The organism is Nonomuraea guangzhouensis, assembly GCF_019396345.1.
GTDB lineage: Bacteria > Actinomycetota > Actinomycetes > Streptosporangiales > Streptosporangiaceae > Nonomuraea > Nonomuraea guangzhouensis.
In genome coordinates this window covers 115344-162338 of record NZ_JAHKRM010000032.1, presented here as the reverse complement: position 1 = coordinate 162338, position 46995 = coordinate 115344, and the positions used below count along the sequence as shown (strand labels likewise).

General features: G+C 69.8%; 28 protein-coding genes (1 of these 28 cut by a window edge). 13 read left to right on the top strand and 15 right to left on the bottom strand.

The annotated features are described in order from the left end of the window. The 8 genes from KME78_RS48875 to KME78_RS48840 form a co-directional block, all read left to right on the top strand. The coding region (locus tag KME78_RS48875) for an alpha/beta fold hydrolase (RefSeq protein WP_219536842.1) at positions 1-1445 on the top strand (1445 nt) is incomplete at its 5' end. Positions 1446-1460: 15 nt separating this feature from the next. Next, positions 1461-2480: a MupA/Atu3671 family FMN-dependent luciferase-like monooxygenase gene (locus KME78_RS48870; RefSeq protein ID WP_219536841.1), complete on the top strand. Its 1020-nt coding sequence runs from the start codon at positions 1461-1463 to the stop codon at positions 2478-2480. Positions 2481-2491: 11 nt separating this feature from the next. Then, on the top strand, positions 2492-19336 hold the full coding sequence (locus KME78_RS48865; RefSeq protein WP_219536840.1) for a non-ribosomal peptide synthase/polyketide synthase: 16845 nt from the start codon (positions 2492-2494) through the stop codon (positions 19334-19336). Between the two features lie 15 nt (positions 19337-19351). Beyond that, positions 19352-20350 (top strand): guanitoxin biosynthesis L-enduracididine beta-hydroxylase GntD, encoded by a 999-nt coding sequence (gene gntD, locus KME78_RS48860; protein WP_219536839.1) that lies wholly within the window; start codon positions 19352-19354, stop codon positions 20348-20350. Between the two features lie 51 nt (positions 20351-20401). Next, positions 20402-20989 (top strand): flavin reductase family protein, encoded by a 588-nt coding sequence (locus tag KME78_RS48855; protein ID WP_219536838.1) that lies wholly within the window; start codon positions 20402-20404, stop codon positions 20987-20989. A gap of 318 nt (positions 20990-21307) precedes the next feature. Further along, positions 21308-22108 (top strand): class I SAM-dependent methyltransferase, encoded by an 801-nt coding sequence (locus KME78_RS48850; RefSeq protein WP_219536837.1) that lies wholly within the window; start codon positions 21308-21310, stop codon positions 22106-22108. 114 nt (positions 22109-22222) lie between these two features. Further along, the gene (locus KME78_RS48845; RefSeq protein ID WP_219536836.1) at positions 22223-24739 is read left to right on the top strand and encodes an AMP-binding protein; all 2517 of its coding nucleotides are present in this window, start codon (positions 22223-22225) and stop codon (positions 24737-24739) included. Positions 24740-24773: 34 nt separating this feature from the next. Further along, positions 24774-25838: a histidinol-phosphate transaminase gene (locus tag KME78_RS48840; protein WP_219536835.1), complete on the top strand. Its 1065-nt coding sequence runs from the start codon at positions 24774-24776 to the stop codon at positions 25836-25838. A gap of 92 nt (positions 25839-25930) precedes the next feature. On the opposite strand, the gene KME78_RS48835 is transcribed toward KME78_RS48840, so the two are convergent. The 7 genes from KME78_RS48835 to KME78_RS48805 form a co-directional block, all read right to left on the bottom strand. After that, complete coding sequence (locus KME78_RS48835) at positions 25931-26908, bottom strand: ABC-2 membrane transporter-related protein (RefSeq protein WP_219536834.1); 978 nt, start codon at positions 26906-26908, stop codon at positions 25931-25933. Next, the gene (locus KME78_RS48830) at positions 26905-27789 is read right to left on the bottom strand and encodes an ATP-binding cassette domain-containing protein (protein WP_219536833.1); all 885 of its coding nucleotides are present in this window, start codon (positions 27787-27789) and stop codon (positions 26905-26907) included. The genes KME78_RS48835 and KME78_RS48830 overlap by 4 nt, the downstream gene beginning before the upstream one ends. Then, positions 27786-28190 carry a GntR family transcriptional regulator gene (locus KME78_RS48825; RefSeq protein WP_219536832.1) on the bottom strand — a complete coding sequence of 135 codons (405 nt, stop codon included), beginning with the start codon at positions 28188-28190 and terminating at the stop codon, positions 27786-27788. The genes KME78_RS48830 and KME78_RS48825 overlap by 4 nt, the downstream gene beginning before the upstream one ends. A gap of 91 nt (positions 28191-28281) precedes the next feature. Next, positions 28282-29541, bottom strand: a complete 1260-nt coding sequence (locus KME78_RS48820; protein WP_308127414.1) for an ABC transporter permease — start codon at positions 29539-29541, stop codon at positions 28282-28284. Next, positions 29538-30203, bottom strand: a complete 666-nt coding sequence (locus KME78_RS48815; RefSeq protein WP_219536831.1) for an ABC transporter ATP-binding protein — start codon at positions 30201-30203, stop codon at positions 29538-29540. Before KME78_RS48815 ends, KME78_RS48820 begins: the two co-directional genes overlap by 4 nt. Continuing rightward, complete coding sequence (locus KME78_RS48810) at positions 30190-31332, bottom strand: peptidoglycan-binding protein (protein ID WP_219536830.1); 1143 nt, start codon at positions 31330-31332, stop codon at positions 30190-30192. Before KME78_RS48810 ends, KME78_RS48815 begins: the two co-directional genes overlap by 14 nt. 86 nt (positions 31333-31418) lie before the next feature. Beyond that, complete coding sequence (locus KME78_RS48805) at positions 31419-31958, bottom strand: hypothetical protein (protein WP_219536829.1); 540 nt, start codon at positions 31956-31958, stop codon at positions 31419-31421. Between the two features lie 204 nt (positions 31959-32162). Between KME78_RS48805 and KME78_RS48800 the strand changes: the two genes are divergently transcribed. Together KME78_RS48800 and KME78_RS48795 are read left to right on the top strand one after the other, a co-directional pair. Beyond that, positions 32163-33632 carry a HAMP domain-containing sensor histidine kinase gene (locus KME78_RS48800; RefSeq protein ID WP_219536828.1) on the top strand — a complete coding sequence of 490 codons (1470 nt, stop codon included), beginning with the start codon at positions 32163-32165 and terminating at the stop codon, positions 33630-33632. Further along, on the top strand, positions 33629-34312 hold the full coding sequence (locus KME78_RS48795) for a response regulator (protein WP_219536827.1): 684 nt from the start codon (positions 33629-33631) through the stop codon (positions 34310-34312). Before KME78_RS48800 ends, KME78_RS48795 begins: the two co-directional genes overlap by 4 nt. 2 nt (positions 34313-34314) lie before the next feature. On the opposite strand, the gene KME78_RS48790 is transcribed toward KME78_RS48795, so the two are convergent. Continuing rightward, positions 34315-35733 carry an acyl-CoA carboxylase subunit beta gene (locus KME78_RS48790; RefSeq protein ID WP_219536826.1) on the bottom strand — a complete coding sequence of 473 codons (1419 nt, stop codon included), beginning with the start codon at positions 35731-35733 and terminating at the stop codon, positions 34315-34317. 212 nt (positions 35734-35945) lie between these two features. Between KME78_RS48790 and lanL the strand changes: the two genes are divergently transcribed. Together lanL and KME78_RS66745 are read left to right on the top strand one after the other, a co-directional pair. Continuing rightward, positions 35946-38624, top strand: coding sequence for a class IV lanthionine synthetase LanL (gene lanL, locus KME78_RS48785; RefSeq protein WP_219536825.1), 2679 nt, complete (start codon positions 35946-35948; stop codon positions 38622-38624). A gap of 4 nt (positions 38625-38628) precedes the next feature. Beyond that, positions 38629-38754 carry a hypothetical protein gene (locus KME78_RS66745; RefSeq protein ID WP_281429087.1) on the top strand — a complete coding sequence of 42 codons (126 nt, stop codon included), beginning with the start codon at positions 38629-38631 and terminating at the stop codon, positions 38752-38754. A gap of 62 nt (positions 38755-38816) precedes the next feature. On the opposite strand, the gene KME78_RS48780 is transcribed toward KME78_RS66745, so the two are convergent. The 5 genes from KME78_RS48780 to KME78_RS48760 are packed head-to-tail and all read right to left on the bottom strand — an operon-like array spanning position 38817 to position 43840. Further along, entirely contained in the window at positions 38817-39212 is a 396-nt protein-coding gene (locus KME78_RS48780) for a hypothetical protein (protein WP_219536824.1), read from the bottom strand. 17 nt (positions 39213-39229) lie between these two features. Beyond that, positions 39230-40735 carry a glycoside hydrolase family 43 protein gene (locus KME78_RS48775; protein WP_219536847.1) on the bottom strand — a complete coding sequence of 502 codons (1506 nt, stop codon included), beginning with the start codon at positions 40733-40735 and terminating at the stop codon, positions 39230-39232. Positions 40736-40768: 33 nt separating this feature from the next. Then, positions 40769-41611, bottom strand: a complete 843-nt coding sequence (locus KME78_RS48770) for a carbohydrate ABC transporter permease (protein WP_219536823.1) — start codon at positions 41609-41611, stop codon at positions 40769-40771. Further along, positions 41611-42555, bottom strand: coding sequence for a carbohydrate ABC transporter permease (locus KME78_RS67635; RefSeq protein WP_219536822.1), 945 nt, complete (start codon positions 42553-42555; stop codon positions 41611-41613). The genes KME78_RS48770 and KME78_RS67635 overlap by 1 nt, the downstream gene beginning before the upstream one ends. A 7-nt stretch (positions 42556-42562) precedes the next feature. Continuing rightward, positions 42563-43840 carry an ABC transporter substrate-binding protein gene (locus KME78_RS48760; RefSeq protein ID WP_219536821.1) on the bottom strand — a complete coding sequence of 426 codons (1278 nt, stop codon included), beginning with the start codon at positions 43838-43840 and terminating at the stop codon, positions 42563-42565. Between the two features lie 190 nt (positions 43841-44030). On the opposite strand from KME78_RS48760, the gene KME78_RS48755 reads away from it, so the two are divergent. Continuing rightward, positions 44031-45074: a LacI family DNA-binding transcriptional regulator gene (locus KME78_RS48755; RefSeq protein ID WP_219536820.1), complete on the top strand. Its 1044-nt coding sequence runs from the start codon at positions 44031-44033 to the stop codon at positions 45072-45074. A gap of 34 nt (positions 45075-45108) precedes the next feature. Here the strand turns inward: KME78_RS48755 and KME78_RS48750 are convergent, their stop codons facing one another. Both KME78_RS48750 and KME78_RS48745 read right to left on the bottom strand, forming a co-directional pair. Continuing rightward, the gene (locus KME78_RS48750) at positions 45109-45990 is read right to left on the bottom strand and encodes an IclR family transcriptional regulator (protein ID WP_219536819.1); all 882 of its coding nucleotides are present in this window, start codon (positions 45988-45990) and stop codon (positions 45109-45111) included. A 268-nt stretch (positions 45991-46258) separates the two neighbouring features. After that, positions 46259-46995: the 3' portion of a poly(ethylene terephthalate) hydrolase family protein gene (locus tag KME78_RS48745; RefSeq protein WP_219536818.1), read on the bottom strand. Its footprint extends 598 nt past the window's final position; only the last 737 of its 1335 coding nucleotides appear in the window; the start codon falls outside the window, past its right edge — the gene reads right to left on this strand; the stop codon is at positions 46259-46261.

Here is a 46995-nt window from a genome sequence, read left to right as displayed (position 1 = left end):
ACCACCAAATCAAACTCCGCGGCCACCGCATCGAACCCGCCGAAATCGAACACACCCTCACCACCCACCCCACCATCACCAACGCCCTCATCACCCTCCACCACGACCGGCTCATCGCCTACCTCGTACCAACTGACCAGGACGACGGCATCCCAGCCAGCACCGAACTACGCGACCACCTACGCGCCACCCTGCCCGACCACATGATCCCCACCACCTACATCGAACTACCGGCCTTCCCCCGCACCCCCAACGGCAAAATCGACCGCCGCGCCCTGCCCGCACCCGACACCACCCGCCCCGACCTCACCGACACCTACCAGGCACCCACCACCCCCACCCAGCAACTCCTCGCCACCATCTGGACCGACCTCCTCAACCTCGACCAAATAGGCACCACCGACAACTTCTTCGACCTCGGCGGACACTCACTCCTCGCCACCCAAGCCATCACCCGCATCCGCACCAGCGGATACGAAGTCAGCCTCGGCGACCTCTTCGACCACCCCACCATCGCCGAGCTCGCCCAGCTCATGGTGATGACCTCGGCCAGCGATGTGATGCCCGATCACCGATCCATGGTCAGGATCCGCTGGGGAAGCACCAGCCCCGCGGTCTTCAGCGTCCACTCCGTCACGGGAGCGGCCGGCGACTTCACCGGCCTGGCCGGGCACCTGGGGCCGGAACAGCAGTGGTTCGCCCTGCAGGCGCGCGGCCTGGACGGCACGGAGACGCCGGTCGAGAGCGTCGAGCGGATGGCCGAGATGTACCTCGACGAGGTGCTGGCCGTGCAGGACACGGGGCCCTATCTGTTCGCCGCCTGGTCGATGGGCGGCTATGTCGCCGTCGAGATGGCGCGGCAGGCGGAGGCCAGGGGGCTGGACGTCGGCGGGGTGTTCCTTGTTGGGCCGCCGCTGCACCGGGTTCGCCGGGGCATCGACAAGGCCAGGGACACCAGGCAGCTACGCGCGCTGATGCGGCGCCTGGACGAGGTGATCGCGGGCGAGCCGGGCACGCTGCTCGCCCAGGCCGACGAAGAGCTGCTGCTGGAGCTGTGGCCGGCCCAGGGGGATCTGCTCGCCGACCTGCGCGCGGGTGAGAAACAGGCGTTGCGCGTCGCGCGAGTCGTGGCCGCCAACTCGCTGGCCGTGCTCCACCACCGGGGCCGCCGGGGGCTCAAGCCGTACGGCGGGCGCGTGGTCCTGTTCGTGCCCCAGGACGACCCGGAGGAGCTGCAGGTCAGGCTGCTCGAGCAGTGGCGGTCAACGCTGCGCGAGGAGCCGGAGATCGTGTACGTCCCCGGCACGCACGAGGCCGTCATCCGCGACGAGGGCGCCGCGCGCGTGGGTGCCCGGCTGCGTGCGGAAGTCGCCCGCCATGAGGAAACCGACCAGGAAGCAGACCAGGAAACCGAGCAGGAACCCGAGCAGGAGACCGAGCGGTAAGGAGCGTCCGACGACATGAAGATCAGCCTGTCTTACTTCGCGGCGACCGAGCGAGAGAAAGCCGGTTCGGCCTACCAGGTGTTGCTCGACAGCGCCCGGCTCGCAGACGAAGCGGGGCTGGAGGCGGTGTGGCTGCCTGAGCGGCACTTCGCCGAGTTCGGCGCCCCCTACCCGAACCCGTCCGTGGTGGGCGCGGCGGTGGCCGCGATCACACGAAGGATCGGTGTCAGGGCGGGCAGCGTGGTGCTGCCGCTGCACCATCCCGCACGGGTGGCCGAGGAGTGGGCGGTCGTGGATCAGCTGTCCGGCGGGCGGGCGGGGATCTCGTTCGCCTCTGGGTGGCACGCTCAGGATTTCGTGCTGTCCCGCTTCGACATGAACGACCGCCGGCGCGTCATGGCGGAGGGCATCGACGCCGTACGCGCTCTGTGGCGGGGTGAGTGGCGGCCGTTCACCGACGCGTCGGGGCAGGAGTTCGAGGTACGGACGATGCCCCAGCCCGTACAGCCGGAGCTGCCCACCTGGATCACCACCGGCGGTTCGCCGGAGACGTTCGAGCTGGCCGGAACGCTGGGCGCGGGCGTACTCACCCACCTCCTCGGGCAGGCGCCGGGGGACCTGGCCCGCAACATCGCGAACTACCGCAAGACCTGGACGGGCCCAGGCCGCGGCCACATCACGCTGATGCTGCACACCCACATCCTCGACGGCTCCAAGGCGTCGGCCGAGCGTGCCCGCGTGGAGCTGGCCCGCTACCTGGGCGTGTCGATGGATCTCATCCAGGCCAACGCCGCCGACGCGCAGGGATCGGCGACGCTCCGGTCGATGAGCGAGGCCGACCGTGAGGCGGTCGTACGGCAGGGCGTTGCCAGGTTCGGCCAGCTGGGGCTGGTCTGCACCGCCCACGAACTCCCCGAGCGGCTGGCGACCGTGAGCTCGTGGGACGTGGACGAGGTCGCCTGCCTGATCGACTTCGGATTCGACCACGAGTCGATCATGCGGAGCCTCGACGACCTGCTCACCACCTTGGCTTAAGGAGTAACGCGATGACGTTGGACGCGAAGCAGGAGTTGCTGAGGCGCCGCCTGCGCGGGGAGTCCGTGGCGGTGCGCAGGCCCGTCGTACGGCCCGAGGGCCCCGTGCCGTTGTCGTCGGCGCAGCGGCGGATGTGGTTCCTGGACCAGTTGGAGCCCGGCTCGATCGAGTACGCCATGCCCATGCCGATGCGGATCAGGGGTCCGCTCGACAAGGCGGCGCTCGGCGCGGCGCTGGACGCGCTGCTGGCCAGGCATGAGGTGTTGCGGACCCGGCTGGTGTCCATCGATGGCGTGCCCCAGCAGGTGATCGACCCGCCGGGCCCGTTCGCGCTTTCGCGGGTGGACGTGTCGGGCCTGCCGGACCCGTATCGGGCGGCTGTGGAGACGGCGGCGTCGGACCTGGCCGTACCGTTCGACCTGGCGGCCGGGCCGCTGATCCGCGGCACGCTGATCAGTTTGGCGCCCGACGACCATGTGCTGGCGCTCAACCTGCACCACGTGGTGTGCGACGACTGGTCGATCGGGATTCTCAAGCACGAGCTCACCACTGTCTACAACGCCTTCCGGGTGGGCGGACCGTCGTCGTTGAAGCCGCTGACGTCGCAGTACGCCGACTATGCGTTCTGGCAGAAGTCATGGCTGGACAGCGAGCGGGCGGCCGCCGACCTGGCCTGGTGGCGGGACCGGCTGGCAGGGGCGCCGGAGCTGGAGTTGCCCGCGGACCGGGCCCGCCCGGGGGTGCGTTCGGTGTCCGGGGGCGAGGTGAAGTTCACCGTGCCGCCCGCGACGGTGGAGCGGCTGCGGGCGATCGCGCGGGCGGGCGACTCGACGTTGTTCATGACGCTGTTCAGCGCGTACGCGGTGCTGCTGAGCCGTTACTCGGGCCAGGAGGACGTGGTGGTCGGCACGCCGGTCGCCAACCGGGACCGTGCGGAGACGCAGGATCTCATCGGTCTGTTCCTGAACATGCTGGTGTTCCGTGCCGACCTGTCGGGCGACCCGGACTTCACCGAGTTGGTGTCCAGGGTGCGGGCGATGGCGCTGGCGGCGTACGACCACCAGAACGTGCCGTTCGAGAACATCGTCGACGCTCTGGTGCCCACGCGGGACCGGTCGCGCACGCCGCTGTTCCAGGTGTTGTTCAGCTACACCATGAGCGACGCGGCCGAGGTGAACCTTGATGAGGTGAGCATCGGCGACTTCGAGCTGGATGACACGACGGCCAAGTTCGACCTGACGCTGATGTTCATCGAGGGCGAAGAGAGCCTGGTCGGCCGGTTCGAGTACAGCACGGAGCTGTTCGAGCACGACACCGTCGAGCGGATGGCCGGGCACCTGATGACCGTGCTGGAGGCGGTGGCGGAGTCGCCGGGCCGGCCGCTGTCGCAGGTGTCCATGATCACCGCGGACGAACGCGGAAAGCTGCTGGGTGGCGCCAGTGGCGAGGTGATGCCGGTGCCTGCCGGTGGTGTGCACGAGCTGGTCGCCGGACGGCCGGACGCGGTCGCGGTCCGGTACGGCGACACCGCCCTGACCTACGCCGAACTCGACACCCGCGCCGCCCACCTGGCCGGGCACCTCCGCACTCTCGGCGTCCAGCGCGAAACGGTGGTCGGGCTGTGCCTGCCCCGCGGCCTGGACCTGCTCGTCTCCATGCTCGCGGTCTGGAAAGCCGGCGGCGCCTACCTGCCGCTCGACCCCGACTTCCCCGCCGAACGACTCACCTACATGCTCACCGACAGCCAAGCCCACGTGCTCGTCACCGACCACGCCACCGGCCTCCACGCCCCCAACACCCTCTACCTCGACGACCCCCTCCCCCACACCGAGCCCTGCACCACTGCCGCCCTACCCGGCCAAGCCGCGTACATGATCTACACCAGTGGCTCCACCGGCCGCCCCAAGGGCGTCGTCATCAGCCACACCAACCTCGCCAACTTCCTCACCTCCATGGCCAACGCCCCCGGCCTCGCCAACACCGACACCCTCCTGTCCGTCACCACCCCCGGCTTCGACATCGCCGGACTCGAACTCTTCCTCCCCCTCACCACCGGCGCCCAGGTCGTCATCGCCGACGCCACCACCACCCGCACCCCCGACGCCCTCGCCCGACTCATCGACACCAGCGGCGCCACCGTCATGCAGGCCACCCCCGCCACCTGGCAACTCCTCACCCACAACCACTGGCCCGGCAACCGACGGCTGCGCGCCCTCTCCGGCGGCGAAGCCCTCCCTCCGGACCTGGCCGACGCCCTGCACGAACGCACCGCCGAACTGTGGAACCTCTACGGCCCCACCGAAACCACCATCTGGTCCACCCGCCAACACCACACCCCGAACACCGACATCACCCTCGGCCAACCCATCGCCAACACCGACCTCCACCTCCTCGACACCCACCTCAGCCCAGTACCGATCGGCGTCCCCGGCGAACTCCATATCGGCGGCGCCGGCCTCGCCCGCGGCTACCACCACCGACCCGCCCTCACCGCCGAACGCTTCATCGCCGCCCCAGACGGAACACGCCTCTACCGCACCGGCGACCAAGTGCGCCGGCGCGCGGACGGCCAACTCGACTTCCTCGGCCGCACCGACCACCAGATCAAACTCCGCGGCCACCGCATCGAACCCGCCGAAATCCAGCACACCCTCACCACCCACCCCGCGATCACCACCGCCGTCGTCACCCTCCACGAGCAGCGCCTCATCGCCTACCTCGTGCCCACCGACCAGGCGCGGGGCATTCCGGCGACCGCCGAATTACGGGAGTTCCTGCGCGGAAGCCTGCCCGACTACATGATCCCCGGGGTGTTCGTCGAACTGGCCGACCTCCCACGTACGCCGAACGGCAAGCTCGACCGCGCCGCCCTCCCCGCGCCCGACAGTCACCCGGCCGACCTCTACCAGCCTCCGGTCACGCCTGCCGAGGAGGTCGTGGCGGGGGTGTGGGCGCAGGTGCTCGGGCTGGCGCGGGTGGGGGTGACGACCAACTTCTTCGAGCTGGGCGGGCACTCGCTGGCCGCGGTGCAGGTGGTGTCGCGGCTGCGGGAGGCGTTCCAGTGCGAGCTGGAGCTGGCGGCGCTGTTCGACCATCCGACGGTTCGCGAGCTGAGCGTGCTGGTGGACGCCGCCGCCTCAGGGGTGATGGCGCCGCCGATCCGGCGGGCGGACCGGGACGGCGAGCTGCCGCTGTCGTTCGCGCAGCAGCGGCTGTGGTTCCTCGACCAGTTGGAGCCTGGCTCGGCCGAGTACAACGTCCCGGTCAGTTACGTTCTGCGCGGCGAGCTGGATGTGGCGGCGTTGCGGGCCACGCTCGACGCGCTGGTCGAGCGGCACGAGGTGTTGCGTACGCGGCTCGTCGCCGTGGCCGGTGCGGCCCGGCAGGTGGTGGATCCGCCGGCCCGCTTCGAGCTGCGTGCCGCTGACCTGTCAGGCGAGGCCGATCCGCTGGATCGGGCGCAGAAGCTGTTCACGATCGAGGCGGGGATGCCCTTCGATCTGGCCGCGGGGCCGCTGCTGCGGGCCAGGTTGTTCCGCTTGGGGAACGGTCTGCATCTGCTCAGCCTGGTGACCCATCACATCGTGTCCGACGACTGGTCGGCCGACATCTTCCACCACGAGCTGACCACCCTGTACTCCGCCTTCCTGGAGGACGGGCCGTCGCCGCTGCCCCCGTTGCCGGTGCAGTACGCCGACTATGCGGTGTGGCAGCGTACGTGGCTCACCAACGACGTGCTGAAACGTCAGCTGGACTACTGGCGGGACCGGCTGGCCGGGGCGCCCGTCCTCGACCTGCCCACCGACAGGCCGCGGCCGGCGGTGCGGTCGTCGGCGGGTGACCAGCTGGAGCTGCGGGTGCCGAAGTCGGTGCTCGAAGGGGTGCGCGGGGTCGCGCAGGCCAGCGGGGTCACGACGTTCATGACGCTGCTGAGCGCGGTGATGGTGCTGCTGGGCCGGTACGCGGCCCAGGACGACGTGGTCGTCGGCACCCCCATCGCCAACCGGGGCAGGTCGGAGACCGAGGGGCTCATCGGGTTCTTCCTCAACACGCTCGTGCTGCGTGCCGACCTGTCGGACGACCCCACGTTCCGCGGGCTGCTGAGCCAGGTGCGTGACACGGCCCTGGCCGCGTACGCGCATCAGGACCTGCCGTTCGAGCAGCTGGTGGACGAGCTTCAGCCGGTGCGCGACCGCAGCAGGCACCCGTTGTTCCAGGTGATGGTCAGTCACGGCAAGTCCGGGGCCGAGACGGGGTTCGCCGGGCTGGAGTCGGAACGGCTGATCACGCCGATGACCACGTCCAGGTTCGACCTCACGCTGGCCTTCTCGGAGGGCGATGACGACCTGACCTGCTTCCTCAACTACAGCACCGCCCTGTTCGACCGCGCCACGGTGCGTCGCCTGAGCGGGCACCTGCTGGAGTTGCTGACCGCGATCGCCGCCGATCCCGGGCGGCACCTGTCGCGGCTGCCCATCCTCACGGGTGAGGAGACCCACCGGCTCGCCGCCTGGAACGACACCGTCACGCCCGTCGCCGAGACGCCCGCCGCCGAGCTGATCGCGGCGCGGGCCGCCGCCCGGCCCGACACGATCGCGGTGGTCGACGGCGACCGCTGCTTGACCTTCGGCGAGCTGGACCGGCGCGCGAACAGGCTGGCGCACCACCTTCGCGCCATCGGCGTGGGCGCCGAGAGCGTCGTCGGCCTGCGTCTGGAGCGCGGGATCGGCATGGTCGTGTCCATGCTGGCCGTGTGGAAGGCCGGGGCGGCCTATCTGCCGCTCGACCCGGAATATCCGGCCGATCGGCTGGCGTACATGATCGACGACAGCCGGGCGGACGTCCTCATCACGGACGACGACCTGGGCGAGCACGCGGCGAAGCTGCTGCGGCTGGACGATCCGCTGATCGAACGCTGCCCCGACACGGCGCCGGAGGTCACGGTGCTGCCCGGCCAGACCGCCTACCTGATCTACACCTCCGGCTCGACCGGGCGGCCCAAAGGGGTGCAGGTCACCCAGCACGGGCTGACGAACCTCGTCACCACCATGGGTCCCGTTCTGCGCGTCAGCGAGGACTCGACGGTGCTGCAGTTCGCCTCCATCAGCTTCGACGCGGCCGTGTGGGAGATCGCCATCGCGCTCGTGGCGGGCGCACGGGTGGTGGTCACGGACGCGGAGCAGCGCGCCGAGCCCGAGCGGCTGGCGCGGCTGATGCGCGAGCAGGGGGTCAGCGTGGCCACGCTGCCGCCGTCCCTGCTGGCCGGCGTCGATCCCGATGACGTGCCCAGGCTGTCGACCCTGGTCAGCGCGGGCGAGCGGCTCGACCCGGAGGTGGCGCTCGCCTGGTCCGCGCGGCACGGCCTGGTCAACGCGTACGGGCCGACCGAGACCACGGTGTGCGCCACCATCACGCCCTTCGGCGGGGACCCGGCCGCCATCGGCTCCGCCATCCCGAACACCCGGGTCCACGTGCTGGACAGGCAGCTCAACCCGCTGCCCGTCGGTGTCCCCGGCGAGCTGTACGTCGGTGGCGAGCAGCTCGCCCGCGGCTACCTGAGGCGGCCGGCGCTGACCGCCGAACGCTTCGTCGCCGCCCCCGGCGGAGCCCGTACGTATCGCACGGGCGACCTGGTGCGGTGGCGTCCGGATGGGCAACTGGACTTCCTCGGCCGCACCGATCACCAGGTCAAGGTCCGCGGGCATCGCATCGAGCCCGCCGAGATCGAGCAAGCCCTGGTCCGGCACCCGGGGGTGAACGCCGCGCTGGTGTGCCCGTACGGCGAGGCCGGGGAGCGGCGGCTGGCCGCGTACCTCATCCCCGCCGACCTGGCCGAAGGCATCCCCACCCCCGCTGACCTGCGGGCCCATCTGCGGCTCACGCTGCCCGGCTACATGGTGCCCGCGGCGTTCGTGGAGCTGGCGGCCTTCCCGCTGACGCCCAACGGCAAGCTCGACCGGGCCGCGCTGCCCGCGCCCGACGCCACCCGCCCGGAACTCGACTACCGGCAGCCCTCCGGGCCGGTCGAGGGGGAGCTGGCCGGGATCTGGGCCGAGCTGCTCGGCCTCGACCGGGTGGGGGTCGCGGACAACTTCTTCGACCTCGGCGGAGACTCGATCGTCAGCATCCAGGCGGTGGCGCGGGCGCGGGCTCGGGGATTGCACTTCACGCCGGCGCAGCTGTTCGAGCACCAGACCATCGCATCGCTCGCGCCGCTGGTGACGCACCGCTCGGCGGCCGACGCCGACGACGGGCCGGTGCTCGGCGAGTTCCCGCTGACGCCGATCCAGCAGTGGTTCTTCGCCCAGGAACTGCCGGAGCCGGCGCTGTTCAGCCAGTCGGTGGTGCTCGAATCGCCCACCCCGATCGACGAGGACGCGCTGCGGACCGCGGTGGACGCGCTGATGCGACACCACGACGCGCTGCGTACCCGTTATGTCCGGTACGACGGGGGCTGGGTGGGGCGCAACGACGCCGCGGAACCGAAGACGCCACTCCTGGTCGTGCCGGTCGGCGATGACGTCGAGGAGCGGGCGCGCCAGGCGCAGACAGGTCTCGATCTGGAGAACGGGCCGCTGGCGAGTTTCGTCCTGTTCGAGCGGGAGGAAGGCGGGCCGCTGCTGCTCGTCGTCGTCCACCACCTGGCCTTCGACGGCGTGTCGTGGCCGATCCTGCTGGAGGACCTCAATCTCGCGTACGGGCAGGCCGAGCGCGGGGAGCCGGTCCAGCTCGCCCCGAAGACGACCTCGTTCAAGCGGTGGGCCGAGCGGCTGGCCGAGCTCGCGCGGTCGCCCGAGGTACTGGCCGAGATCGACTACTGGCGTACGGTCATGGCCGCTCCCCGGGCACTGCCCCGCGACCTGGACGGCGTCAACGCCTCCGACTCGGCCGCCCGGACGGCTGTCACGCTGGGCGCCGGACGTACCGCGCAACTGCTGTACGAGGTGCCGCCGGTGTACCGGACGCAGGTCAACGACGTGCTGCTCACCGCCCTGGGCGACGCGCTGACCACCTGGACCGGCAAGGCGTCGGTGCTGGTGGACCTGGAAGGGCACGGCCGCGAGGACGTCGGCGCCGACATCGACCTCTCGCGCACGGTCGGCTGGTTCACCTCCCTGTACCCGGTGGCGCTGAGCAGGACGGACGATCCGGGGGCGGCGTTGCGGCGCACCAAGGAGCAGCTGCGGGCCGTGCCCCGGCGCGGCCTCGGTCACGGCCTGCTGCGTCACCTCGCCGGGCGGCTCGACGGCCCCGTGCCTGAGGTGAGCTTCAACTATTTCGGCCAGACCTCCGACGAGGCCGGTGGCCTGGGGCCGTTCCGTCCGAGCGGGGCCGCGCTGGGCACACCCCTGTCTCCAGGTGGCGAACGCTCCCACCTCATCGAGATCAACTCCTTCGTCGCGAACGGAGAGCTGACGTTCGTCTGGACGTACTCGGACCAGGTCCACGAGGAGGAGACGGTCGCCCGGCTGGCGCGGGACGTGCTGCGTGCCCTGGAGGAGCTGATCGACCACTGCCGGGCGCCGGGCGCCGGGGGACGCACCCCCTCCGACTTCCCGCTGGCGGGGCTGGACCAGGTGGCGCTCGACCGCGTGCAGGCCGCGGTCAAGACGCCCATCGAGGACCTCTACCCGCTGACCGCGCTGCAGCAGGGCATGCTGTTCCACACCCGGCTGGCGCCCTCGTCGGGCGTCTACTGGGTGCAGAACGGCATGCTGCTGGACGGTCCGCTGGACCGGCGGGCGCTCGAACGCGCCTGGGAGTTGACGTTCGAACGGCACGCCGTGCTGCGCGGGACGGTCGTCTGGGCGGACCTTCCGGTTCCGCTGTCGGTCGTGTCCCGGACGGTTCCGATTCCGATGGACTATCTGGACTGGTCGGCTCTGGACGCGGAGGCGCAGGACGCGGCCATGGACGCGTTCCTGGCCGCGGACCGCGGGCGTGGCGCGGACTTCGGGCAGCCGACGCTCGTCCGGATCACGCTGATCCGGCTGAACGAGCGGTCGCACCAGCTGCTGTGGTGCTATCACCACCTGCTGCTCGACGGGTGGAGTGTGCCCATCGTCGTGAGTGAGCTGCTGGATGCGTACGAGGCGTACCGGACGGGTGGTCAGCCGAACCTGCCCGCGTCGCCGCGGCCCTTCCGCGACCATGTGGCCTGGTGCGTGGCGCAGGATCTCGGCGAGGCCGAGACCTACTGGCGTGAACGCCTGCGCGGCCTCACCGCTCCCACGACCCTCCAGGTAGGCCGCGGCACCGGCCCCGAGGGCTGGAGCGAGCACGCCGAAGCCCTTTCCCTCCGTACGACGACCGCGCTCACCGAACTCGCCCGCCGGCACCGGCTCACCCTGAACACCCTGGTCCAGGGCACGTGGGCGCTGCTGCTCTCCGCCTACAGCGGCGAGGACGACGTGCTGTTCGGCACGACCACCTCCGGCCGCGGCGACCAGAACGACGGGGTCGAATCGATGGTCGGCCTGCTCATCAACACCATCCCGGCCCGGATCAAGGTGGACCACGGCGAACGGGTGATGCCGTGGCTCCGCCGCGTCCAGAAGGAGCAGTCCCAGGCCAGGAACTACGAGCACACCCCCCTCGTCCAGATCAAGTCCTGGAGCGAGCTGCCGGCGGAGCAGCCGTTGTTCGAGACGCTGTTCGTCTTCGAGAGCTATCCGGTCGACGGGCTGAACCAGGACGTCGCGGACCTGCGGCTGGGGGACAACTTCTCCCTGGAACAGGCCAACTACCCGCTCATCGCCGTGATCGCCCCGCAGGACGAGCTGAGCGTCCGGCTGGTCTACGACCGCTCCCGCTACGACGGGGACGCGATCGAGCGCCTGGGCGGCCACCTGATGGAACTGCTGACGGCCATCGCCGAGGACCCCGGCCGGCGCGTGGACGAACTGCCCCTCATCACCGGCGCCGACCGCGGCCGGCTCGCCGCGGTCAACGACACCGAGACGGCCGTCCCGGACGGCACGCTGCCCGTGCTGATCGCGGCTCGGGCCGCCGCCTGTCCTGACCGTCCCGCGCTCAGCGACGAGGCGCGGACCCTCTCGTACGCGCAGGTGGAGGCGCGCGCCAACCAGCAGGCCCACCACCTGCTCGCCATGGGGGTCGGGCGGGAGACGATCGTGGGCCTCTGCCTGCCGCGCGGCGTGGACATGATCGTCGCCATTCTGGCGGTGTGGAAGGCGGGTGCGGCGTATCTGCCGCTCGACCCCGACTACCCGGCCGACCGGCTGTCCTACATGCTCTCCGACAGCCACGCCGAGCTCCTCGTCACCGCTGGCGACCTGACCCGGCCGCTCGACGCCGGCGATCTCCCGGTCATCACGCTGGACGACCCCGTCCTCGACACCCGGCCCGCCACCACGCCCGAGGTCGCGATCCTGCCGGATCAGGCGGCCTACCTCATCTACACCTCCGGGTCCACCGATCGGCCGAAGGGGGTCGTGGTCAGTCATCGGAACCTGGCGGCCGTCGTACACGCCGAACGCGACGACATGGACGTCACGCCTGCCGACACCACGCTCCAACTGGCCTCCTTCAGTTTCGACGTGGCCGGGAGCGAAGTCTTCCCCGCGCTGGCCGGCGGCGCGCACATCGTCATCCCCGACGCCCTGACCCGCCGCTCGGCCCCCGACCTGCAGCGGCTGCTGCGGGATCGAGCCATCACCATCGGGCACATCCCGCCGACCGTTCTGCAGCACCTCGACCCGACCACGCTGCCCGCGCTCCGGGTCCTGGCCACGGGCGGGGAGCCGTGCCCGCCGGACGTGGCGCGGGCGTGGTCGGCGGGCCGTCGCTTCATCAACGCGTACGGGCCGACCGAGACGACCATCTGTGCCGTCAACGCCTCCGACCCCGACACGAGCACCGCGCTGCCGATCGGCACCCCGATCCCCAACGCCCGCGCGCACGTGTTGCATCGCCATCTCATTCCGGTCCCGGCGGGAGTGCCCGGTGAGCTGTACATCGGCGGCGCCGGCGTTGCCCGCGGCTATCACCGCCGCCCCGTCCTGACCGCCGAACGCTTCGTCGCCGGTCCTGACGGATCGCGGCTGTATCGCACCGGTGACCTGGTGCGGTGGCGGGGGGACGGGCAACTCGACTTCCTCGGCCGCACCGACCACCAGATCAAACTGCGCGGCCACCGCATCGAACCCGCCGAGATCGAACACGCGCTGACCAGCCATCCGGCCGTCGCCACCGCACACGTCATCGCCCACCAGCAGCGCCTCGTCGCCTACCTCATCCCCAGCGAAAAGCCGATCCCTCCGATCAACGAACTACGCGACCACCTGCGAACCAGCCTGCCCGACCACATGATCCCCGCCATCTTCATCGAACTCGCCGCCTTCCCCCTCACCCCCAACGGCAAGATCGACCGCGCGGCGCTCCCCACCCCCAGCACCGACCATTCCGACACATACCAGCCGCCCACCACCCTCACCGAGGAACTGCTGGCCGGAATCTGGTCCGATCTGCTGGGTGTGGAGCGGGTGGGGGTCACGGACGACTTCTTCGCCCTCGGCGGGCACTCCCTCCTGGCCACCCAGGTCGTGTCCCGTGTCCGGGCGCTGTTCGGGGCGGAGATCGGGCTGGCCGACGTATTCGACCGGCCCACGATCGCCGGACTGGCCGCCGTCGTCGTCAACTCCACCGTCGCCCAGGCGCCGCCGCCGATCGTGCCGGTGTCGCGTGCGCAGCGGCTGCCGTTGTCGTTCGCCCAGCAGCGGCTGTGGTTCCTGGCCCAGCTCGACCCTGCCTCGGTGGAGTACAACGTGCCCTCTCCGATTCCGCTGCCCGCGGCGTTGGACGTGGCCGCGTTGCGGGCTGCGCTGGCGACCCTCGTCGAGCGGCACGAGGTGCTCCGCACCCGGCTCGTCGCCGACGCTGACGGCGTGCCCTGGCAGATCATCGACCCTCCCTCCGGGTTCGACCTGCCCCTGGTGGACCTGACCGACCAGGCCGATCCCTCCCAAGCGGCCCGCGCCTGGGTGACCTCGGACACGGCCAAGCCGTTCGTCCTCGACACCGGTCCGCTGATCCGCGGCAGCCTCCTGCGCCTGGCCGGCGACGAACACCTCCTGACCTTGTGCATGCATCACATCGTCGCCGACGAATGGTCAGCCAAGATCTTCCACGACGAGCTGACGACACTGTACGAAGCGTTCCGAACCGGGCGGCCGAACCCGCTGCCTCCGCTGACGGTCCAGTACGCGGACTTCGCGGTGTGGCAGCGCGCCTGGCTCACCGGGTCGGTGCTGGACGAGCAGCTCGGCTACTGGCGCGGCCAACTGGCCAACCCACCCGTCCTCGATCTGCCCACCGACCGGCCGCGCCCAGCCGTGCGCTCCACCGACGGCGCCGCCATCACCTTCCAGCTCGACACCGAAGTCGCGCGGCGACTGCAGGAGATCTCCCGTCGCCACGGCGCCACCATGTTCATGACGTTGCTAACCGCCTACACGGTCCTGCTGCACACGTACACGGGCCAGGACGACCTGATCATCGGCACCCCGGTCGCCAACCGCAACCACGCCGAAACCGAACCGCTCATCGGCTTCTTCGTCAACACCCTCGCCCTGCGTGCGAACGTGGGCGGCGACCCGACATTCGCCGATCTACTGGCACACATCCGAGGCACGGCCCTGGCCGCCTACACCCACCAGGACCTGCCCTTCGAGCAGCTCATCGACGACCTGGCCGTGGACCGAGACCGCTCCAACACGCCACTGGTGCAGACCCTCTTCGACTACACCACCACCCTGGCGAGCCAAGCGCCCTTGGCATCCCCGGATGAACCGCTGCCGGTCAAGTTCGACCTCAGCCTGAGCATGGAACCCGCCACCGACGGCGCGCTTCTGGGCTCGATCCAATACAGCACCGCCCTGTTCGACCGGTCCACCATCGAGCGCCTGGCCGACCACTTCCAGCAGCTGCTCGCCGTCATCACCGATGCGCCGGACACCCGTCTGTCTTCCTTGCCCTCGCTGTCCTCCGCGGACGAGCGGTCCCTGACCACCTGGAACGACACGCGTGGGCCGGTGCCGGCCGTCGCCGGCATCCACGAACTCATCACCCCGCACGCCGGTACGTGTCCCGACACCATCGCCGTCGCCCTGGACGCGGCAACCCTTACCTACGGCCAGCTCGAGACCCGTGCCAACCAACTCGCCCACCACCTCCTCGCCCTGGGCTTGGAGCGCGAAGACGTCGTCGGCGTGTGCCTGCCCCGCGGCCTCGACCTCATCGTCGCCATGCTCGCCATCTGGAAAGCCGGCGCCGTCTACCTCCCCCTCGACCCCGACCACCCCGCCGACCGCCTCGGCTACATGCTGGACGACAGCGGAGCCGGCCTCCTCATCACCACCGAAGGCACCATCGCGGGTCTTCCCATCGTCTCCCCGCGTGATCCTGACGTGGCCTCCCAGCCCAGCACTCCACCCGAGGTGGCGACTCTCCCCGGTCAGGCCGCCTACCTCATCTACACCAGCGGCTCCACCGGACGCCCCAAAGGCGTCCTCATCCCCCACACCGGACTCATCAACCGCATCACCTGGATGCAGAACACCTACCAACTCACCACCCACGACCACGTCCTCCACAAAACCCCCACCACCTTCGACGTCTCCCTCTGGGAACTCACCTGGCCCCTCACCACCGGCGCCCGCATGATCCTCGCCACACCCGGCCGCCACGCCGACCCCCAGTACCTCGCCAGGCTGATCGACGACCAAGCGATCACGATCACCCACTTCGTCCCGTCGCTCTTCCACCACTTCACCCACCACGACTGGCCGAGCCTTCTGCCCACCCTTCGCCTCGTCATTTGCAGCGGCGAAGCGCTCAACGGCCACGACGTCGCCCACTTCCACACCCGCCATCCCACGGCCACCGTCGCCAACCTGTACGGCCCGACGGAAGCCTCCATCGACGTCACCGCCTACACCTGCCCCCGCCTCCCCACCACCACCAACCCACCCATCGGCAGCCCGATCACCAACTCCCGACTCCACGTGCTCGACCCCCACCTCAACCCGGTGCCGGTCGGCGTGCCCGGCGACCTCTACATCGCCGGCATCGGCCTGGCCCGCGGCTACCACCACCGACCAGCCCTCACCGCCGAACGCTTCATCGCCGCCCCAGGCGGTGAACGCCTCTACCGCACCGGCGACCAAGCCCGCTGGAGTCGCGATGGGACCATCCACTACCTCGGCCGGAACGACTACCAGCTCAAACTGCGCGGCAACCGCATCGAACCCGCCGAAATCGAACACACCCTGACCGAGCACCCGGCCATCACCGCCGCCCTGGTCGCCCTCCACGAGCAGCGCCTCATCGCCTATCTCGTGCCCGCGGACGCAGGCATCCCGGCAACCGGGGAACTGCGGCAATACCTGCTCCAGACCTTGCCGGACTACATGGTGCCGGCGGCTTTCATCGAACTCGCCGCTTTCCCTCTCACCCTCAACGGCAAGATCGACCGCACCGCCCTACCGGCGCCCGACGGCAGCCGACCCGAACTGGACGGCACTTACCAGCCACCCACCACCCCGACCGAAGAACTCCTCGCGACCATCTGGGCCGACCTCCTCGGCCTCGATCAGGTCGGCACCACGGACAATTTCTTCGACCTCGGCGGGCACTCACTCCTCGCCACCCAGGCGGTCTCCCGTACCCGTACCACCTTCGGCATCGAGATCAGCCTCGCCGAACTCTTCGACCACCCCACTGTGGGCGAGCTGGCCGCTGTCGTCGACGCCGGCGCCGGGGCGGATCAGGCTCCGCCGGCCATCGTGGCCGTCCCTCGCGACCAGCAGCTGCCGCTCTCCTTCGCCCAGCAGCGACTCTGGTTCCTGGACCAGCTCAACCCCGGCTCGGCCGAATACAACATCCCTTCCCCGATCACCTTGGCCGGGGAGCTTGATGTGAACGCCCTCCGAGTGGCTCTGGACACGCTGGTGGAGCGCCACGAGGTACTGCGCACACGGTTGGTCGCCGACGGCGAAGGCGTGCCCTGGCAGGTCATCGACCCACCCTCGGCGTTCGAGCTGCCGCTGGTGGATCTGACCGGCCAGCCCGATCAGGCTGCTCACAGGTGGCTGGCCGACGACTCGGCCATCCCGTTCGACCTCGCCAACGGCCCGCTGATCCGTGGCAGCCTGCTGCGGCTGGCCGACGACGAGCACATCCTCGCCCTGTGCATGCACCACATCGTCTCCGACGAGTGGTCGGCCGACATCCTCGGCCGCGAGCTCCAGGCCCTGTACGAGGCGTTCCGGTCCGGGCAGCCCGATCCGCTCACGCCCTTGCCGGTGCAGTACGCCGACTTCGCGGTGTGGCAGCGCGAATGGCTGGCCGGGCCGGTGCTGGAAGACCAGCTCGGCTACTGGCGCGCTCAGCTCGCCGACCCACCCGTACTCGATCTACCCACCGATCGGCCGCGCGCGGCCGTGCGTACCACCGACGGCGCCGCCGTCACCTTCCGCCTCGACACGGAGACCACGCGGCGACTGCAGGAGATCTCGCGCCAGAACGCCAGCACCATGTTCATGACCCTGCTGGCCGCCTACGCCACCCTGCTCGGCAAATACACCGGCCAAGGCGACCTGATCGTCGGCACCCCCGTCGCCAACCGCAACCACGGCGAAACCGAACAACTCATCGGCTTCTTCGTCAACACCCTGGCGCTGCGCACGGACCTGCGCGACGACCCGACATTTACCGACTTACTGGCCCAGACCCGAGCCACCGCACTGGCCGCCTACACCCACCAGGACGTGCCCTTCGAGCAGCTCATCGACGAACTCGCCGTCACCCGCGACAGGTCACAGACACCACTGGTCCAAACCCTGTTCAACTACACGACCACAGCCGGCGAAAGCTCCTCGTCCATCGACTCCTTGCCGGCGAAATTCGATCTCAGCCTGACCATGGGATCCACCGCCGACGGTGATCTCGTCGGGTCGATCCAGTACAGCACCGCGCTGTTCGACGAGGCCACCATCCGCCGCATGATCGGCCACCTCACCGAACTCCTCACCGCGATCACCACCGACCCCGACCGGCACCTGTCCGCCCTGCCCATCCTCACCCCGAACGAGCGTCAGCAACTCACCGTCGAGTGGACTACCGAACTCCCCCAGGTCACCGGCATCCACGAACTCATCACCGGCCAACCAGACGCGCCAGCCGTCATCTACGACGACACCACCCTCACCTACGGCCAGTTGGAGACCCGCGCCAACCAACTCGCCCACCACCTCCTCGGCCTCGGGCTGCAGCGCGAAGGCGTGGTCGGCCTCTGCCTACCCCGCAGCACCGACATGATCGTCGCCATCCTCGCCATCTGGAAAGCCGGCGGCATCTACCTACCGCTCGACCCCGACTACCCCACCGACCGGCTCACCTACATGCTCACCGACAGCGGAGCCGACCTCCTCATCAGCCACACCGCCGTTCCTGGCATCCCGACAGTCGATCTCGACGACCCTGCCATCGACGCCGCTCCCTCGCACAGCCCAGACACGGTCATCCACCCCGACCAGGCCGCCTACCTCATCTACACCTCAGGCTCCACCGGTCGTCCCAAAGCCGTCCAAGCCACCCACACCTCGGCGATCAACCTCGCCACCACCATGCGACCCCTCTTCGCCATCGACCACACCAGCAACGTCCTGCAATTCGCCTCCTTCAGCTTCGACGCCGCCATCCTCGACATCACCGTCACCCTCACCACCGGCGCCACCCTCATCATCGCCACCCCCCAACAACGAACCCACCCCGACCACCTCACCCAACTGATCAACCGCCACCACATCACCACAGCCAGCATCGTCCCCTCCCTGCTAGCCACCCTCAACCCCGACACCACCACGCTCAACACCCTCATCCTCGGCGCCGAACGCCTCACCGCCCAACTCGCCGACACCTGGGCACCCCACCTCACCCTGCACAACACCTACGGACCCACCGAAACCACCGTCATCACCACCACCACACCACCTCTCGCTGCGTCCGGCGGCATGCCGGCCATCGGCAGCCCCCTCCCCAACACCCACACCCACGTCCTCGACCAACACCTCAACCCAGTACCGATCGGCGTGGCAGGCGAACTCCACATCGGCGGCACAGGACTCGCCCGCGGCTACCACAGACGACCAGCCCTCACCGCCCAACACTTCATCGCCGCCCCAGAAGGCCAACGCCTCTACCGCACCGGCGACCAAGCACACTGGCGCGCGGACGGCCAACTCCACTTCCTCACCCGCACCGACCACCAGATCAAACTCCGCGGCTACCGCATCGAACCCGGAGAGATCGAGCATGCCCTGACCGAGCACCCGGCCATCACCACCGCCCTGGTCACCCTCCACGAACAGCACCTCATCGCCTACCTCGTGCCAGGCGAAGAACCGATCCCACCGGTCAACGAGCTACGCGACCACCTGCGGACCAGCCTGCCCGACCACATGATCCCCACCACCTACATCGAACTCGCCGCCTTCCCCCTCACCCCCAACGGCAAAATCGACCGCACCGCACTCCCCACCCCCGACGGCAGCCGACTCGCTACATACCAACCGCCCACCACCCCCACCGAAGAACTACTGGCCGCCATCTGGGCCGACCTCCTCCACCTCGACCAGATCGGCACCACCGACAACTTCTTCGAACTCGGCGGACACTCACTCCTCGCCACCCAAGCCATCACCCGCACCCGCACCACCTTCGGCATCGAGATCACCCTCGCCGAACTCTTCGACCACCCCACCATCAGCGAACTGGCCGAGCACATCAATCAATCCATCATCGGCCTTCAGGAATACGAGGAATTCGAGATCTAAGGAGATGGAACCCGCATGGACAAGTTAGTAATGGACGCCACGGAGAAGCATTCCGTGACCACGCTGCTGGACAAATTCGAAGCCGAATTCGACACCCTGGACTCCGACGAGGCGCTGCACCGGGCGGCCGTCCTCGCGCACGAACTGCCGTCCAGGATCCGGGCCGCGATGGACGCGTTCCGGCTCGAACGGGCCTCGAGTGTCCTCTGCATTTCGGGTTACGAGGTCGACCAGGAGCGGGTGGGGGCCACCCCGGGCCACTGGCGGGACAACCGCCACCCGTCCACGCATCGGGAGGACATCATGCTCGTCCTGCTGAGCTCGCTCATCGGCGACCCGTTCGCCTGGGCGACGCAGCAGGACGGGCGGCTGATCCACGACATCATCCCGATTCGCGGGCACGAGCAGGAGCAGCTCGGTTCGAGCAGCGACGCGCTGCTGACCTGGCACACCGAGGACGCGTTCCACCCGCTGCGCGGCGACTATTTGTCGTTCGCCTGCATCAGGAACCCCTATGCGGCGGCCACCACGGTCGGCTACGTCGACGCGTTGACGTTGCCGGACGGTGTGAAGGCCGTGCTGTTCGAGGAGCGTTTCGGCATCCTGCCCGACGAGTCGCACCTGCCGAAGAACAACTCCCAGCCCAGCACCGACACCTTCGAGGGTGTGGCGGAAATGCAGCACAACCCGGCGCTGGTGCCGGTTCTTTTCGGGGACCCGGACGAGCCCTACATCCGGGCCGACCCGTACTTCATGCGTGTGGCGGAGGACGACATCGAGGCGCGGAACGCGCTGGACCACCTCGTCAAGCAGATGGACGAGAACATGTTCGATCTCATGCTGGAGAGCGGCGACTTCTGCTTCCTGGACAACTTCAGGGTGGTCCACGGGCGCAAGCCGTTCAAGGCGCGTCATGACGGTACCGACCGTTGGCTGAGACGGATCAACGTCACCCGCGACCTGCGCAAGTCGCGGGCGCAGCGGCAGAGCAGGCAGGACCGGGCCATCCGCTGACCCGGTCAGGGCGCGGCGTGGGTCGCGGAACCGGGAACCGCCTTTCCGGTGGTGGGTGCCGTTCTCAGCGCCGCACCGGCAACGGGCGCCGGCAGTTTCGAGGAAAGGTGTTCGGACATGGACTTCGTCGACCGTTTCCGGCTCGGCATGCAGAGACTCGCCAGCGGAGTGAGCGTCGTGACATCGTGCTCGCCGCAGGGCCGGCGCTACGGCATGACGGCCACCGCGATGTTCTCGCTGAGTCTGGAGCCTCCCTGCCTGGTGGTCGGCGTGAACAAGAAGACGCGACTGGGTGGCATGCTGCACGAGGCACGGGGTTTCTCGGTCAGCATCCTCAGCGAGGAGCACCAAGACGTCGCCGAGGCGTTCGCCGGGAGAATTCCCGGCGTCGCCGGCGCCGATCGTTTCATATACGGGAAATGGCGGGAGGACGCCTCCGGCCTGCCGATACTGGATGACGCGCCGGCGGTTTTCGTCTGCGAGATCGCCAACATTCTGGAGCACTCCACGCACTACCTGCTCATCGGCTCGGTCAGTGACGTCTATGTGACCGACGGCGAGATCGACCCGCTGGTCTACTTCTCCCAGGAATTCACCGGCGTGGTCAACGCGCTGCCTGCCCCGCTGCCATTGACGTGAGACGACGATACTGCCTTGTCTGACGACACTGGGAAAACTTTGTCGTCAAGCCGCTACTAGTGCCACGCCAGCGCTCCTCCAATGAGAGTACGAGTTTCTCCCAGAATTTTAGTAATTACTTGCCCGCGAGCGTGGCCCGTGATTTTATCGATCGCACAGCAGGCAATTTCATAGGGTATCCACAAATATCAATTGCTCGCGTATTGCACTGCTGTAAGCCAATACTTCGCCAGGTGCGCGGACAGAGCGTGCTCGTGGAGAAGCGGCGCCCCGGCGCCTTCCCCCGTTCTCGACTACCGGAGAAAGAGGAACGAACCCGTGAGCCAACAGACCAAGTCTGCCTGGTGGACGCCAGAGAGCGCATTCTTCGGCCCGCTGTACCTGGAGGCCGACGACTCCTACCGAACGTTCTTCGCCGGCGATGCCGAAATCGAGGACCGCACCGCCAAGGAGGTCAGCGGAATCGAGCGGCTGTGCTCGCTGACCCCGGGGGAGCGCGTGGTCGACTGCCCCTGCGGTTACGGACGGCACTCGATCGAGCTCGCGCGGCGCGGCTACGACGTCACCGGCGTAGACATCAATCCGTACTTCCTGAAGCTGGCGAAGGAACGCGCCACCGAGGTCGGGGCGACGGTGGACTTCCGCTCGGCCGACATGCGCAAGCTGCCCGAGATGAAGCCCACGAACGCCATCATCAACATGTTCTACTCGTTCGGCTTCTTCGACACCGTGGAAGATGACCTGCACGTGTTGAGCGGGTTCCACAAGCAGCTGGCCGACGACGGCAAGCTGCTCATCCACACCATGATCACGGTGCCGGCCTTCGAGACGGGCCGCATCCCCGCGATGGAGACGCGTCACCTGCGTTCGGGGCGGCGGCTGCGCTCGCTGCGGATGTTCGACCCCGCGAGCCGACGCGAGGTCGGACGCTGGTCGATCTTCCACCCGAACGGCGAGGAGGACCCGCTCCCCGTCTACTCCGTGCGCATCTACCTTCCCGACGAGCTGGAAGAGCTCTGCCTGAAGGCGGGCTTCTCCTCCGTCCGGTTCTACGGCGACTGGGACGGCACGCCCTACATGGACGAATCGCCGTACCTGATCCTCGTGGCAGATGCCTGAGAGACACCAGTGCGATCCGCGGGCAACGGGACCTTTGACTCGCCGGCCGTCACGGCCCGGAGGACCAGAGGTCCCGTTTCCTGTTCCTGCGGCGCTTCCGTTAGGAGAGTTGCGATGACAGCGGGGCAGACCATGCGGTGCGGGCAGACGGATACGCGGTTCGCGCGGCCGTCGGTGCGGGACAGTCTGCAGATCGTGCTACGTCTGCGGGGGCACGTCGACCTGGACGCCCTGGGCGCCACACTGACGACGTTCCTCGAACGCCACGGGATTCCTCCCGAGCCCGGCCCTCCCTTCGCGGCCCTCGATCTGAGCGGGGAGCCCCACGGATCCAGGCAGGCGGACGCGATGGTCTCGATGATCGTGGCCGAGGAGTCGCTCACCGAACTCACGTCGGCGTTCAGGTGCTGGCTGGTCAGCCTGGCCCCTGACGATCACGTGCTGAGCCTGCTGCTGCGGCGTGGGTACGCCGGCCACGACAGGGCGGAGGCGCTGTTCCAGGAGCTGCCGGACATCTACGCGGCCGTACGCGCGGGGCGGCCCGTGCCCCCGGGCGCGCCGCTCTCCGACGCGCCGTCCCAGCCGGTCGCACGGGTGAACCGCGAGATCGCCCTCTCCCCCGAGACCGCGCGGGCACTGCGGGCAGTGAGCGGGCACCTGGGGGCTGACCTCGCGACCCTGGTACGGGCGGCATTCGCGGCGGTGCTGGGCCGGATGACCGGCCGGGACCGCATCGTGGTGACCACGCCGGGTCCGGGACGGCCGATCACGGTGGACGTGGCCGGTGATCCCCGTTTCCCCGGACTGCTCGACGGCGGGGAGAGCGAAGAGGCCGGGGAATCGGCGTACCGGGTGATGTTCGAGAGCTTGATCGACGAGGAGCACCGCTATGGCGGCGGCCGATGGGACGACGAGCTGCACGCCGCCGTCGCCTACGCGGACACCGCGCCGGCCAGTGTGGACGCCGCGCTCGTGCTCTACGGCAGCGGCGACCGGCTGCGCGGCATGCTGCACGGGCACCTGCGCGGAGACGTGGAGAGATTTCCGGCGGCGTGGATCGACCGGGTGGCACGCGCCCTGGTGGCCCTGCTCGACGCGGTCGCCGACAACGCGGACCGGACGCTCACCCAGCTGCTCGACGCCCCTGAGGCGCCGACCCCGGCTGACGGAACGGCCGTACACGAGCTGGTGGCGGCGTGGGCCGAGGCGGACCCGCGGGCGGTCGCGGTGCTGTACGAGAACACGTCGCTGACTTACGGCGAGCTCGACCGGTGTGCCAACCGGCTCGCCCACCGGCTGCGGGAGTCGGGGGTCCGGCGGGAGACAGTCGTCGGGGTGCGGGTGGAGCCCGGTCCGGACCTCGTGATCGCCTTGCTGGCGATCTGGAAGGCGGGAGGCTGCTGCCTGCCGCTGTCCGGCGGCGAGAGCGGGGCCGGAATCCCGGTGACCGTGGGTGTCGACGTGTGCCTGGACGATCCGGCGGTCCTGGCCGCCCCGGCGACGCCGCCCGCCGTGCCGACGGAGGCGGGGCTGCTCGCGGCGGTGCTGCCCGGGGCTGGGGGCGCGCCGGTTCTGGTGACGCATGAGGCTCTGGTGAGCCGGTTCACGGAGCTGCGGGAGGCCGGTGGCCTCGAGCCCGGGGAGCGGGTGCTGCACAAGGCGCCGCCGACGGCCGACGAGTGGGTGTGGGAGCTGGTGTGGCCGCTCACGGCGGGGGCCTGCGTGGTGATCGCCAAGCCCGGTCGATCCGCCGACCTCGACCACCTCACCGACCTGGTCGAGACACAGCAGGTGAACGTCCTGCACTTCTCGCCGTCGGAGTTCCACGAGTTCGTCCATTGGGACTGGCTCAGCCCGTTGCCGAGCCTGCGCCTGGTGGTGTGCGGCGACGACGGGCCGCGACCTGATGACGTGGCCCGCCTGCAGGCCAGGCACGCCACGGTCTCGGTCGTCGGCGGTGTGCCGTACCCCGGCGCCCGGGCGCATGTCCTCGGCCCCTCCTTGCGGCCCGTCCCGGCGGGAGCGGTGGGAGAGCTGTACGTGGGCGGCGCGGGGCTGGCCCGCGGCTACCGGCACGCGCCGGGCCTGACCGCCGAGCGGTTCGTCGCCGATCCTTTCGCGGCCGACGGATCCCGGCTCTACCGGACCGGACGCCGGGCCCGATGGCGCGCCGACGGCATCCTCGAACCCGCCGCCATGGGCCCTGAGCAGACACGGCGCGCACCGGGCGCGTCCGTCGAGAGTACGCTCGCCGCCGTCCTGGCCGAGGTGCTCGGCGTGACCGAGGTCGGCACCGATGACGACTTCTTCGAGCTCGGCGGTGATTCGATCACCAGTGTCCAGGTGGTGTCGCGGGCCAGGCAGGCGGGTCTGGAGCTGACCTCCGCCGAGATCTTCGACCACCCGACCCTCGGCGAACTGGCCGCGCTGGCGCGTCCGTACGCGAACACCGAACTCCCGCTCACCGCCACGCAGCAGCCGGCGCTGCGGACCGGCGAGAGCGTGACAACGCTCGACGCGTTGATCGACCACTGCGGCGCCGCCGGGCGCACGCCCGCCGACTTCCCCCTGGCCGGCCTCGACCAGGCCGCCCTCGATCTCATCCAGAAACGTCACGGCTCGCTGTCATGAGCCCGGTCATCCATCCTCACGCAAGGGAGATTCCATGCCGCACCTGCCGCGCGTCCCGGACAGCAAACCCGCCTACACGCTGGGAAAGGGGACGGCCTCGCCGCTCGGGCGCACGCACCAGCTGTCGTCCAACGAGTCCCCGTACGGGCCGCTGCCCTCAGTGACGGAGGCCATCCAGGCCGCCGGCCTGGAAGCCAACCGCTATCCCGAACCGGGGTGCGTTCGGCTCACCGAGGCGCTCTCCCGACGACACGGCGTGCCGTACGATCACGTCGCCCTCGGCCCCGGCTCGGCGACCGTCACCCAGCAGCTGTTGAACGCGATCTGCGAGCCCGGCGACGAGGTGATCTACCCCTGGCGGTCGTTCGACGCCTACCCGATGCTGGCCGACGTGGCCAGGGCCGTCTCGGTGCGGGTGCCGCTGATGGGAGACGACCACGACCTGGACGGGATGCTCACGGCGATCACCCCGTCGACCCGCCTGGTCATCGTCTGCAACCCCAACAACCCGACCGGCACCGTGACCCGTCGGGCCGAGCTGACGGCCTTCCTGGACGACGTGCCCGAGAACGTGCTCGTCGTGCTGGACGAGGCCTACCGGGAGTACGCGCAGGGCGCCGACTTCCCCGACGGGGTGGAGCTCTACCGGGACCGGCCGAACGTGGCCGTGCTGCGTACCTTCTCCAAGGCGTACGGACTGGCCGGGCTGCGCGTCGGTTATCTGATCGGGCATCCCGAGGTGGCCTCCGCGGTGTGCGGGACCATGGTGCCGTACGCGGTCAGCGCGATCGCGCAGGCCGGCGCCCTGGCCTCGCTGGCCGCCGAGGACGAGCTGATGGCCCGGGTGGACGAGGTGGTCAAGGAGCGTACCCGGGTGCGGGAGACGCTGATCTCCTGGGGGTGGGCGGTGCCGGACGCCGAGGCCAACTTCCTGTGGCTGCGGCTCGGGGAGCGATCCCGCGCGTTCGGCGAGCTGTGCGCGCGGGCGGAGGTGGCGGTCCGGGCCTTCGACGGGGAGGGCGTGCGGGTCACGATCGGCGAGCCCGCGGCCAATGACGCCTTCCTCACCGTGGCCGCCACCGTAGACACCTGGTCCTGAACGTACTGAAGCGGAAAGGCCCCGCCGACGATCGGGGGCTTGGTCGTCGGCGGGGCGGTCTTTCTCCGGAATGGCTGGTGGGGTCGCGGGGGTCAGGCGATGCGGTAGCGGATCTGCCGGATCGCCACATAGATCAGCACCACGGCCAGGAGCGTGAACAGCCCCGCCTCGATCAACTGCAGCGGCCAGAAGTTGCTGCCCGGCTGATAGAGCTGGAAGTTGTACGCGCCCTTGCCGAAGGCCGCGCACGGCCCGCTCGGGTCGCCGGAGACGGCCGCGCTGCACTGGGCCTGCTGGCCGGTCACGAGCACCTCGCCCTGCGCGTTCTTGATGCCGGAGGCGAAGGTCCAGTCGCCCAGCGCGGGGTTGGGCCGCTTGCCGCCGACCACCGGGTAGATACGCTCGCTGACCGGCAGGAGGTGCCCGCGCAGCTGCGAGAGCACGACGAACCGGACGGTCAGGAACCCGACGACGGCCGCCGCCATGGCCGGCGTCACCCGCCGCCAGATCGTGCCGGCCAGGATGCCCAGCGCCACCGCGAACAGCGTGTACGCGACAGGCACCACGCCCTGGACGTCGAAGCTGAGCTCGGCCAGCCGCACCCGTCCCGCGTCGTTGAGCGGCGTCAGCCACCACGACAGCAGCAGCGCGTAGCAGGTGGACACGGCCACCGTGACGACCACGACGAAGGCGGTCTTGACCAGCGCCCAGCGCAGGCGGCTCACGCCTTGGGTCCAGACCAGCCGGTAGGTGCCCTGCTCCAGTTCGCGGGCGACGAGTGGGGCGCCCCAGAACAGGCCGACCAGCAGTGGCAGGAACACCAGCAGGGTGCCGAACATGGCCATCAGGTCGTACTGGCCGGTGAACTCCCTCGACAGCGCGGTGCAGTCGGTGCCGGGCCGCAGGAACTCCGCGGAGCCGAGGCCGCCCAGGCAGGCGGCCAGGCCGCTGCCGGTGAAGTCGGCCCGCATGGCGAGCCCGGTCGGGATCAGCACCGCCGCCAGGACGACGAGCCCCACCGCCGCGAACAGGACCTGCTTGCGGTGCTGCCGCCAGGCCATCCACATCATTTGGCCACCCCCAGCACGGCGCGTCCGGGCGTCAGGTTGGCGAGGTAGGCCAGCACGAGGTCTTCCAGCGTGACGTCGTGGACCGTCCAGGCCGGGTCCATAATCGGCCCGTTCGTACGGACCAGCAGGGTGGACTGCTTGTCGGTGTGACTCTCCTGGATGACGGCGGACACGCCGACGACGTTCGCCCGTGCCCGGCGCGGGCCGACCAGCGTCTTGTGCTCGTTGAGCAGACTGTCCACGCTGCCGGCCAGCTGTACCTTGGCGGTCTGCAGCAGGATCAGATGGTCACAGACGCGCTTCAGGTCGTCCAGCAGGTGGGACGACAGCAGCACCGTCGTCTCCCCCTCGGCGACACTGCCCATGAGCAGTTGCAGGAACTCCCGGCGGGCCAGCGGGTCCAGGCGGGCCAGCGGCTCGTCCAGCAGCAGCAGGTCGGGCCGTTTGGCAAGGGCCAGCGCCAGGGCGACCTGGGCGCGCTGGCCGCCGGACAGCTCGCCGGCCCGGCTCTCCAGCGGGATGCCGAGCTGGTTCATGCGCTCGCGAGCCAGTGGCGTCTCCCATCGGCGGTTCAACTTGGCCCCCATGGTGATCAGCTCGTTGACGGTGAAGTCCGGATAGAGCGGGGTGTCCTGGGCGACGAAGCCGATGCGCTCCTTCAGGTCGCGGTTGTCGCCGGGGCTCTGGCCCAGCACCAGCAGCCCGCCCTCGGTCGGCCGCAGGAGGCCGACGATCAGGTGCAGCAAGGTCGTCTTGCCCGCGCCGTTGGGGCCGACGAGAGCGGCCACCCGTCCCGCGGGCAGCTGGAGCGAGCAGTCCCGCAGCGCCCAGATGCGCCGGTACCGCTTGCCCACGGCCTGTGTCTCAAGGGCAACGCTCACGCTATCTGCTCCCTCTTCTCATGGTTAAAGGTGGCGCGCATGGTGGTCTGGATCAGCGCGATCACGTCCTCTTGGTCGAGGCCCACCGTCCGGGCCCGGCCCAGCCAGGCGACCAGATCACGGCGCAGCTCCTTCTGCCCGACCAGCGAGGGCCCGGCCACGCTGCGCCGCACGAATGTGCCCACCCCCGGCCGGCCCTCAACCAGTCCTTCGGTCTCCAGATGGCGGTAGGCCTTGAGCACCGTGTTGGGGTTGATGGCCAGACATTCGGCCACGTCGCGGACCGTGGGCAGCTGATCGCCCGGCTCGATCAGCCCGGTCCGCAGCCCCTGCTTGACCTGCTGGACGAGCTGTAAGTACGGCGACGCCTGGGAGTAGGTGTCTAGCAGGAATTCGATCACCGTTCAGTCCCATCTACCGACATGTGAAAAAGGGAGTTAGCGCGATATGGGAGGCTTTCTGTTGTCTGCGGCTGTGCTGTCTCGTGCTTCATCAGCCGTGGGTCCGCAGAGCGTCGGTCGGGGACAGACGGGAGGCGCGTAGTGCGGGGTAGAGCCCGGCGACCACCCCGGCGACGACCGCCACGCCGAAGCCACCGCCGAGCGCCACAGGCGGGATCGCCAGCCCCCAGCCCTGGCTGTAGGCCATGGCGGCGGTGACGCCCACGCCGATCACGATTCCGGCCAGGCCGCCGACGGCCGACAGGATCAGTGACTCGGTGAGGAACTGCGTGGCGATGTGGGCCCGGGTCGCGCCCAGCGTGCGCCGCAGCCCGATCTCGGCGCGCCGCTCCAGCACGGAGATCACCATGACGTTGGCGATGCCGATGGTGCCGACCAGCAGGGCGATGCCGCCGAGGCCGAGGAACAGCGACCCGCCCGCCTGCTTGACGGCCAGCTGCGCGCTGAGCGCGTCGGACGGCCGGCTGGCGTTCACCGAATAGGGGTCGGCCGGGTTGGCGTTGGAGGCCATCGCGTTGGCCACCTGCGTCACCTGTTCGGGGTCGGTACGGACGTAGATCCGGCTGGGCGCCCCGGTGTAGCCGAGCAGTTCCTTGGCCGCGGGGAAGGAGATCAGGGCGGACCGGTCGATCTCGGAGGCCAGCGGCAGGGAGTTGAGTATCCCGATCACCGTGAACCAGCGTCCGCCCACCCACACCCGCGTATCGACGGTCAGGCGGTTGATGCCGAGCACTGTGGCCACCTCGCTGCCGAGCACGGCCACCGGGGCCTTGGAGGAGGTGAGGAACTGGCCCTCCATCACCGAGCCCTGGAGGGTCTCCAGCAGCGTGGCGTCGCAGGCCCGTACGGCCAGGCCGCCGGTGCGGCCGATGGGGATCTGGTCGTTGCGGTAGACGTTGACCGTGTTGATCTTCGCGGTGGGCGCCACGGCGATCACTCCCGGCACCCGCCTGACCATCGGGGCGGCGGTCACGGGCAGGGCGACCTCCGTGTTGGCCAGGCTGGTGCCGCTGGCCACGGTCAGCAGGTTGGTGCCTAACTTGTCGAGCTGGGCCAGCAGCGCCGACTGGCTGGATCGGGTGACGCCCAGCACCGCGACCATCGAGGCGATGCCGATGGCGATGCCCAGCGCCGACAGCACCGCGCGCAGCCGCCGCGAGCGCAGGCCCAGGGTGCCGACCGGCAGCAGATCGGCCGCCCGCAGCCGGCTGCGCCTGATCTCCGGCGGTTCGCCGCCGCGACGGCTGCCGGGGTCACCGGTGCCCGCCTCGGTCTCAAGGATGCCGGTCACGACACCACCGTCCCGTCCTGGATCTCGATGCGGCGCTGGCAGAAGTCCGCGACGCGCTGCTCGTGGGTGACGACCACCAGCGTGGTGCCGGCCTGGTTCAGCTCGTTCAAGATGGTCAGGACCTCGGCGCCGTTGGCCGAGTCGAGGTTGCCCGTCGGCTCGTCGGCGAACACGATGGCCGGGCGGCCCACGATCGCGCGGGCGATGGCGACGCGCTGGCGTTCGCCGCCGGACATCTTGGTCACCGGGTGGTGGACGCGGTGGGCCAGCCCGACGCGGTTGAGCGCCTCGCGTGCGGCGTCGCGGCGCCGCCGGGCGGGGATGCCGCGATACAGCAGCCCCTGGGCCACGTTCTCCACCGCGGTCAGGGCCTCCAGCAGGAAGAACTGCTGGAACACCACACCCACGCGCCATGCGCGCAGCGCCGCGATCCGCAGGTCGCTCAGCTGCTCCACCCGGTGGCCGTCGAGCCACACCGACCCGGTGGTGGGCCGGTCGAGCGCGGCCATCAAGTGCAGCAGGGTGGACTTGCCGGAGCCGGAGGCGCCGATCACGGCGACCATCTCGCCGTGCTCGACCGACAGGCTCACTCCGCGGACCGACCGCACCGGCGGGTCGCCCGGGTAGGTCTTGTGCACGTCGTGCAGCTCAAGCACCGTCATCGGGGACCTCCACCATCATGCCCTCGCGCAGGTCGCCGGTGACCTCGGCCAGTCCGGAGCTCTCGTCGAACAGGCTGGTACGCACCGGCACCCGGCGGCGCGCGCCGCCGTCGACCACGACGACCTCGTAGTTGCCGAGCGTGCGGGCCAGCAACGCCGACACCGGCACCGCCAGCACGTGCTTGTGCTGCTGGGAAATGATCGCGACCTGCACCAGCGCCTGGTCCAGGAAGCCACGGACCTTGCTCTTGAGCGCGATCGTGACGGGCGCCACCGACGACTTGCCGCCGTTCGTGCTCGTGCCGCTCTCACCGGAGACGGCGACCTGCGCCACGGAGCTGATCTTCGCCTTGCGGGTCTTGCCGTCGGGAAGGGTCACGATCACCGGGTCGCCCACCTTGATCTGCGGCAGCTCCGCCGGGTTCAGCCGGACCAGCACCGCCGGCTGGGTCCCGGTGCCGTGCAGCACCTGCTGGCTGGCCCCCACGCGGTTGCCGACGACGGCCTCGTGCTTGCCCACGCGGACCGGGCCGGGCGCGTACGCCACCTGGCCCATCGGCACCGATCCCGTCACCGGGAGCTTGGCCGCCTTCTGCCAGCGCCGCACCGCGTAGTAGGTCGCCAGGGAGTAGTGGCGGTCCACGGTCAGGTCCTTGCCGTAGCCCAGGGCCTTGAGGTTGCGCTCCAGCTGGCGCACATCCACGCCGTTGCGCACGCCCAGGGAGAGGTCTCGCCAGCCGGGGCGGGCGCCGTACAGCAGCGGCACCCGGACCCCGTCGATCTCGAACACCGCCTTGCCCCGCTTGACCACGGTCCCGACCTTGGGGATCGACGTCAGCACGCCGCCGCGGCCGGTGGCCACGTCGAACGAGCCCGAGTAGCCGAGCGTGCCGTTGACCACGCGGCGGGTCGCCACGTCGGCGCGCTTGACCGCCGCGGTGGACACCTTCACCGACGGCTTGGCCGCGGCGTACTGGAGCCTGCTGCTTTCCGTGCGCGCCTGGATCACGTACCAGCCGCCGCCGGCGGCGATCGCGATCACGACCACCACGCCGGCCACGACGCGGCCGCGCCTGCTCTTCACCGGCTCCGCCGCCTGCGCTTCCTTTTCCGTCTTCACCTGAACCATCCGCCGGTCACCTTGTCTCCTGGTCGCAGTTCCCGGGGAAAGGCATCCCAGGGGAGCTGAATTCGCGTGCCGAATCCATTACGCGGTTATTTCGCCGGGCGCAGCCGGACTTTGCCGGGCGGCAGATTGCTCTCACACTGCTTGAACTGCGCGTCGAACAAAGAGCTGCTCTTCGGATCGCTCAACCGCTGCGGCAGCGAGAAACGGCCGTCGGCGTCGGGGTCCGGCCAATCGTTGACGCCCTTCTCCCGCATGCACTGGGCGAATTTGCGCAGCGCCGCGATCGTGGAGGCGGCGGCGGGCTTGTCCTCGGTCTGCTGCTGAACCTGGTCGATGATGGGCTTGCAGGCGTTCTGCGCCTCCTGCGGAGGGGCAGAAGCCCCGGCCGGCAGGCCCCAGCGGCCGTCGCCGTCCTGCACGGGGTCGGGGAAATTGGGCACCCCGTGCTCCCGGACGCACTTGGCGAGCTGGCGGTACATCGCCGCCTCATCGGGGCCGTCATCGGATGACACCCCGTACGAATTGCCACAGCCGGCCAGGATCGACACGATCGCCACACCGGCGAGAACTCTGGAAAGAACCATGAGCTCATCATTGGCGGCCGGCCCCTGGAGCCGCGTCCCCATAACGTGGCGTCCTGGAGTTCACATCTGGGGACAACTGCTGTGCCCGATCGGGTGTCCGGCGACTTCGCGACGGATTTCCCGGCCTATTCCAGCAGCTCGGCGGCCTAATCTAGCGCTTTCCCCGGCGTATGTCAGTACAGTTGCCAGAATCGCCGGGATGGCGAATGCTTGAAATCCTCAATAATCCCCCTTGCAGGAGGCGCGGTGTTGTCCCGTCGTGGTCTGCGTTTCCGGCTGGCCGTGTCGTACGTACTCATCTCGGGGGTCGCCGTTCTGCTCGCCGAGACACTGGCCGGCGGTCTGATCGTCACGCTCGCGAGCAAGGAGATCGTGCTGGAGCAGCCCGGGCTGTCCAGCATGGCCCAGCAGCGGGCGGAGGCGATCGCGGGCGCGGACGCCACGGCGATGGGCCTCATGGCCGCCGCGGAGAAGGGCGACCTGTCCGATCGGGAGCTGATGAACAAGGTGGCGGGGCTGTGGTTACGCCAGGCGTCCCTGTCGCACGACCTGGACGAGAGCCCTACCCTGCGCGCGGCGGCGGGCCAGGACGGCCGGCTGCTCCTGGCCTCGCAACCACCTTCCTACAGCACCGGGTCCGCCCCGCCGGGGCTCACGAACAAGACGCCCTCCACCAGCGGCATGATCGTCGCGCCCGGGGAGCCCGTCGGCTGGGCCGTCCGCCCGGTGCTGGTCAACGGCGCCACGATCGGCCTGGTCTACGTACAGGCGCGGGCCAAGAACCCCAACACTCCCCCCGACTCGCGCGCGGGCGTCAGCTGGAGCCTCACCACCAGCGGCTGGGTGGTCTCGGGGATACTGACCTTCGCCCTGCTGGTGCCGCTCTGCGTGATGTCCGGGCTGCTGAGCACCCGGCGGCTGATCTTCCGCATCCAGCGGCTGGCCGAGCGGGTGGCCGCGATGGCGGAGGGCGACCTGAAGTCGCGGGTGCCGGTGTCGGGCAGCGACGAGGTCGCGGGGCTGGAACGGGGGTTCAACGCGATGGCCGAGCGGGTGGACGCGGCCGGCCACGCCGAACGGATCGTCGCCGCCGAGAAGGCGCAGCGGGCCGAGCGCACCAGGATCGCCCGGGAGCTGCACGACTCGGTCTCCCAGAACCTGTTCTCGCTGGGGCTGGTCGTCTCCAGCATGCGGCGTAGCCTGCCCGAGGGGTCCCGGCTGCTGGAGCAGGCCGAGACACTGGAGCAGACCATCGAGCACACCATGCGGGAGATGCGCACCATGCTGCTGCAGTTGCGGCCGGTCGCGCTGGAGGAGATGGGCCTGGTGGCGGCGCTGCGCGAGCTGTGTGAGGCGTACGAGATGAGGCTGGGCATCTCCGTACGCACCGACCTGCGGGAGGTGGCGCTGTCGCCGGACGCCGAGCACGTCGTGCTGCGGGTCGTGCAGGAGGCGCTGGGCAACGCCACCAGGCACGGCGACGCGCAGGTGATCGAGCTCTCCCTGACCAGAGTCGACGGCCTCATCGAGCTGGAGATCCACGACAACGGCCGGGGCTTCGACACCAAGAAGGCCAACGGGCGGCACGGCATGGGCCTGACCGTGATGTCGGAACGCATCGCCGAGCTCGGCGGCACGGTCAGCGTGACGAGCGCGCAGGAGCGGGGAACAACGGTACGGGCGCGGATGCCGGCGGACGCGGGGAGCGCGAAATGATCAGAGTGCTGATTGCGGACGATCACCAGGTGGTCCGCCAGGGCCTGCGGTACGTCCTGGAGGACGAGCCCGACATCGAGATCGCCGGAGAGGCGGACGACGGGCTGGCCGCGCTGGAGGCCATCGGCCGGTTACGGCCCGACGTGGTGCTCCTGGACATGCTGATGCCCAACCTCGACGGGCTGGGAGTGCTCGAACGGCTCAAGGACAGCCAGGTCAAGCCGGCGGTGATCGTGCTGACGTCGTACACGGAGGACGAGCAGGCGCTGCGGGCCATGCGCGCGGGCGCCCTGTCGTACCTGCCGAAGACCACCGCGGTCGGCCGGGTGGTGGAGGCGGTGCGCGCGGCGGCCGAGGGCGGCAGCGTGCTGGATCCGAGCGTGACGGCGCTGCTGGTGCAGGGCGTGCGGCAGGGCCGGTTGGAGGCCGACCCGCTGGGCGAGCTGTCGCCACGCGAGCGCGAGGTCCTGGCCAAACTGTCCCGCGGGCAGTCCAACCGGGAGATCGCCCGGTCCTTGTCGCTGAGCGAGGAGACCGCCAAGACGTACGTCTCGCGCATCCTCATCAAACTGGGGCTGAAGGATCGCACCCAGGCCGCGATCTTCGGACTGCAGTACGGCCTGGTCCCCCTGCGTGATGCCCTGTCCGACCCGGATGCCACCGAGTCCGGGCAGAGCTGACCTCAGAGCGGGATGTTGCCGTGCGCGCCACGGGCGGGCGTGGCCTCGGCGATGATCCTGGCGATCGCGCCGCGCGTGCGGGCCGGCTCGATCACCTCGTCGACCACGCCCAGGTCGAGCGCCCGGGTGAGGCCACCGGCCGTCTTCTCGTGCTCGGCGGCCAGCCTGCTCTCCAGGGCGGGGCGCTCCTCCTCCGGGGCGGCCGCCAGCTCGCGCCGCTTGAGTATCCGCACCGCGGCGGCCGCGCCCATGACGGCCAGTTCCCCGCTCGGCCAGGCCAGCACGCGGGTGGCTCCCAGCGCGCGGGAGTTCATCGCGATGTACGCGCCGCCGTAGGCCTTCCTCGTCACCAGCGTGACGCGGGGCACCGACGCCTCGGCGAAGGCGTACAGCAGTTTGGCGCCCCGGCGTACGATGCCGCTGTGCTCCTGCGCCACGCTGGGCAGATAGCCCGGGACGTCCACGAGGACGACCAGCGGCACCCCGAAGGCATCGCACATCCGGACGAACCTGGCGGCCTTCTCGGCCGAGGCCGCGTCCAGGCAGCCGCCCAGGCGTAGCGGGTTGTTGGCGACGACGCCGACCGTGCGTCCGCCGAGCCGGCCGAGCACGGTGACCACGTTGGGCGCCCACTTGGCGTGCAACTCGACGCCTGGCTCGTCCACCAGGGCGTTCACCAGCGGTTTGACGTCGTAGGCGCGGCGCGGGTTGGCCGGCACCAGGCCGGTGAGGTCGACCTCCTCGACGCGGCCGCGCACCCGGCCCTGGTGGCCGAGCAGCAGGGCGAGCTGCCGGGCACGCAGCAGCGCCTCCTCCTCGGATTCGGCCACGAGGTGCACGACGCCGCTGCGCCTGCTGTGCGGTTCGGGGCCGCCCAGCGCGAGCATGTCGGTCTCCTCACCGGTCACGCCGCGGATCACGTCGGGGCCGGTCACGAAGATGCGCCCGGCACCGGCGAGGATCACGACGTCGGTCAGCGCGGGACCGTAGGCGGCACCGCCGGCGGCCGGGCCGAGCACGACGGACAGTTGCGGCACCACTCCCGAGGCCCGGATCATCGTGGCGAACACCCTGCCCACCGCGTGCAGCGACTCGACACCCTCGGTCAACCGGGCGCCGCCCGAATGCCAGACGCCGATGATCGGCACGCGCTCGCGGAGCGCCACGTCGTAGGCACGCACGATGTGCTCGCAGCCTTCACTGCCCATCGCCCCGCCCTGCACCCGGGCGTCGCTGCAGAACACGACCACCGGCGCGTCATCGACGCGGCCGGTCACGGCCAGGACACCGCTGCGGTCCGGCGGGCTGATCGGCCGGATCGAGCCCTCGTCCAGCAGCCGCGCCAACCTGCGCATCGGATCACGGGAATCGGCGGACGTGTCTGCCCGGACGGAAGTCGTGCCGTTGTCCAGCAAAGTCATCGTGGGAATGCTCCGCCCTCGAACAAGAAACTCGCCATCCGCAAAAAGCGCGAATTCTGCCAGGCTCCATCATGCCCATGGCGGCAGCCGCGGGCAATAACCGAGTTTTCCCGCCAATGGCCATCCATCGAGCCGACACAGAAAATCCATTCAGCCGCCATCGATTTGACGATCCTGGACAAATAATGCCGCCTCGGCTAATTCTTGGGTTCATGAGTGACGGTGATGACCTGGGCGGTCGGCTGCGGGTCCTGCTCCACGAGATTGTCGCGCCGGAGCGTTGGGGCGTCCGGACCGAGTCGTTCTGGTGTTATGTGGAGCCGCCTGGACACAGCTGGCGGCTGCAGGGCTGGAAGTTACACGTCTCGGCCACCGCGGAATCGGCGCCCACTGTGCTGGAGAATGCGGCGAGAGTGCTGCTCGGGCGGCGCGCGTGCTTCAAATTCGCCAAGGGCCTGGATCAGGTCGCCGAACTGACCTCGATGCGTTATCCGCGTTCCGGGGGCGCCAAGTTCATCACCGTCTACCCGGATAATGACCAGCATTTCCGGCTGCTCGCCGAAGAGTTGCACCGGGCCACCTCGGGATTGGCCGGTCCCGCCATCCTCTCGGATCGGGCCTATCAACCCGGCAGCCTGGTCCACTATCGGTACGGCGGGTTCACCAGCGCGCTGCCCCGGCTCGACGACGACGGCTCGTACGTCCCGATGCTCGTGGCCCCGGACGGCACGTGGGTGGAGGACCGGCGGGAGGCCTGGTTCACGGCCCCGCCGTGGGCGCCGCCGCCGCTGCCCGCCATGGTGCCGCCGACGCCGCCCGCCGAGCGCGGCAGGCCGGTGCTGATCGCCGATCGTTACCAGGTGGACGAGGCGATCCGGCACTCCAACCGGGGCGGCGTCTATCGGGCCGTGGACCGGACGAGCGGACGCCGGGTGATCCTCAAGGAGGCGCGGCCGCACATCGCGGACGCGCACACCTGGCTGCGCCGTGAGGCGGACATGCTGGACCTGCTGGAGCCACTGGGCGTCACACCGCGCAAGGTGGCGCTGACCGGCTACCAGGGGCACCTGTTCCTGGCGGAGGAGGAGATCCCCGGTCCTTCCCTCCGGCGGTGGGTGGAGGAGCGGTCACGGGACGAGGAGAGCCGCCGGCCGCCGCTACCGGACGTGCTCGCCGTGGCCAGGCGGCTGGTCGATCTGGTGGCGCTGGTGCACGGCGCCGGCCTCGTACTGCGCGATTTCAACCCGGGCAACGTCGTGGTGACCCCCGGCGGCACGCTGCGGCTGGTGGACGTGGAGTTCGTGACGCGGCCCGGCGAGCGGGCCGCGCCCGTCATGACACCCGGCTACACGGCACCGGAGCAGATCGCGGCGGGCTCGGGGCCGGCCTCGCAGGCGGCGGACCTCTACAGCCTCGGCGCCTGCCTGCTGTACATCTGCAGCGGCGTCAATCCCGTGCTGGCCGCGGAGGACGCCCCCGCCCGGCCGGTCGAGGAACGCATGGAGCTGCTCGTCCGTACCGCCATGCACGGCAACGAGGCGCTGCGGCGACTCGCGCCGGCGGTCCTCGGGCTGACCGCCGGCGAGCCTGAGGCGCGCTGGAGCCTCCAGCGCGTCGAGGCGGCCCTGCGTAACGGCTCCCGGCGGCCACCCGGGCCGACGCCGATCACGGTCCTCACCTCTGACGAGCAGGACGACCTGCTGCGCGACCTGCTGGCCCACACCGTGGAGCGGATGACCCCGGATGCCGCGCACCTGTGGCCGCCCTTCACGTACGAGAACCGCACCGGCGACCCCGGCAACGTCCACACCGGTGCCGGCGGCATCGTCGCGGTGCTCACCGGCGCGGTCCGCGCGCTGGACGACGAACGGTGCCGGGACGCCCTGGCCACCGCCGCCACCTGGCTGGCGGCGGAGCTGGAGCGGGAGCCCCGCGCTCTCCCCGGCCTGTTCTTCGGCCGCTCGGGCGCCGCCTGGGCGCTTCACCAGGCCGCCCGTACGCTGGAGCACGACGAGCTGGCCGAACGCGCCCTCTCCTACGCCAAGCGCATCCCCCTGCGCTGGCCGGTACCCGACTTCACCCACGGCACGGCGGGCGCCGGGGTCGCGCAGCTCGCGCTGTGGCGCGCCACGGGGGACGCGGAGTTCCGCGCCCGAGCCCAGTACTGCGCGGACTCGCTGATGGAGACGCGCAGGCATCAGGTTGACGAGGTCGTGTGGCCCATCCCGGACGAGTTCGGCTCCAAGCTGGCCGGACTCACCCACTACGGTTTCGCCCACGGCGTCGCCGGAATCGCCACGTTCCTGCTGGCCGCCGGCCGTGACCTGGCCCGGCCCGACTACACCGACCTGGCCGTGACCTGCGGCGACGCGCTGTACATCCGCGCCGAACCGGTCGGCGAGGCCGTGCGGTGGCCGGTCGGCCCCAAGGACTCCGCGTCCGGCGGGGCACCGGCGCCGGACACGGCCTGGTGGTGCAACGGCTCCGGCGGCATCGGCGCCTTCTTCGCCCGTCTGTGGCGGGCGACCGGTGAGGCACGCTTCCTGCACATGGCCGAGATGGCCGCGACGGCCGTGCGGAACGAGCGATGGCTGGTCGGTCCCGGCCACTGCCACGGGAACGCGGGAAACGGAGAACTGCTGCTCGATCTGGCCGCGGTGCGGGGCGATGCCCGCTATCTCACGTGGGCCGCGGAGCTCGCGGCCTGTGTACGCGGCGGCCACGTCCGTACGAACCGGCGGACGGTCATACCCACCCCGGACGAGTCATTCGGCTACAACCTGGGCCTGGCCGGGATCATCGGCTTCCTGCTGCGCCTGCGCCACGGCGGCCCCCGGTGGTTCATGCCCGATGACTTCACTCTCCAGCTGCCGCCCACCGAAAGGAGGTGAACCCATGCCGACCGATGTCAACGCTCTTCAGGAGCTCGCGCCCCAGGAGAACGCCGGTGCTCAGGAAAAGGCCATCTGCTGTATGACCTGGACCGTGCCCGGCTGCCAGACGTCCTTCGTCTCGACGTAGTCCGGCGAGATCCTTAGATAACGGACGCGTCCGGCGGCCATCAGCCGATGGCCGCCGGACGCTCACCAGCGCAGCGGATCCTCCGGCGCCGGCGGTGCCTGCCTGCTCCTGGAGACGGGTGCCCGGTTCGGATCGCCGAACATGAAGGCCACGTTCACCACGGCGATGCCGATCCAGATCACGAGCACCGCCGCGCCGGTCTCCGCGGCGAGCGCGGCTATGCTGCCCACCACGCCGAGCACCACCGAGACGATCGCCAACGCCAGCCGCCGCCCCGAGTCCGGCGATGGCTGGGCTTGCGGCAGCGGCCGTTCCCGCGCGAGACGGCTGTCCACGCGCCGATCGATCTCCCGGTCCACCTTCTCCAGGAACGACTCGATGAGCGCCTCCTCGAAGTCCGGGCCGAGATCCTTCCGAGCGTGCAGGGCGGCGCGTAGCTCATCGCCAGAACTAGTCACATGTCGAGGCTTATCGTTCAGCTCTCCGTCTGGCAAGCGGCCTCGTAGTCGAACCAGTCGAAGCTCGCGCTGCCGTCCGTGACGTACATGCCGATGACCCGCCCGGTGAAGCCGGTGGCCACCTCGGTGGACAGGTAGCGGCCGTCGAGCTCGGCCAGCAGGACCCCGTCGGCGGAGAAGGCGAGGGTGTCCGGGCCCCGGGCCCCGACGCCGACCGGCTCGGCGGTGGGCGCGGTCACCGACGGCGGCAGGAGGTCGCGCGTACGGACGTCGATGGCGAGGGTGAGCGGGCCTGAGGGGACCGGATGGTCTGCCACGCACTGGCGCAGCGGGCCGATCCGCGCGAACACGCGGGCCCGCCCTTCGTGGACCTCCAGGTCATAGTGGTGCGCCTCGTCCATGCGCACGGACAGTCCGGCCCTGGCCGACCCCGGGTCCAGGCGCGCGGTGACGCGGCAGTCGTGGTGCTGCTGGCGGCGCCCGACGAAGGTGTGTCCAGGGCGGTCCAGCGTGGCGCCGGTGGCGTGCAGGGTGAGCCAGCCGGGGCGTTCGGCCAGCGACCAGGAGCCGTCCGGGCGGCTACGCGGCGAGACCCAGTGCGGCGCCAGTGCGCCGGCGTCGAAATCGTCCCGTGGCGGGAGCTCGGGGAGGGGGTGCCAGGCAGCGGGTGCCGGATGGCGTTCGAGGACCGGACCGACGACGGGCCAGCCGTCCACCCAGTCCACCGGGGTGAGGAACGTCTCGCGCCCGAGGACCTGGAACTCCGGCGTGTAGCCGCGCGGGCGGGTGCCGAGCAGGATCATCCACCAGGTGCCGTCGGCCGCCTCCACCATGTCGGCGTGACCGGTGCTCTGGATTGGCAGGTCGGTGCTGCGATGCGACAGGATCGGGTTGGCCGGGCCCGCCTCGTACGGGCCGCGCGGTGAGCGGGCGCGGGCGATCGAGACGCTGTGGCCGCGTTCGGTGCCGCCCTCGGACATCAGCAGGTACCACCAGTCGCCCACGTGGAAGAGGTGCGGCCCTTCCGGATATTTCATGCCCACTCCGGACCAGGCGTGATACGGCCCCTCCAGCACCTTGCCGGCCACCGGGTCGATCCGCGCCACCTGTGTACCGGAGAAGGCGCACCAGCAGGAGCCGTCCTCGTCCCAGGACAGATGGGGGTCGATGCCCGGCAGGTCGATCCAGACGGGGTCCGACCACGGTCCTTCGGGGCGGTCGGCGGTGACGATGAAGTTGTCCCGGCCGCCCACGTTCGTGGTGATCAGGTAGAACCGGCCGTCGTGGTGCCGGATCGTGGGCGCGTAGATCCCGCCGGAGGCGGGCGTCTCAGGGGGCAGCTCCAGTTGCGACGGCCGGTCGAGGACGTTGCCCACCTGCCGCCAGTGCACCAGGTCCCGGCTGTGGAAGATCGGCACGCCGGGGAAGTACTCGAAGCTGGAGCAGACGAGATAGTAGTCCTCGCCGACCCGGCACACGCTCGGATCCGGGTGGAACCCGCTGATCACCGGATTGTCGTACATCGGCACGTTGCGCGGTTTCTTTCTGCGAGAAGGTCAGCCCTTGAAGGCGCCGTCCATGATCCCGGCCACCATGCGCCGGCCCACGAAGACGAACAGCACCAGCAGCGGGATGGTGGCCAGGAACGAGCCCGACATGGCGAGCCCGAGATCGATGTTCAAGCTGTTCTGCAGCGCCTTGATGGCGATCTGCGCGGTGTACATCTCCGGCGACTTCAGCACGATGAACGGCCACAGGAAGTCGTTCCAGGCGGTGACGAAGCCGAGCAGGCCGAGCACGAACGCGGCCGGCCGCACCAGCGGGAACGCGATGCGCCAGAAGATCTGCCAGGTGGTGGCGCCGTCGATGCGCGCGGCCTGGAGGATCTCGTCGCTGATCGTGGTGGACAGGTGCTGGCGCATCCAGAAGATCCCGAACGCGTTGGCCAGGCCGGGCACGATGAGCGCCTGGAGCGTGTCCACCCAGCCCAGCGAGGAGATGATCATGTACTGCGGGATGACGGAGAGCTGCGTCGGCACCGTCATGGTGAGCACGACGATCAGGAACAGCACGTTGCGGCCGGGAAAGCGCAGCTTGGCGAAGGCGAACCCGGCCAGCGAGCACAGCAGGGCCTGCCCGACCGCGATCGTGCCGGCCACGATGAGGCTGTTGACGATCGAGCTCACGAACGGCACCGTCGTGAACACCAGGTCGGCCAGATGGAAGAAGTTGCCGCCGGGCGCGATCGCGGGCGGCAGCCGCGCGGCGGTCGCGGTGTCGGTCGTGGCCACCACGAACATCCAGTACAGCGGGAACAGGCAGGCGAACACGGCCAGCCCCAGCAGGACGTAGGCCCACCAGCGGACGCGCTCACCCGAGCGCCGGATCGTCTTGGTCATCATCGCTCCGGACGGATGCGGGTGGACAGAAGGTAGTTGACCGTCGCGAGCCCGACCACCAGCACGAACAGCGCCACGCCGATGGCCGCGCCGTACCCGAACTGGTACTGGCCGAAGCCCTGCTCATAGAGGAACAGCGTCAGTGTCTGGCACTGCCGGACCGCTCCGCAGGTCGTGCTGCGGGAGACGAGCAGCGGCTCGGTGAAGATCTGCAGGCCGCCGATCGTCGAGGTCACGATCGTGAACACGATGACCGGCCGCAGCGACGGGATCGAGATGTGGCGGAACTGCTTCCACCCGCCCGCGCCGTCCACGGCCGCCGCCTCGTAGATCGCGCGTGGGATGGCCTGCAGGGAGGCCAGGTAGAGCAGCGTGGTGTAGCCGAACCAGCGCCAGGCCACCATGGCGGCGATCAGCACGTGGCTGCCCAGCACCGACTGCTTGAAGTCGATCGGCCCCACACCGGCGAACCCGAGCAGCCAGTTGAGCAGGCCGAAGTCGCGGTCGAACATCTGGGCGAAGACGATCGCGGTGGCCGCCACCGAGGTGATGTACGGCACCATCATCGACATCCGGAAGAACACCGCCAGCCGGAGCCGGGCGTGGTTGAGCAGGTGCGCCAGGCCCAGCGCCACCACCAGTTGCGGCACGGTGGACAGCAGCCAGATGCTGATCGTGTTCCAGGCCGCGTTCCAGAACCGCGCGTCGGCGAACAGGCGGGTGAAGTTGTCCACGCCGATGAAGACGTGCTCGCCGATGGGGTTCCAGTCGAACAGCGCCACGTAGAACGTGGACAGCAGCGGCACCAGCCCGAACACCGCGAAGATCAGGAAAAACGGCGCGATGTAGGCGTACGGCGTGATGCGTTCGGCGATGCTCTGCCGCACCGAGGTCGCCCCGGCGGGCACGGCCTGCGCCCGCCGGGTGCTGAGAGTCGTCGTCACGCTCGTCCTACTTGCCGATGGCGGTCTTGATGTTGGCCAGGGCCGCGTCCCACGCCTTGGCCGCGTCGCCCTTGCCCTGCTCGACGTTGGTGATCGCGTTCAAGAACTCCGAGCCGATGGGAGAGCTGTCCGGCCCGATGTAGAACGGCTTGAGCCCGAGCAGCGAGTCGGTGTAGATCGTCCCGGTCGGCGCGTCGGAGAAGAACGGGTCCTTCAGGGCCGTGAGCTTGGCGTCCTTGTAGACCGACGGGGTGGTGGGCAGCGCGCCGGAGTCGACGAAGTGCGTCAGCTGGCCCTGCGGGGACTGGGTCTTGGTGATGTAGTCCCAGGCGGCCTTGGGGTTCTTGGCGCCCTTGGGGATGGCCAGGTAGCTGCCGCCCCAGTTGCCCGCGCCGCCCGGGATAGTGGCGATGTCCCACTTGCCCTTGGTGCTGGGCGCGTTGCTCCGGATGGCGCCGAGCATCCAGGACGGCGCGGAGATCACCGCGAACTGGTCCTTGCCCATGCCGGCGGTCCATCCCTCGGTGAAGGAGCTCTGCTTGGCGGTGATGCCCGCCTGCACGGCCTTGATGCCGTAGTCGAACGCCGCCTTGACCTGCGGGCTGGTGCTGTAGACGACGTTGCCCGAGGGGTCGTAGTACTTCTGCGGCCCCTGGTTGACCGCCTGGTAGAACACGCTGGTGCCGGCGTTGTCGATGAACGCCTTCTTGGTCGCCGCGGTGTACTTCTTGCCGGTCTCGATGAAGGCGTCCCAGGTGGGCCAGAGCTTGCCCACCTCCTCGCGGTCGGTCGGCAGTCCGGCGGCCTTGAACAGGTCCGTCCGGTAGGCGATGGCCATGCCGCCCACGTCCGTCGGGATGCCGATGATCGTGCCGTCCTTGGCCACGCTCTGGCTGATCACCCAGTCCAGATAGTCGCCCTTGATCTTGTCGGCGCCCAGCTGCCGCAGGTCGTAGAAGTTCTGCGGCTGCTGGACGAACTTGGGCAGGTCATCGCCCTGGATCAGCACCAGGTCGGGCACCTTGCCGCCGGCCAGCGCCGTCGTCAGCGCCTGCGCCGTCTCCACGGAGCTGCCGACCTCGGTGAGCTTCACCTCGATGCCGGGGTTGTTCTTCTGGTAGTCCTCGACCGCGGCCTTCTGGTTGATCCCGCTGAACGACCAGAAGTCGAACGACTTGCCGGCCTCGGGCGGTGCCGTGGCGGAGGTACCGCCGCCGCCACAGGCGGCCGTGGTCAGGGCGAGGGCCGCGGCGAGGGCGACCGGGGTTACGATGCGGAGCTTCACGGCGATCTCTTCTTCTGGGGGTCGGGACTGAAGAGTGGGTACGGAACTAGTTGCCGAAAACTTTCGGATAGTTGGCCGATCGTTAACCGGGGACTCTAGGCACCTACCTGGAAACTCGTCAACAATCTGCCGGTAAGACGTACGAAACAATCGCCCTTGTTTCCGAAACCTCTGCGTCTAGACTGCCGCCATGACCCCGACCCAGGAGCCGCCCGGCCCCGGCACCACGCACAAGCGTTCTCTGACCATCGCCCAGCTCGCCGAGCTGGCCGGGGTGTCCACCGCGACGGTCTCCAAAGTGGTCAACGGCCGTTCCGAAGTCGCGCCGGAGACCCGGGCGCTCGTCGAGGGGCTCATCCGCGAGCACGGCTACCGGCGGCAGCGACGGCGCGAGAGCCCGGCCGCCCTGGTGGAGCTGGTCTTCCACGCGCTGGAGGGCGACTACCCGATCGAGATCATCAAGGGTGTCGAGCAGGTGGCGCGGGAGCACGACCTGGCCGTGGTGCTGTCGGAGCTGCAGCACCGCCACGTTCCGGGCCGGAGCTGGATCGAGGGCGTGCTGGGCCGCCGGCCCACCGGCGTCATCGCGGTGTTCAGCGGGCTGACCGACGACCAGCACGACCAGCTCGCCACCCGCGGCATCCCCCTCGTGCTGCTGGACCCGAGCGGCGACCCCGGCCACCAGGTGCCCTCGGTGGGCGCCGGCAACTGGAACGGCGGGCTCTCGGCGACCCGCTACCTGGTGCAGCTCGGGCACCGGCGGATCGGCATCATCACCGGCCCCGACTACGCGCTGTCCAGCCGGGCCCGCCTCGACGGCTATCGCGCCGCGCTGGACATGGCCGGGGTGCCCATCGACCCGGACCTGATCTGCCGGGGCGACTTCCTGATCGAAGGCGGCCTGGCCCAGGCCCATCGGCTGCTGCGGCTGCCCGATCCGCCCACCGCGATCTTCGCCTGCAACGACGGGCAGGCCATGGGCGTCTACCGGGCGGCGTACGAGCTGGGCCTGCGCATCCCGGACGACCTGAGCGTGATCGGCTTCGACGACCTCCCCCCGACCCGGTGGGCGATCCCGCCGCTGACCACGATCCGCCAGCCGCTCACCGAGATGGCCTCGGCCGCGACCACCATGCTGGTGCGGCTCGCGCAGGGCGAGCCGGTGGCGCAGAGCCGGATCGAGCTGGGCACCGAGCTCGTCGTACGGAGCAGCACCGCCGCTCTCGCGCGCTAGCCGAAACTTTTGGCGTCAATCCCGTACGTAATCGCTACGGTCTTTCCGGGTCGCGGAGGAGTTGCAGGCTGATGCCGCGGGCGGCGGCCAGGACGGCGGGCACGACACCGGGCGTGTGCGTGGCCTGCGGAGAGCCCGGCATGGACGCCCCCGGCAGGGCGATGCGCCTGGTCCTCGCGGGCACGCCCGAGACGGCGCCGCCGTCACCGTCGGCGCGGACGACGACCGAGAGCGCGGCCACCACCTCGTTGGCGGCGTCACGCACGGGTGCGGCCACCGAGACCGCGTCGAGGGTGACCTGCCGGTCGCTGACGGCGTAGCCGGTGCGCCGCACCTCGGCCAGCACGCGCCGCAGGGCGTCCGGCGTCATGATGGTCTTCTTGGTGAAGGTCGCCAGCGGGCTGGCCAGGTATCTCTCCTGGGCCGGCCGGGGCGCGTAGGCGAGCAGCACGAGGCCGACGCCGGTGGTGTGCGCGGGCCATCGACCGCCGACCCGGCTGTGCACGCCGACGGCGTCCCGGCTGGAGATCCGCTCGATGTAGACGACGTCCAGGTCATCGAGGACGGCGAGCTGGACGTGCTGACGGGTCGCCACGAAGAGCTCTTCGAGGAAGGGCATGGCCACCTCGCGCAGCCCCAGACCGCGAGGGGCCAGCGCCGCGACCTCCCACAGGTGCAGGCCGATCTGGTAGCGGCCGTTGCGGTCACGTTCGAGCGCGCCCCACGAGACCAGCTCGCCGACCAGACGGTGGGCGGTCGTCAGCGGCATCCTGGTCCGCCGGCTGATGTCGGACAGGGTCAGCCGGCGGCGTTCGCCGGAGAACGCGTCCAGGACGCTGAGGACCCGGCTGGCCACCGATCGGCCGGAGTCCGGTTGCTCGGACGGGCTTGACATCGTCGCTGTGGTCATGGTCATGGGCACTGCCTCCGACTGTCGATCGTGCTGCGAAACGCCCACGTCGTCAGGTACACCGGATCCGGGCCTCACCATTTCGTTGAATGTTGTTTGCGGCAACGTAATCCGCGGAGGCGAGCGGGTCTAGCCCCATTTCCGGGCTAATTTGTTGCCGTCGATAACAATCTAGAAACACGCCTGTCATGCGAGGGGTCAGCGAGCCGGGCACGGCGGCCTCGGCCACCATGCCCGGCTTTCCGAATATTTCTGGTTATTTCCGCTGGTGAGGTCAGAACGGGCAGGTGTCCGTCCACTGGGTCACCAGCGAGGGGTTGGTCCGGTCGGCGTCACGCTGGGTGCCGCACAGGAACGGCGTGAAGCGGGTGTCGTCGCGCAGCCAGCGGCTGAAGAACGACACGAGCCACTTGCCCTGCTTGGCCTTGTTGCCGTAGCCGGTCATCGGGCAGAGATGGTCGCCGGGAACCTCGATGTACAGCTTCTCGGCCTGCGTCATGCTGTTGTACCAGGGCCTGGCGTAGGTGGCGCCGGGCGCGGCGACGTCGCTCGCGCAGGTCAGGAAGAAGGTCGGCTTGGTGACGCCGGCGAAGTTCGGACTCGTGTGGTACGGGGCCAGGGGCGCTCCCGCCTTGAACCGGCTGTCGTCACGCAGCGCCACCATCGTGCCGCCACCGCCCATGGAGTGGCCCGACACCCCGAGCGTGCCGTTCACCTTGCCCGAGATGGGGTTGCCGGTGGCGTTGCTCAGGTTGAGCAGCTGGGTGCCGGCGGCCCGGATCTCGGTGCCCCGCTGGTCAGGAGTGTCGCTCAGCGTGTTGGTGTCGACGTTGACGACGACGAAGCCCCACGAGGCCAGGCGCGGGCCGAGCCAGCTCAGGTTCTGTTGCGTGCCCTGGTAGCCCGGCATCAGGACGATGCCCGGGTACGAGCCGCCGGCCGTCGGGTAGGTGATGGTGCCGGCCTTGTACCCGCTGGGGTTCGGGACCGTGTACGTCGCGGTGGCCAGCG

Excerpts from the sequence above, each read along its gene's own strand:
- KME78_RS48750 (WP_219536819.1), bottom strand. The coding sequence starts at position 45,990 with ATGACCATGACCACAGCGACGATGTCAAGCCCGTCCGAGCAACCGGAC.
- KME78_RS48795 (WP_219536827.1), top strand. The coding sequence starts at position 33,629 with ATGATCAGAGTGCTGATTGCGGACGATCACCAGGTGGTCCGCCAGGGC.
- KME78_RS48755 (WP_219536820.1), top strand. The coding sequence starts at position 44,031 with ATGACCCCGACCCAGGAGCCGCCCGGCCCCGGCACCACGCACAAGCGT.
- KME78_RS48870 (WP_219536841.1), top strand. The coding sequence starts at position 1,461 with ATGAAGATCAGCCTGTCTTACTTCGCGGCGACCGAGCGAGAGAAAGCC.
- KME78_RS48775 (WP_219536847.1), bottom strand. The coding sequence starts at position 40,735 with ATGTACGACAATCCGGTGATCAGCGGGTTCCACCCGGATCCGAGCGTG.
- gntD (WP_219536839.1), top strand. The coding sequence starts at position 19,352 with ATGGACAAGTTAGTAATGGACGCCACGGAGAAGCATTCCGTGACCACG.
- lanL (WP_219536825.1), top strand. The coding sequence starts at position 35,946 with ATGAGTGACGGTGATGACCTGGGCGGTCGGCTGCGGGTCCTGCTCCAC.
- KME78_RS48840 (WP_219536835.1), top strand. The coding sequence starts at position 24,774 with ATGCCGCACCTGCCGCGCGTCCCGGACAGCAAACCCGCCTACACGCTG.
- KME78_RS48810 (WP_219536830.1), bottom strand. The coding sequence starts at position 31,332 with ATGGTTCAGGTGAAGACGGAAAAGGAAGCGCAGGCGGCGGAGCCGGTG.
- KME78_RS48790 (WP_219536826.1), bottom strand. The coding sequence starts at position 35,733 with ATGACTTTGCTGGACAACGGCACGACTTCCGTCCGGGCAGACACGTCC.
- KME78_RS48845 (WP_219536836.1), top strand. The coding sequence starts at position 22,223 with ATGACAGCGGGGCAGACCATGCGGTGCGGGCAGACGGATACGCGGTTC.
- KME78_RS48865 (WP_219536840.1), top strand. The coding sequence starts at position 2,492 with ATGACGTTGGACGCGAAGCAGGAGTTGCTGAGGCGCCGCCTGCGCGGG.
- KME78_RS48815 (WP_219536831.1), bottom strand. The coding sequence starts at position 30,203 with ATGACGGTGCTTGAGCTGCACGACGTGCACAAGACCTACCCGGGCGAC.
- KME78_RS48835 (WP_219536834.1), bottom strand. The coding sequence starts at position 26,908 with ATGATGTGGATGGCCTGGCGGCAGCACCGCAAGCAGGTCCTGTTCGCG.
- KME78_RS48805 (WP_219536829.1), bottom strand. The coding sequence starts at position 31,958 with ATGGGGACGCGGCTCCAGGGGCCGGCCGCCAATGATGAGCTCATGGTT.
- KME78_RS66745 (WP_281429087.1), top strand. The coding sequence starts at position 38,629 with ATGCCGACCGATGTCAACGCTCTTCAGGAGCTCGCGCCCCAGGAGAAC.
- KME78_RS48770 (WP_219536823.1), bottom strand. The coding sequence starts at position 41,611 with ATGACCAAGACGATCCGGCGCTCGGGTGAGCGCGTCCGCTGGTGGGCC.